Origin of the sequence: Streptomyces sp. NPDC002730, from assembly GCF_042888805.1 — a bacterium.
Classification (GTDB): Bacteria; Actinomycetota; Actinomycetes; order Streptomycetales; family Streptomycetaceae; genus Streptomyces.
This window is the reverse complement of the sequence record NZ_JBIAQG010000005.1, coordinates 295,254-349,919: the sequence shown is the minus strand read 5'-3', so window position 1 is coordinate 349,919 and position 54,666 is coordinate 295,254. Positions and strand designations below refer to the sequence as shown.

Annotated in this window: 54 protein-coding genes and 1 pseudogene (1 of these 55 cut by a window edge); 25 read left to right on the top strand and 30 right to left on the bottom strand. The window is 68.3% G+C overall.

What is annotated here, in order from left to right; genetic code table 11:
• Positions 1-47: 47 nt before the first annotated feature.
• Positions 48-365, bottom strand: coding sequence for a cupin domain-containing protein (locus ACFYXH_RS15270; RefSeq protein WP_108150174.1), 318 nt, complete (start codon positions 363-365; stop codon positions 48-50).
• 50 nt (positions 366-415) lie between these two features.
• Here ACFYXH_RS15270 and ACFYXH_RS15265 point away from each other — a divergent pair, with 50 nt between their 5' ends.
• The 5 genes from ACFYXH_RS15265 to ACFYXH_RS15245 all read left to right on the top strand — a co-directional run bounded on the left by ACFYXH_RS15265 (position 416) and on the right by ACFYXH_RS15245 (position 4,179).
• Positions 416-793 (top strand): phage holin family protein, encoded by a 378-nt coding sequence (locus tag ACFYXH_RS15265; protein ID WP_385304160.1) that lies wholly within the window; start codon positions 416-418, stop codon positions 791-793.
• Positions 794-857: 64 nt separating this feature from the next.
• Positions 858-1,298 carry a low molecular weight protein-tyrosine-phosphatase gene (locus ACFYXH_RS15260; RefSeq protein WP_389563015.1) on the top strand — a complete coding sequence of 147 codons (441 nt, stop codon included), beginning with the start codon at positions 858-860 and terminating at the stop codon, positions 1,296-1,298.
• Positions 1,295-2,464: a cystathionine gamma-lyase gene (locus ACFYXH_RS15255; RefSeq protein WP_389562736.1), complete on the top strand. Its 1,170-nt coding sequence runs from the start codon at positions 1,295-1,297 to the stop codon at positions 2,462-2,464. The genes ACFYXH_RS15260 and ACFYXH_RS15255 overlap by 4 nt, the downstream gene beginning before the upstream one ends.
• 292 nt (positions 2,465-2,756) lie before the next feature.
• Positions 2,757-3,647 carry a LysR family transcriptional regulator gene (locus ACFYXH_RS15250; protein ID WP_327324731.1) on the top strand — a complete coding sequence of 297 codons (891 nt, stop codon included), beginning with the start codon at positions 2,757-2,759 and terminating at the stop codon, positions 3,645-3,647.
• 52 nt (positions 3,648-3,699) lie between these two features.
• On the top strand, positions 3,700-4,179 hold the full coding sequence (locus ACFYXH_RS15245; RefSeq protein WP_327324732.1) for an NUDIX hydrolase: 480 nt from the start codon (positions 3,700-3,702) through the stop codon (positions 4,177-4,179).
• A gap of 19 nt (positions 4,180-4,198) precedes the next feature.
• On the opposite strand, the gene ACFYXH_RS15240 is transcribed toward ACFYXH_RS15245, so the two are convergent.
• On the bottom strand, positions 4,199-5,800 hold the full coding sequence (locus tag ACFYXH_RS15240; RefSeq protein ID WP_389562734.1) for a globin domain-containing protein: 1,602 nt from the start codon (positions 5,798-5,800) through the stop codon (positions 4,199-4,201).
• A gap of 305 nt (positions 5,801-6,105) precedes the next feature.
• Complete coding sequence (locus tag ACFYXH_RS15235; protein WP_389562732.1) at positions 6,106-6,747, bottom strand: HAD family hydrolase; 642 nt, start codon at positions 6,745-6,747, stop codon at positions 6,106-6,108.
• Between the two features lie 76 nt (positions 6,748-6,823).
• Here ACFYXH_RS15235 and ACFYXH_RS15230 point away from each other — a divergent pair, with 76 nt between their 5' ends.
• The gene (locus ACFYXH_RS15230) at positions 6,824-7,369 is read left to right on the top strand and encodes a DUF2269 domain-containing protein (RefSeq protein ID WP_389562730.1); all 546 of its coding nucleotides are present in this window, start codon (positions 6,824-6,826) and stop codon (positions 7,367-7,369) included.
• Positions 7,370-7,374: 5 nt separating this feature from the next.
• Entirely contained in the window at positions 7,375-8,229 is an 855-nt protein-coding gene (locus ACFYXH_RS15225; protein WP_389562728.1) for a GNAT family N-acetyltransferase, read from the top strand.
• 20 nt (positions 8,230-8,249) lie between these two features.
• On the opposite strand, the gene ACFYXH_RS15220 is transcribed toward ACFYXH_RS15225, so the two are convergent.
• The gene (locus tag ACFYXH_RS15220; protein ID WP_389562726.1) at positions 8,250-9,458 is read right to left on the bottom strand and encodes an MFS transporter; all 1,209 of its coding nucleotides are present in this window, start codon (positions 9,456-9,458) and stop codon (positions 8,250-8,252) included.
• 143 nt (positions 9,459-9,601) lie between these two features.
• Here ACFYXH_RS15220 and ACFYXH_RS15215 point away from each other — a divergent pair, with 143 nt between their 5' ends.
• From ACFYXH_RS15215 to ACFYXH_RS15205, 3 genes and pseudogenes are all read left to right on the top strand, one after another.
• Positions 9,602-10,060 carry a MarR family winged helix-turn-helix transcriptional regulator gene (locus tag ACFYXH_RS15215; protein WP_389562724.1) on the top strand — a complete coding sequence of 153 codons (459 nt, stop codon included), beginning with the start codon at positions 9,602-9,604 and terminating at the stop codon, positions 10,058-10,060.
• A gap of 10 nt (positions 10,061-10,070) precedes the next feature.
• Entirely contained in the window at positions 10,071-10,523 is a 453-nt protein-coding gene (locus ACFYXH_RS15210; protein ID WP_389562722.1) for a GNAT family N-acetyltransferase, read from the top strand.
• A gap of 15 nt (positions 10,524-10,538) precedes the next feature.
• Positions 10,539-11,700, top strand: a pseudogene (locus ACFYXH_RS15205) (winged helix DNA-binding domain-containing protein).
• A 103-nt stretch (positions 11,701-11,803) separates the two neighbouring features.
• Here ACFYXH_RS15205 and ACFYXH_RS15200 read toward each other — a convergent pair.
• Both ACFYXH_RS15200 and ACFYXH_RS15195 read right to left on the bottom strand, forming a co-directional pair.
• Entirely contained in the window at positions 11,804-13,186 is a 1,383-nt protein-coding gene (locus ACFYXH_RS15200) for a serine hydrolase domain-containing protein (RefSeq protein WP_389562720.1), read from the bottom strand.
• 359 nt (positions 13,187-13,545) lie between these two features.
• The gene (locus tag ACFYXH_RS15195; RefSeq protein WP_389562718.1) at positions 13,546-14,001 is read right to left on the bottom strand and encodes a pyridoxamine 5'-phosphate oxidase family protein; all 456 of its coding nucleotides are present in this window, start codon (positions 13,999-14,001) and stop codon (positions 13,546-13,548) included.
• An 18-nt stretch (positions 14,002-14,019) separates the two neighbouring features.
• On the opposite strand from ACFYXH_RS15195, the gene ACFYXH_RS15190 reads away from it, so the two are divergent.
• Complete coding sequence (locus tag ACFYXH_RS15190) at positions 14,020-14,169, top strand: hypothetical protein (RefSeq protein WP_389562717.1); 150 nt, start codon at positions 14,020-14,022, stop codon at positions 14,167-14,169.
• A 34-nt stretch (positions 14,170-14,203) separates the two neighbouring features.
• Here the strand turns inward: ACFYXH_RS15190 and ACFYXH_RS15185 are convergent, their stop codons facing one another.
• The 3 genes from ACFYXH_RS15185 to ACFYXH_RS15175 all read right to left on the bottom strand — a co-directional run bounded on the left by ACFYXH_RS15185 (position 14,204) and on the right by ACFYXH_RS15175 (position 16,078).
• A complete protein-coding gene (locus ACFYXH_RS15185) occupies positions 14,204-14,830 on the bottom strand; it encodes a glyoxalase (protein ID WP_389562715.1) in 627 nt (208 codons plus the stop codon).
• A 5-nt stretch (positions 14,831-14,835) separates the two neighbouring features.
• Positions 14,836-15,300 carry a helix-turn-helix transcriptional regulator gene (locus ACFYXH_RS15180; protein ID WP_389563013.1) on the bottom strand — a complete coding sequence of 155 codons (465 nt, stop codon included), beginning with the start codon at positions 15,298-15,300 and terminating at the stop codon, positions 14,836-14,838.
• 367 nt (positions 15,301-15,667) lie between these two features.
• Positions 15,668-16,078, bottom strand: coding sequence for a VOC family protein (locus ACFYXH_RS15175; RefSeq protein ID WP_389562713.1), 411 nt, complete (start codon positions 16,076-16,078; stop codon positions 15,668-15,670).
• Positions 16,079-16,456: 378 nt separating this feature from the next.
• Here ACFYXH_RS15175 and ACFYXH_RS15170 point away from each other — a divergent pair, with 378 nt between their 5' ends.
• Positions 16,457-16,591, top strand: coding sequence for a hypothetical protein (locus ACFYXH_RS15170; RefSeq protein WP_389562711.1), 135 nt, complete (start codon positions 16,457-16,459; stop codon positions 16,589-16,591).
• Here the strand turns inward: ACFYXH_RS15170 and ACFYXH_RS15165 are convergent.
• From ACFYXH_RS15165 to ACFYXH_RS15155, 3 genes are read right to left on the bottom strand one after another with little or no spacing between them, the layout of a single operon-like run.
• Positions 16,572-17,363 (bottom strand): ABC transporter permease, encoded by a 792-nt coding sequence (locus ACFYXH_RS15165; protein ID WP_389562709.1) that lies wholly within the window; start codon positions 17,361-17,363, stop codon positions 16,572-16,574. The two genes, ACFYXH_RS15170 and ACFYXH_RS15165, sit on opposite strands and share 20 nt — an antisense overlap.
• Positions 17,360-18,322, bottom strand: coding sequence for an ATP-binding cassette domain-containing protein (locus ACFYXH_RS15160; protein WP_389562707.1), 963 nt, complete (start codon positions 18,320-18,322; stop codon positions 17,360-17,362). The genes ACFYXH_RS15165 and ACFYXH_RS15160 overlap by 4 nt, the downstream gene beginning before the upstream one ends.
• Positions 18,323-18,334: 12 nt before the next feature.
• Positions 18,335-19,006 (bottom strand): DUF4097 family beta strand repeat-containing protein, encoded by a 672-nt coding sequence (locus ACFYXH_RS15155; RefSeq protein ID WP_389562705.1) that lies wholly within the window; start codon positions 19,004-19,006, stop codon positions 18,335-18,337.
• 222 nt (positions 19,007-19,228) lie between these two features.
• Here ACFYXH_RS15155 and ACFYXH_RS15150 point away from each other — a divergent pair, with 222 nt between their 5' ends.
• The gene (locus tag ACFYXH_RS15150) at positions 19,229-19,984 is read left to right on the top strand and encodes a helix-turn-helix domain-containing protein (RefSeq protein ID WP_389562703.1); all 756 of its coding nucleotides are present in this window, start codon (positions 19,229-19,231) and stop codon (positions 19,982-19,984) included.
• Positions 19,985-20,737: 753 nt separating this feature from the next.
• On the opposite strand, the gene ACFYXH_RS15145 is transcribed toward ACFYXH_RS15150, so the two are convergent.
• From ACFYXH_RS15145 to ACFYXH_RS15100, 10 genes are all read right to left on the bottom strand, one after another.
• Positions 20,738-21,715: an aldo/keto reductase gene (locus ACFYXH_RS15145; RefSeq protein ID WP_389562701.1), complete on the bottom strand. Its 978-nt coding sequence runs from the start codon at positions 21,713-21,715 to the stop codon at positions 20,738-20,740.
• A gap of 150 nt (positions 21,716-21,865) precedes the next feature.
• Positions 21,866-22,141, bottom strand: a complete 276-nt coding sequence (locus tag ACFYXH_RS15140; protein WP_389562699.1) for a hypothetical protein — start codon at positions 22,139-22,141, stop codon at positions 21,866-21,868.
• A 360-nt stretch (positions 22,142-22,501) separates the two neighbouring features.
• Positions 22,502-24,904 carry a nitrate- and nitrite sensing domain-containing protein gene (locus ACFYXH_RS15135; RefSeq protein ID WP_389562698.1) on the bottom strand — a complete coding sequence of 801 codons (2,403 nt, stop codon included), beginning with the start codon at positions 24,902-24,904 and terminating at the stop codon, positions 22,502-22,504.
• Positions 24,905-25,560: 656 nt separating this feature from the next.
• Complete coding sequence (dhaL, locus tag ACFYXH_RS15130; RefSeq protein ID WP_389563011.1) at positions 25,561-26,205, bottom strand: dihydroxyacetone kinase subunit DhaL; 645 nt, start codon at positions 26,203-26,205, stop codon at positions 25,561-25,563.
• Positions 26,206-26,264: 59 nt separating this feature from the next.
• On the bottom strand, positions 26,265-27,257 hold the full coding sequence (dhaK, locus tag ACFYXH_RS15125) for a dihydroxyacetone kinase subunit DhaK (protein ID WP_389562696.1): 993 nt from the start codon (positions 27,255-27,257) through the stop codon (positions 26,265-26,267).
• A 166-nt stretch (positions 27,258-27,423) separates the two neighbouring features.
• Positions 27,424-29,106: a phosphoenolpyruvate--protein phosphotransferase gene (locus ACFYXH_RS15120; RefSeq protein ID WP_389562695.1), complete on the bottom strand. Its 1,683-nt coding sequence runs from the start codon at positions 29,104-29,106 to the stop codon at positions 27,424-27,426.
• Positions 29,103-29,744, bottom strand: a complete 642-nt coding sequence (gene dhaL / locus ACFYXH_RS15115) for a dihydroxyacetone kinase subunit DhaL (protein ID WP_389562694.1) — start codon at positions 29,742-29,744, stop codon at positions 29,103-29,105. Before dhaL (ACFYXH_RS15115) ends, ACFYXH_RS15120 begins: the two co-directional genes overlap by 4 nt.
• A 133-nt stretch (positions 29,745-29,877) precedes the next feature.
• On the bottom strand, positions 29,878-30,876 hold the full coding sequence (gene dhaK / locus ACFYXH_RS15110; protein WP_389562692.1) for a dihydroxyacetone kinase subunit DhaK: 999 nt from the start codon (positions 30,874-30,876) through the stop codon (positions 29,878-29,880).
• Complete coding sequence (locus ACFYXH_RS15105) at positions 30,873-31,640, bottom strand: MIP/aquaporin family protein (protein ID WP_389562691.1); 768 nt, start codon at positions 31,638-31,640, stop codon at positions 30,873-30,875. Before ACFYXH_RS15105 ends, dhaK (ACFYXH_RS15110) begins: the two co-directional genes overlap by 4 nt.
• A gap of 381 nt (positions 31,641-32,021) precedes the next feature.
• Positions 32,022-32,798 carry an IclR family transcriptional regulator gene (locus ACFYXH_RS15100; protein WP_389562689.1) on the bottom strand — a complete coding sequence of 259 codons (777 nt, stop codon included), beginning with the start codon at positions 32,796-32,798 and terminating at the stop codon, positions 32,022-32,024.
• A gap of 60 nt (positions 32,799-32,858) precedes the next feature.
• On the opposite strand from ACFYXH_RS15100, the gene dhaM reads away from it, so the two are divergent.
• The 3 genes from dhaM to ACFYXH_RS15085 all read left to right on the top strand — a co-directional run bounded on the left by dhaM (position 32,859) and on the right by ACFYXH_RS15085 (position 34,089).
• Entirely contained in the window at positions 32,859-33,251 is a 393-nt protein-coding gene (gene dhaM, locus ACFYXH_RS15095; RefSeq protein ID WP_389562687.1) for a dihydroxyacetone kinase phosphoryl donor subunit DhaM, read from the top strand.
• Positions 33,235-33,525, top strand: coding sequence for an HPr family phosphocarrier protein (locus tag ACFYXH_RS15090; protein ID WP_389562685.1), 291 nt, complete (start codon positions 33,235-33,237; stop codon positions 33,523-33,525). The genes dhaM and ACFYXH_RS15090 overlap by 17 nt, the downstream gene beginning before the upstream one ends.
• Before the next feature lie 75 nt (positions 33,526-33,600).
• Complete coding sequence (locus ACFYXH_RS15085) at positions 33,601-34,089, top strand: ATP-binding protein (RefSeq protein ID WP_389562683.1); 489 nt, start codon at positions 33,601-33,603, stop codon at positions 34,087-34,089.
• 712 nt (positions 34,090-34,801) lie between these two features.
• Here ACFYXH_RS15085 and dnaB read toward each other — a convergent pair.
• Positions 34,802-36,265 (bottom strand): replicative DNA helicase, encoded by a 1,464-nt coding sequence (gene dnaB / locus ACFYXH_RS15080; RefSeq protein WP_389563009.1) that lies wholly within the window; start codon positions 36,263-36,265, stop codon positions 34,802-34,804.
• 442 nt (positions 36,266-36,707) lie between these two features.
• Here dnaB and ACFYXH_RS15075 point away from each other — a divergent pair, with 442 nt between their 5' ends.
• Positions 36,708-38,045 carry an MATE family efflux transporter gene (locus ACFYXH_RS15075; RefSeq protein ID WP_389562681.1) on the top strand — a complete coding sequence of 446 codons (1,338 nt, stop codon included), beginning with the start codon at positions 36,708-36,710 and terminating at the stop codon, positions 38,043-38,045.
• Positions 38,046-38,190: 145 nt separating this feature from the next.
• Here the strand turns inward: ACFYXH_RS15075 and rplI are convergent, their stop codons facing one another.
• From rplI to rpsF, 4 genes are all read right to left on the bottom strand, one after another.
• Positions 38,191-38,637 (bottom strand): 50S ribosomal protein L9, encoded by a 447-nt coding sequence (rplI, locus tag ACFYXH_RS15070; RefSeq protein WP_326651115.1) that lies wholly within the window; start codon positions 38,635-38,637, stop codon positions 38,191-38,193.
• Between the two features lie 18 nt (positions 38,638-38,655).
• On the bottom strand, positions 38,656-38,892 hold the full coding sequence (gene rpsR, locus ACFYXH_RS15065; protein WP_003956534.1) for a 30S ribosomal protein S18: 237 nt from the start codon (positions 38,890-38,892) through the stop codon (positions 38,656-38,658).
• Positions 38,893-38,935: 43 nt separating this feature from the next.
• Positions 38,936-39,526 (bottom strand): single-stranded DNA-binding protein, encoded by a 591-nt coding sequence (locus tag ACFYXH_RS15060; RefSeq protein ID WP_327324751.1) that lies wholly within the window; start codon positions 39,524-39,526, stop codon positions 38,936-38,938.
• 74 nt (positions 39,527-39,600) lie between these two features.
• A complete protein-coding gene (rpsF, locus tag ACFYXH_RS15055; RefSeq protein ID WP_004950685.1) occupies positions 39,601-39,891 on the bottom strand; it encodes a 30S ribosomal protein S6 in 291 nt (96 codons plus the stop codon).
• A gap of 260 nt (positions 39,892-40,151) precedes the next feature.
• Here rpsF and ACFYXH_RS15050 point away from each other — a divergent pair, with 260 nt between their 5' ends.
• From ACFYXH_RS15050 to ACFYXH_RS15040, 3 genes are all read left to right on the top strand, one after another.
• Positions 40,152-40,463, top strand: a complete 312-nt coding sequence (locus tag ACFYXH_RS15050) for a hypothetical protein (RefSeq protein ID WP_389562679.1) — start codon at positions 40,152-40,154, stop codon at positions 40,461-40,463.
• Positions 40,464-40,611: 148 nt separating this feature from the next.
• Complete coding sequence (locus ACFYXH_RS15045) at positions 40,612-41,730, top strand: peptidoglycan bridge formation glycyltransferase FemA/FemB family protein (RefSeq protein ID WP_327324753.1); 1,119 nt, start codon at positions 40,612-40,614, stop codon at positions 41,728-41,730.
• Positions 41,731-41,851: 121 nt separating this feature from the next.
• On the top strand, positions 41,852-42,883 hold the full coding sequence (locus tag ACFYXH_RS15040) for an alanine racemase (RefSeq protein ID WP_389562677.1): 1,032 nt from the start codon (positions 41,852-41,854) through the stop codon (positions 42,881-42,883).
• Between the two features lie 33 nt (positions 42,884-42,916).
• Here the strand turns inward: ACFYXH_RS15040 and ACFYXH_RS15035 are convergent, their stop codons facing one another.
• A complete protein-coding gene (locus ACFYXH_RS15035; protein WP_389562675.1) occupies positions 42,917-44,458 on the bottom strand; it encodes a glycosyltransferase family 87 protein in 1,542 nt (513 codons plus the stop codon).
• Between the two features lie 119 nt (positions 44,459-44,577).
• Positions 44,578-47,283 carry a transglycosylase domain-containing protein gene (locus ACFYXH_RS15030; RefSeq protein WP_389562674.1) on the bottom strand — a complete coding sequence of 902 codons (2,706 nt, stop codon included), beginning with the start codon at positions 47,281-47,283 and terminating at the stop codon, positions 44,578-44,580.
• A gap of 359 nt (positions 47,284-47,642) precedes the next feature.
• Here ACFYXH_RS15030 and ACFYXH_RS15025 point away from each other — a divergent pair, with 359 nt between their 5' ends.
• From ACFYXH_RS15025 to ACFYXH_RS15010, 4 genes are all read left to right on the top strand, one after another.
• Positions 47,643-48,359, top strand: a complete 717-nt coding sequence (locus tag ACFYXH_RS15025; RefSeq protein WP_389562673.1) for a helix-turn-helix transcriptional regulator — start codon at positions 47,643-47,645, stop codon at positions 48,357-48,359.
• Positions 48,360-48,418: 59 nt separating this feature from the next.
• Positions 48,419-49,501, top strand: a complete 1,083-nt coding sequence (locus ACFYXH_RS15020; RefSeq protein WP_389562672.1) for an inositol-3-phosphate synthase — start codon at positions 48,419-48,421, stop codon at positions 49,499-49,501.
• 77 nt (positions 49,502-49,578) lie between these two features.
• Positions 49,579-50,847: an MFS transporter gene (locus ACFYXH_RS15015; protein ID WP_389562670.1), complete on the top strand. Its 1,269-nt coding sequence runs from the start codon at positions 49,579-49,581 to the stop codon at positions 50,845-50,847.
• Positions 50,848-50,897: 50 nt separating this feature from the next.
• A complete protein-coding gene (locus tag ACFYXH_RS15010; protein WP_389562668.1) occupies positions 50,898-51,452 on the top strand; it encodes a hypothetical protein in 555 nt (184 codons plus the stop codon).
• A gap of 108 nt (positions 51,453-51,560) precedes the next feature.
• On the opposite strand, the gene ACFYXH_RS15005 is transcribed toward ACFYXH_RS15010, so the two are convergent.
• Entirely contained in the window at positions 51,561-53,003 is a 1,443-nt protein-coding gene (locus tag ACFYXH_RS15005; protein ID WP_389562667.1) for a CCA tRNA nucleotidyltransferase, read from the bottom strand.
• A gap of 180 nt (positions 53,004-53,183) precedes the next feature.
• Here ACFYXH_RS15005 and ACFYXH_RS15000 point away from each other — a divergent pair, with 180 nt between their 5' ends.
• Positions 53,184-54,666, top strand: partial view of a DUF6049 family protein gene (locus tag ACFYXH_RS15000; RefSeq protein ID WP_389562665.1) — the 5' portion only. Its footprint extends 866 nt past the window's final position; the window shows 1,483 of its 2,349 coding nt (coding positions 1-1,483); its start codon is at positions 53,184-53,186; its stop codon lies beyond the right edge, outside the window.

Here is a 54,666-nt window from a genome sequence, read left to right as displayed (position 1 = left end):
CCTTGAACTCCCCTGACCGAACCCCTAGGGACAGGACAGGGTCCCGCTCAGCTCTCAGGCGGAGAGAAGACCACCATGACCCGCAGATCCTCGGTGATGTGGTGGAACTTGTGCGCCACTCCGGCCGGGACATAGACCACGCTGCCCCGTCCGACTTGCGTCGTTTCCATCCCGACGGTGATGGCGGCCCGGCCACTGACGACGAAGTACACCTCGTCCTGGCGGTGGGGCAGCTGCGGGTCGAGCTCGCCTGCGTCCAGTGCGTACAGGCCGACCGACATGTTCCGTTCGCGCAGGAACTGCAGATACGCACCGTCATTGGCGGCGCGCTCCGCCTCCAACTCGTCCAGTCGGAATGCCTTCATCGTCCGTCCGCCCCTGCCTTGGTCCGATCACGTCTGCCACGATCAGACACATGAAGAATTTCGTAGTCAAGACGATCGCCAACGCGGCAGCCCTGCTCGTCGCGATCTGGCTGCTGCAGGACATCACCCTGACCGGTGACAGCACCGGCAGGAAGGCATGGACGCTGGTTCTGGTGGCCCTGCTCTTCGGGCTGGTCAATTTCCTTGTCAAGCCGGTGGTGAAGCTGCTCACGTTGCCGCTGTTCATCCTCACGCTGGGGCTGATCACGCTGGTGATCAATGCCCTGATGCTGCTACTGACCTCTTGGCTGGCCGACCAGTTCGATCTGAACTTCCATGTCGAGGGCTTCTGGACGGCCGTGCTCGGCGGCCTGATCATCTCCGTCGTTTCATGGGCGATGAATGTCGCCCTGCCCGACAAGGACTGAGTACCGCGTGAATTCTGCGTATCGCATCTGTTTTGTCTGCACCGGCAACATCTGCCGCTCGCCCATGGCCGAGTCCGTCTTCCGCGCGCGAGTGGCGGACGCCGGACTCGACCGGGTGGTGGAGGTGGACAGTGCCGGCACGGACGGCTGGCACGAGGGCGACGGTGCCGACCGGCGCACCGTCGCCGTGCTGGAGGCAGGCGGCTACGAGTCCAGGCACAGCGCGCGCCAGTTCCGCGCCGCCTGGTTCCCGCTCCTCGATCTGGTGATCGCGCTGGACGAGGGGCATCTGCGGGAGCTGCGGCGGCTCGCGCCGACAGCCGCGGACGCCGCGAAGGTACGTCTGCTGCGGGCGTACGATCCATCGGCCGTCGCGGATCTGGATGTTCCGGATCCGTACTACGGCGGCATGGACGGCTTCGAGGAGTGCCTGAACATGGTGGAGGCGGCCAGCGAGGGCCTGCTCGACGCGGTACGGACAGCTGTCGAGGAGCGAGCTGCATGAGCGCGGGACATGAGACCTCCCCACTGAAGACAGGGGATGGCACCAGGGCGGTACGGGCGGGGCTGCCCGAGCCGGTGAAGTACGAACCCACCCTGCCGGGTCCGGTCTTCGCGGCCCACTTCCATCTGCCGGGCGAAGCCACCGGGCCATACACCTACGGCCGTGACACCAACCCGACCTGGACGCATCTCGAGCGGGCGATCGGCGAGCTGGAGGCACCGGGGGAGTCCGTCGAGACCGTGACCTTCGCCTCGGGCATGGCAGCGGTCTCGGCCGTGCTCTTCTCACAGCTCAAGGCCGGTGACGCAGTGGTGCTGCCGGTCGACGGCTATCAGGCGCTGCCGCTGGTGCGCGAGCGGCTCGAGGCGTACGGCGTCGAGGTGCGCACCGCGCCGACCGGCGACGACGCACAGCTGTCCGTCCTGGACGGCGCCCGGCTGCTGTGGATCGAGACACCGTCCAATCCGGGGCTCGATGTGTGCGATGTGCGGCGGCTCGCGGAGGCGGCGCACACGGCCGGCGCTCTGGTCGCGGTCGACAACACCCTGGCGACGCCGCTCGGCCAGCGCCCGCTGGAGCTGGGCGCCGACTTCTCGGTGGCCAGCGACACCAAGGGCATGACAGGCCACGGCGACATCCTGCTCGGCCATGTGACCTGCCGTGATACGGAGTTGGCCGCGGGTGTACGGCAGTGGCGCAAGGTCGTAGGAGCGATCCCGGGCCCGATGGAAGCGTGGCTCGCGCACCGCTCGCTGGCCACGCTGCAGCTGCGGATCGAGCGGCAGTGCGCGAACGCGCTGGCGCTCGCGGAGGCGCTGAGCGGGCGTGGCGAGGTGACCGGTCTGCGCTATCCGGGCCTGGCGACGGACCCTTCGCACAAGACAGCTTCGCTGCAGATGCGGCGCTTCGGCTGTGTGGTCTCGTTCGTCCTGCCGGACCGCGGCCACGCGGAACGCTTCATGGACAGTCTGCGGCTGGTGGACGACGCGACGAGCTTCGGTGGCGTGCGCTCCACCGCGGAACGGCGCGGACGCTGGGGCGGCGACGCCGTACCGGATGGCTTCATCCGCTTCTCGGCGGGCGCAGAGGACGCCGAGGACCTGGTGGCAGATGTGCTGCGGGCACTGGACGAGGCGCTGGACGAGGCGGCGGACTCAACTCCGTAGGCCGGGGCCGTAGCACAGGGGCCGGGGGCGTACGCCGGTGTACGTCGGCGCGCTGAGCGGCTGTACGTACAACGGGCGGCCCGAGCCTCCCCCCTCATGGCTCGGGCCGCCCTCGGTTCCACGCGTCAAGAACCGCGTGACCAAGGCTAGTTGACTCTGTGTCAGTGTCCAATCACAGTAGCGACAGCGACCTATCGACTTATTTATAGTTGGCCGGGTCCGCGGGCATTGCCCGTTGGGCGCAGTCAGGCCGCATCGTCGGGCGCGTATCGTCGGGTCGGGAGGGCATGGCATGGATCTGGCCCTGTTACGCACATTCGTCACGGTGCACCGGGCCGGCTCATTCACCCGCGCCGCGGCGCTGCTCGGCCTCTCCCAGCCCGCGGTGACCGGCCAGATCCGCACGTTGGAGCGGCAGCTTGGCCGCCCGCTGTTCCTGCGCCAGGCGCGCGGAGTGACTCCCACGACCATCGGCGACGAGCTCGCGCACCGGGCCGCGCCGCATCTGGACGCCTTGGTGGAGATCGCCGAGACCGGGCTCGACGAGGAGGCGGGCGTACGGACCCTGCATCTCGCCGGTCTCCCGGAGTTCACCTCGCTGCGCGCCCTGCCCGCGCTCACCCCGCTGATCTCCCGGGGACTGGCGCTGCGCGCCTCGTTCGGGAACTCCGAAGAAACACTGGAGGGGCTGGCCGCCGGACACCACGATCTGGCCATCACCACGGCCCGTCCACGCGGCGGGCTGCTCACCGCGACTCCGCTCTGCGACGAGGAACACGTACTCGTCGCCTCGCCGCGCTGGGCGGCGCGGCTGGGGCCCGGCGTCCTGCGCAAGGGGCATGTGGTGCTCGAGCAGCTTCCGGTCGTGGAGGTGCACGAGTCCCTGCCGCTGGTCTCGCGCTACTGGTCCGCCGTCTTCGACTCCCGGCCGGCCGCCGCGGGCGCCGTCATCGCGCCCGATCTTCGGGCGGTCCTGGAGGCCGCGGCCTCGGGCGCCGGGCTCGCCGTGCTGCCGCGCTATCTGTGCGAGGACGCCTTGCAGCGCGGCCGGGTGGTGGCGCTGCTCGACCCTCCGGTGCCCCCGCTGCGTACGTACTTTCTGGTCGTACGCACCGGCACACTCGCCCTTCCGCACATCGCGCGGGCGCACGAGTGGCTGCTGCGCGCGGCCGTCGACTGGTGACCGCAGGGCGGACAAGAGTTTCAGAACGGGTGGAGTGGGCCACTCTCTTGCCATGACCGAACGACCTGTGGTCAAGCGCACCGCACGCGCCATCCTGCTGGACGGCAGCGACCTCGTGCTGATCAAGCGCACCAAGCCCGGAGTGGATCCTTACTGGCTCACGCCCGGTGGCGGGGTCGAGCCCGAGGACGCCACCGTCGTCGACGCGCTCCACCGGGAGGTGGACGAAGAGCTCGGCGCCAAGATCACCGATGTGGTGCCCTGCTTCGTCGACACTGTCGAACACATCGCGGACGGCGGTGTGACGGGGGTGAAGGTGCAGCACTTCTTCGTCTGCCGACTGGAGTCCATGGACCCGGCGCGGCGGCACGGCCCGGAGATCGACGAGCCCTGCGGGGAGTACGAGATCGTACGGGTGCCGTTCAGCCGGGTCGGAATCGCGGCCGTCCATCTCGTACCGCTGTCACTGCGGCACTACCTGGACGGCAATATCGAGGGCGTACGCGCGATGCACGCACCCGACCTGGGTTAGTAGGCCACCCAGCACGCCGCTAGTCGCCGGCCGCCACGAGTTCTTCGAGGGAGTCGTGGCGGATCCGGTCGGACGGGATGCCGATGCCGCGCAGCGCGTTGACACTGCTGCGGATCATTCCGGGCGGTCCGGAGAGATAGGCGTCGTACTCGTACCACGGGCCGTACTCCCGTACGGCGTCCGGGAACTGCGACCGGCCGTCGACCACCGGGCGGACCGAGAGCCAGGGGTGCGTCTGCTGGAGCCGCAGCATCGTGTCGATGTCGTAGAGGTCGAAATCGGTGCGCGCTCCGTAGAAGACCTGTACCGGACGCCGCTCGCCGTGCTCGGCGACATCCTCGACGAGCGCCTTGATGGGGGCGATACCGGTACCGCCGCCCAGACAGAGCAGACCGTTGTCGGTGGTGTGGTCGACGGTCATCGAGCCGGCGGGCGGCCCGAGGCGCAGAATGTCCCCGGGGCGGGCGTGGTGGACCAGGGCGTTGGAGACCCAGCCGGCTGGGACCGCCTTGACATGGAACGAGAGCAGACCGTCGGAGCGAGGCGCTCCGGCGAAGGAATAGTGCCGCCAGATCCGCGGCCACCAGGGCGTTTCCACGCTTGTGTACTGGCCGGCCAGGAAGGCGTACGGCTGGTCGGGGCGAACGGTGATGATCGCGATGTCAGGAGTTCTGAGGTCGTGCGACACCACCTCGCCGTGCCACCAGGCGGGAGCGTGCCGCTCGTTCTCGGAGGCCGCGTCGATCATGATCTGGGAGATCGTGATGTACGTACGGACCCAGGCGGCCTCGGTCTCCTCGTCCCAGGTCGTCGTGGCGTACCGGGTCAGCGCGCCGATCAGCGCTTCTCCGACGGCCGGGTAGTGCGCGGCCTGGGTGCCGTACTTGCGGTGGCCGCGGCCCAGGTGCTGGAGGTAGTCGGTGAGCACGGCCGCGTTGTCCATGTGATCGGCGGCGGTGAGCAGGGCTTTGAGGAGCCGGTCACGCTGGGCGTCCATGGCGGCGGGGAAGAGGCCACGCAGCTCGGGATGGCGGACGAAGAGCAGGGCGTAGAAGTACGAGGTGACCTTGTCGGCGACGGGCGCGATCTCCGCCATGGTGCGGCGGATGAGAATGGCGTCGGGGGAAGCGGGGTCCGCGGGGGCGGCGGGTGGTGGTTCATGAGGGGTGGGGGCCTCGTGGCGGCCGGGGGCCTCGTGGACTGCGTGGGCCTCACGGGCCTCATGAGCGTTGTCGATCGGGGGGCGCTCGTCCGGGGCGCGCTCGATCGGGTCGTGCTCGATCGGGAGGTCGTCGACGGGGACCTCGTCGAGAGCAGTCTCATCGAGCGGGGCGTCGGCCATGGGGGCGGCGGCAGCGGCCACATGGGCTGCCTGAGTATCAGCCGCGGGCGACGGGGCGGTACGGGACGGACCGGAGCCCACCGGGCGTATGGAGGCGACGGGGCGCCGCGGGGCGACTATTCGCTCCTGCCCGCCATCACCCGCAGACGCCCCCTCACCGGGGGCGGGAGTGGGGGCGGCCCGGCCCTGGGCCGGCTGCTTACGAGGGGTGAACCATCCGCCTCCGCCGCTGTCGCCTGCAGTGCCGTTGTCGGCCGACGTGGTGGTCGGAGCGTCCATTGTCTGCCTCGCCTCGAACATCTTTCGGTCGGTCCACGCACTTCCGCTGGTCCGGAACGTGCCTCAATTCCCCGTTCTGCCTCAAGACTGCTGCCGGCCCACACTAACCTCGGCCACGCGCCGATTAGGGAGAAGTAAGCCCGGATTGTGACATTGACCGCAGCGCCCGTCGTCGCAGCATGCCAGGCGGCGGGACCGCATTGGACAAAGAGCGGAAAGTCCGGGCATCCGAACCCGCTTTCCCGTTAGGCTCCAATGCCCCCATGTCCCTGTGCCGGGTCTCCCGGACCCCCGGAGCTGCTGAACTATCTGCGAAATCGCACCAGTTCATAGGCCTCGCGCAGATCGCCCCCCATATAGGTGTGTGTAGCCAGACCCGACAGATGGTGGTCGGCATTCACCGCCACCGTTGTGGGCACCGACGCGAAGATCTCCGCGTCGGACATGGAATCACCGTATGCAACACATGCGTCCAGACCAACCCCGAAGTCTGCACAAAGCCGATCAGCGATCTTCACTTTCGCGGCCGCGTTGAGAATGCCAGCGGGGTCCACGGGCCGGGTGAAGGGCAGCTCGGGAAAGAGTGAGCCGTGCGCCGCATGAGCTCCCCAGCCCAGCAGCCGCTCCACGAAGAAGGAGGGAGAGAGCGAAATGACGGCGCAGTAGTCGCCGCCTTTACGGATCTCCCGCCACACCTCCTGGATACCGTCGAGCCAGGGCGCCGTCTCAAAAGCGGCCGCCACATGCGCCTCGGTGAGATCGGCCCACAGAGCGTGCACACGCACCGCATACTCCGGCGGGCCGATCCTGCGGGCGATGATGTCCCGCTCCAACTCGCCGATCTCTTCCAGCAGCCCCAGCTGCCGGGATATCTCCACGGGCGCCGCCGATCCGCGGATCAGTGTGCCGTCGAGATCGAATATGTGCAGCCTGCGTGTTCTCTCCATGTACGCCGAGGCTAGTACTCGCGATTACTCCCGCTGTCAGACGCGATGGTCCGGCCCACCCGGCACCGTGTTTCACGTGAAACCACTCAGGCGCCCCACTCGCCGGGCCCTCCTCGTCGTCCATGTCGCCGCATCCGCCGGCTGGCTCGGGCTCACGCTCGGTCTGCTCGCGCTTGCCGTCACCGCCGCCACCACCGAGTCGGGGCCGATGATCGAGGCCACGTGCCGCTCGATGAAGGTCTTCACGGACTGGCTGGTGATTCCGGTCGCGATGCTGACCCTGATCAGTGGTCTGCTGCTGTCGCTCCGCACCAAATGGGGCCTTGCCAGACACCGCTGGGTCTATACGAAGTTCTGGCTGACCCTCGTCACCATCACCGCATCACTCTTCGCTCTGCGCCCTGGGGTCAACAACGCGGTCGACACCATCTCGTCCGGCACTCCCTTGGCCGAGCCGCTCGACCTGGTGATGGGCCCGGCCGTCTCCCTGACCACATACGTCTTCATGACCGTCATCTCCGTCCTCAAGCCGTGGGGTCTCACGCGGCGCGGCCGGCGGTCGCGCGTCTCGGCCACTTCACCGAAAGCACTGGACGAACGATCACCGCGTCAGACAGCCTGACCTCTATGTCGACACCGCTCTCCGAGCTGCCCATTCGCCGTCTGACCACGGATGACCTCATTTCCTGCGCCGATCTGTCCGAGGACCGCGGCTGGCCTCGCGAGGAGCACAAATGGGGCCTGCTGCTGACGGCAGGGACGGGGTTCGGCATCGACGACCCGGCGGGCAAGGGACTGATGACCGCCTGCGTACTGACTTCGTACGGCCCTGGGCTCGCCGCGATCGGGATGGTGCTCGTCGCCGAACGGTTCGCCCGCCAGGGCGTCGGACGGCGCCTGATGAAGCATGTGCTCGAGGTGACCGGGGAGACCCCGGTCACCCTGCACGCCACCTCGAACGGACAGCCGCTCTACGAGGAGCTGGGCTTCATGAACACTGGCCGCGTCGAAATGGTCCGCGGCCGCTTCCATGCCTCGGGCCCGGCCGCCGAAGTGTTCACCCGCCCGGCGACCGCCGAGGACCTCCCGGCCGTCCTCCGCCTCGACACCGAGGTCTTCGGCCTGGACCGCACCCATATGATCACGCGCCTGCCCGCCTTCGCGGACCAGCTCCGGGTGGCGGAGGAGGACGGCGTCCTGACGGGCTACGCGGCGGCCTGGCCGAACATGGAGACTCAGGTCGTCGGACCACTGATCGCCCGGGACACGGAGACGGCGCAGGCGCTGATCGCCTCGCTGGCGACGGGCACGGACCGGCCGCTCCGTACGGATATCGACGTACGCCATGAGGAGCTGCTCACCTGGGTGAAGGAGCACGGCCTGGAGCCGATCGCCTTCAACGCGGTGATGACGTACGGCATCCCGGGCCTCCCGGGCGACTGGACCCGCCGCTTTGCACCTTTGACGGTCGCGGCGGGCTAGCCGGTCGGGCAGATCCACCTTCAGCGGTGGGCTGCGGTGGCCAGCGCCGCGTCGGGGCTGGAGGCAGCGATGACCTGGCTGATGTCGGTGTGGCGCTCGAGACGGCGTGAGAGGACGGCGAGGGCGAGAGCCGAGGCGGCGAGGGCGGCGCCGACCCAGTTGGGGGCGGTGTAACCGAGGCCGGCCGCGATGACGATGCCGCCCAGCCAGGCCGAGAGCGCGTTGCCGAGGTTGAAGGCGCCGATGTTGACGGCAGAGGCCAGCGTGGGGGCTCCGGCAGCCTGGTCCAGGACCCGCTTCTGCAAGGGCGGGACGGTCGCGAATCCCAGGGCACCGATCAGCACGATGGTCACGGCCGCCGCGATCTTGTTGTGGGCGGTGAGCGTGAACAGGGCGAGCACGGCCGCAAGGGAACCCAGCGACACATACAGCATCGGCATCAGGGCACGGTCCGCGAACTTGCCGCCGACGAGGTTGCCACCGACCATGCCGAGGCCGAAGAGGACGAGCAGCCAGGTGACGGAGCCATCGGCGAAGCCGGTGACCTCGGTCATCATCGGCGTGATGTAGGTGATGGCGGCGAAGACTCCGCCGAAGCCGAGGACCGTCATCGCCATGGCGAGCAGCACCTGCGCATTGCGGAAGGCGGCCAGCTCGTGGCGCAGCCGTACACCCTCGACCTTCGGCATGTCGGGTACGAGCTTCGCGATGCCGACGAGGCCGATGACACCGAGCCCGGCGACGATGGCGAAGGTCACCCTCCAGCCGATGCTCTGGCCTACGAAGGTGCCCAGCGGAACGCCCACGACATTGGCCACTGTCAGACCGGTGAACATCATCGCGATGGCGCCGGCCTTCTTCTCGGGGGCGACGAGATCCGCCGCGACGACCGAGCCGATGCCGAAGAACGCGCCGTGCGCCAGCGAGGCGACTACCCGGCCGGCGAGCATCACGCCGAACACCGGGGCGACCGCGGAGAGCAGGTTTCCCGCGATGAAGAGTCCCATCAGCAGCATCAGCATGCGCTTACGGGAGATCCGGGTGCCGAGGACGGTCATCAGCGGGGCGCCGAGTACGACGCCGAGCGCATAGCCGGTGACCAGGAACCCGGCTGCGGGGATCGACACCCCGAAGTCCGTGGCGACCTCGGGCAGCAACCCCATGATCACGAACTCGGTGGTGCCGATACCGAAGGCCCCAATGGCGAGGGCGAGGAGCGCGAGTGGCATGGAACAACACCTTCCGAGACGATTGCATCTGCGCCTTACGAGCGTCGACAATAATTGCAGACGCTGACTAATTGCAAGCGCGGGCTATTGCGCTCGTCGTCTATTCTGGTGAGAAGCCGCTCCGGCCCGGAGGAGGAAGACACATGACCGCGACCGATCCCGCACTCACCGCTCTCTCTCAGAGCTGGTGCGCTCTCTCCCTGCTCCACGGGAAGATCGAGGCCCATATCGAGCGCGCCCTCGAGTCCCGGCACGGCCTGAGCATGCGCGAGTACTCGCTTCTCGACGTCCTGAGCCGCCAGCACAGCGGCCCCGGCGGCCATCTGCAGATGAAGCAGGTCGCCGACGCCGTCGTCCTCAGCCAGAGCGCCACCACCCGCCTGGTCACCCGCCTCGAGGACCGCGGCCTGCTGACCCGCTATCTCTGCGACACCGACCGGCGCGGCATCTACACCGACGTCACCGAGGCCGGCCTGCAGCTGCTCGCCGAGGCGCGGCCCACCAACGACACGGCTCTGCGCGAGGCGCTCGACGAGGCAGCCAAGAACCCCGAGCTGGCTCCCCTGGTCAGGACTGTCGAGGAACTGCGGGTCCCCGCGTAGTCTGCCGATCATGAGCGATCTGGAAATACGGTCGGCGGCAGTCGAAGACATCCCGGCGATCGTGGCGATGCTCGCCGACGACCCGCTGGGCGCTCAGCGTGAATCGCCGGAGGACCTCGCCCCGTACACCGCCGCCTTCGAGCGGCTTGCCCAGGACCCGAATCAGTACCAGGCCGTCGCTGTACGCGAGGACCGGGTCGTCGGCACGCTCCAGCTCACGATCATCCCCGGTCTGTCCCGCCGCGGCTCCACCCGCTCGATCATCGAGGGCGTCCGGATCCACGCCGACGAGCGCGGCAGCGGACTCGGCACCCGGCTCATCGAATGGGCCATCGACGAATCGCGCCGCCAGGACTGTCAGTTGGTGCAGCTGACCTCGGACGTCAGCCGCACCGATGCCCGCCGCTTCTATGAGCGGCTCGGCTTCACCGCCTCCCATGTGGGGTTCAAACTCCCGCTCTGACCAAGGGAATTCATCGTGCACCGGATCAGTGACGAGCAGCGCCGCATCCGGCTCGGCCGCCGCCATCTGCTGGCCCCGTCCGTACGGGGTGACACACCGGTGGCGGTCGCCGACGCGATCGTCGCACTGCACGCCACCGACGCCTCGACCGTCTTCCTCTCCGCCTGCGCACGCCTCACCGACCCGGGCGTCCAAGCCGTGGAGCAGTCCCTGTACGAGGACGTGACGCTGGTCCGGCTGCTCTCCATGCGGCGCACGCTCTTCGCCGTCTCCGCCGAACTCGCCCCGTATGTCGATGCGTCCACCGCGCGTTTCATCGCCGCCAAGGAGCGCAGGACACTCATCAGTCATCTGGCGGAGGACGGGAACGGGCTGGACGACCAGTGGCTCGCCAAAGCCGAGGAGGCGGTCCTGGCCGCGCTCGCCGCACGCGGCGCCGCGACCGGCAGCCAGCTCTCCACCGATGTTCCGGCCCTTCGGACGAAGATCACCATCTTCCCCGGCAAGAAGTACGAGACGGTGCAGGGCGTGGCCAGCCGGGTGATCCGCGTACTCGCCGCCGACGGCCGCATCCGGCGGGACCGGCCGCGCGGCTCCTGGACCTCCAGCCAGTTCCGGTGGACGGCGAGCGAGCCATGGCCTCCGTTGCCAGCCGCCGAGGCACGGGCCGAACTGGCCAGGCGCTGGCTGCTCTCGTACGGTCCGGCCACCGAGGCCGACCTCAAATGGTGGACGGGGTGGACCCTCGGCGACGTACGCAAAGCGCTGGCCGCCGCCGGCGCCGAGGAGGTCGGCCTCGATGCGGGCATGGGCTATGTGGCGCCCGGCGACACCGTGCCCGAACCGCCCGTGGAGTCCTGGGCCGCACTGCTCCCCGCGCTCGATCCGAGTGCCATGGCCTGGGCCGACCGCGGCTTTCATCTCAGCGTCGACCATCGCGCCGCGCTCTTCGACCGCTCGGGCAATATCGGCCCCACCGTGTGGTGGAACGGAGAGATCATCGGCGGCTGGACCCAGCGCGCGGACCGGCGAGATCGTCTGGCGACTGCTGACCGACCCGGGTCGTGAGGCCGCCGCCGCGATCGAAGCGGAGGCCTCCCGACTGTCGGCGTGGGTGGGAGAGGCACGGATCACGCCCCGCTTCCGTACGCCGCTGGAGCGGGAGTTGACTGCCTGACGGCTGCCCGGGGTCAGCCTCGCGCCCGTTTCACGTGAAACATCACCTCCGTTTCACGTCCTCATCCGCTTCAGTCCACATCCGTTCTAGGCGGACATCCGTTTCAGCTCCGGAGTCCGCGCCAGCCCTCCTTGTCCACACCACCGGGCACCGCCTCGCCCGGCTCGTACGGCGCACGTGTGAAGACGAACGACCCCAGGTCGAGATGGCTCACCGACCCGTCGTCCCGCCGCACCACGCGCAATGTCTCCCCCGCGTAATAGCCGTCAAGGCCCGTCCAGGTCCCGTCCGCCTCTGCAACGAAGTCCGAACCGCGGCCGGTGCCGCGGAGCGGCTGCAGTTCCACACCACGGTCGGCGCCAAGGCGCAGACCGAAGGCGTATGTCCCCCAGTACCAGGGCCCGGTCAGCTCAAGGAGCGACTGATCAACCTCGGGCAGCGGCCGCCAGGGCTCAGGGATACGCGGCTCGGCCTCGGCCACGATCCGCACGAGATCGGCGGCGACCACCGCGGTAAGCGGCCCCGAGGTGGCATTGGCGAGCGCGACGGCGGCCACCCCGTCGTCCACGCTCACCCAGAGTCCCGCGACAAAGCCCGGCAGCGAGCCCGTGTGCCCGACCAGAGTGCGCCCGTCCCTCCGCTGGACCTGCATCCCCAGGCCGTAGGCGCTGTCCCACTCGCCCACCTCCGGCGGCACGGACGGCGTCCGCATCTCCCGCACGGACGCGGCGCTCAGCACGCGGTCGTCGCCCTCGGCAAGGAATGCGGCGAACCTGCAGAGATCGGCGGCGGTCGACCAGAGCTGTCCCGCCGGAGCCATCAGACCGAGATCCTCGGTGGGCTCGGGGAGTATCACATCGGCCCAAGGGTGCACCGCCCAGCCGCCGGCATGCGGGGCCCGAGGCTGTGCGCTTGTACGGTCCATGGCGAGCGGTTCCAGGATCTCGCGCTGCAGGACCTCCTCCCAGGACGCCCCGCGTACCGCCTCGATCAGCGAACCGAGCAGTGTATAGCCGGGGTTGGAGTAGTGGTGGCGACGGCCGACGGGATGCATCCGCGGCTGTTCACCGAGGACATCGGAGAGTTCGGGGCGGAGCGAGCCCGGCGTCCGCTCCCACCACGGCGCCGGGGATTCCGCGCCCAGGCCGGCGCTGTGGCCGAGGAGCTGAGCGACGGTCACATCCCCCACACCCGTGCCGGGGAGATGCTTCTCCAGAGGGTCGTTCAGATCCAACAGCCCCTCGTCACGCAGCCTCAGCACCAGGACGGCCGTGAAGGTCTTGGTGATCGAGCCAATGCGGTACTGGGTGTCGGCGTCCGGGGCATGTCCGTCGACCGAGCTACGGGAACCCGTCCAGACCAGGTGTCCCTCGCGCGCCACAGCGGCGACGAACGAGGGGGCGCGCCCTTCGGACTGAGCGACGGCGATGCGATGCAGAAGGGCTCGTTGCGTACCGGGGAGCAGCTCTTCAAAAGGTGAAGTCATGGGGCAGGTCTATCGCTGCCGGTCCCCCACGTCGACTTGAATACGCGGTATACGGAGGCGCGGCGCAGGCCTCTCGACACCGAAAAGGCTTGACGGGGCATCGTCGCCGCGGTCGAAGGCGCCGTCGCCATGTGCCGCTGACGCAGCACCCGCCCTCTACCAACTCCACCCCACTCGAAGCGCTGGTCAGCACAGCGATCGGCGGCTGAGCACGTCGGCCGATTTGCGAGCCAGCAGGTGGGCCCGCGGCACCTTCTCCGCATCGTCGGGCTCGCGCAGCAGTTGCCCGTGCATGACCATTCCACGTCCTCAGCCGCACCGCTCGCCGTGTGGGGCCGGTGTGTTCCCGTGCTCGGTGGTCAGTCGAGCCAGCGGCCGTCGCGCATGAGGACGCGTCCCCGCAGCTCGTTCGCCTCACGCCAGGCCTGGATGCGCCGCGGCCGGATCAGGAAGTACTGGTAGGGCTCGTGGAACTCGTGCGGGTCGAAACCGGTCTTGGCCGCGAACGCGTCGCCCGTATTGGGGGCGAGGTCGGCGATGTCCACCGGCTCGGCGGTGCCGTCGACGACAACGACGTCGCGGGTCGGCCCGAGGCTGAGTCGCACCCGGCCGTCCGCCAGCAAGTTGCGGCCGGTGACCGAGGCGCGGGGCGTCGAGATGAGGAACGCGGTCCCGTCCCAGAGGTACGAGAGCGGGATGAGGTGGACGCCGCCCGGGGAACCCGACGTCGCGACCCAGAGATCGACGTCGCTCTCCAGTTTCGCGCGAGTGTCCCGCAGCCTCTCCTCAAGTCCACGCGGCGGCGCGCCCGTCATGCTTCCTCCAGTCACTTCGTGGAGAGCCATTCCTTCAGGGCACGGGCTCCGCCGGTCATCGGTCGGTTCGCCGAGGCCGCAGGCTTCGCGGACGCCACGGCCTCCAGCGCGCGGCGGGCGCATCAGCTCGGCACCCGGCACGCCCCGAGCCCGGCGGCTGTCTCGTGATCGGTGACCGGGCAGGGCAGGCAGCAGCGACACATCAGGGCGTGGGTGCCAGCGATACGGCCTCCCATGCAAACCCGTCCGGGTCGGTGAAAGGCCCGGCATCGCCGCCGATCATGAGCCGGTGCGACCCGGTGCCGTCGGGAGAGACGCCGGCGTCCTTGGCAAGGGCACGGCGCCTGTACAGCGCCAGCTTGACGGGACTCGACCCAGCAGCGAACTCGACGTACATGCGGCCGAAGCTCTTCGCCACGGCAAGGCCTTGGTCGACGTAGAACCGCTTGCTCGCGGCCACGTCCGCGACTCCCAGCAGGAGCACGATCTCGTCGACCCGTCGGGTGGCAGGGCCGGTGTCCTTCTTCGCCGAGGTCGCGACCTTCCAGATCGTCCCGTCCGGGGCTTGTACGACACCGCCGTAGCCCCACAGCGACTTCGCGGCAGGCTTCAGCGGGGTGGCGCCGGCGTCGAGGGCGGCGTCGATGAGGCTGTTGACGGTGGCCGGCTGGGACACCGTGAGCGCCAGCGTGAACCCACGGAAGCCGGTTGTGGGTGCCTCCGAGGCCCGCAGGCGTATCTGCGTGTCCAAACCGAAGGCGGCAGTGTAGAAGCGGTTGGCGGCCGTGGGGTCGGCCACGTCGAGGGTGACGGATTCGATGGATGCCATGGCCATCACGCTAGTTGCGGCTCGGCGACCGGCGCTTCTTGATTCCTGATCGGTCTTGTCACCTGTTTTGCCACACACGGCGGCATCCCCGCCGCAGCGCCCGTTGCGCGGCGCCGGTAGGCGCTGGGCGGCATGCCGACCAGCTCGGTGAAGCGGGTGCTGAAGGTGCCCAGCGACGAACAGCCGACCGCGAAACAGACCTCGGTGACGCTGAGGTCGCCACGACGCAGAAGCGCCGTCGCGCGCTCGATGCGACGCGTCATCAGGTACGCGTACGGCGACTCGCCGTAGGCCAGCCGGAACTGGCGGCTGAGGTGCCCGGCCGACATGTTCACGCCGCGGGCGAGCGCCTCGACGTTCAGCGGCTGCGCGTACTCCCGGTCGATCCGGTCGCGGACGCGACGCAGCCGCGCGAGGTCGCTCAGGCGGTGCGCCGCGGTGCGTGCGCGCCCCCACGAGGGGTGACACATGGGAGAACTCCTTTTCATCGATGTCCGCGAGCACCTGGGTTGCATGCCGAGGTAGGCGGCGAGGTGCTCGATGGCGATGACCGGCTTGCCGCAGCCGACGAGCCGGTCGAGCAGGCCGAGCAGGCCGAGCAACTGCTCGACGGCGGCGGGATGGAGGCCGGTGGTCGGCTCGGCGAGGATGTAGACGCCGCCCTTGTGGGCGGTCGGCGTGCGCGCCTCGGCCTTGGCGGCCGACATCGCGAGCACCTCTGCGATGGTGCGGCCGCCGAGGGGGGGGCGAGGACAACTGCCTGGAAGCGCTGGCCGCCGTATTCTTCGCAGGTGGTCGCGGCACCGGCCATCGTGGCCGGATCGATGACCGGACGGCTCAGCGAAGCTCCTGGATGCGGACCAGGTTGCCCGCGGGATCGCGGAAGGCGCAGTCGCGGACGCCGTACGGCTGCTCGGTCGGCTCCTGGACGACCTCGGCGTCGCCGGCCTGCACCTTCTCGAAAGTGCCGTCGAGGTCCCGGGTGGCCAGCAGGATCCAGCCGTAGGTGCCCTTGGCCATCATCTCGGCGATGGTGCGGCGCTCGTCCTCGGTGACCCCGGGGTCGGCGGCCGGCGGCGCCAGGAGGATGGACGTGCCGGGCTGGCCGACGGGGCCGACCGTGATCCAGCGCATCTTGCCCTGTCCGACGTCGCTGCGGACCTCGAAACCGAGGGTGTCGCGATAGAACGCCAGGGACGCGTCCGGGTCGTCATGCGGGAGGAAACTCGTGTGAATGGTGATGTCCATGGCAGTCACGCTAGCTGCGCCCCCGTGACCGGTGCTTCTCGATTCCTGATCGGTCTGGCCACCTGTTTCGCCACACACGGTCGCGTCCCCGCCGTCGCGCGCACCGCCTGGCGCCGCCTCGCCCAGGATCTCCTCAACTGTCTCCCAGGTGATCACAAGCCGGGACAGCGCCTCCTCCTCAGCCACCAGTCACCGGCTCAGCTCCGCGTTCTGCTCCCGGGTACGCTCCACCCGCTCCCGGGCCGTAGCCTCCCGACTTCCAGCGGCTGGACGATTCCCGGTGATTCGTTCGTCGGCACCAACAGTTGATCTGGATCACCAGGGCCGACTGGTTGATGCCGAGGACTTGGGCTGCCTCGCGCATCGCGGGAGAGCCCGATGCGGCCGCGAAACACCGAGAACGCCGACGGGGCGGCGTACGTCGACGCGGTGTCGGAGTACGCCGCCCTGGGGCGGGACGAGTTGCGGGAGGCGGCCCGCGCTGTCATGGCCGTTACTTCGGGTCGCGGTTGAACTTCGAGGTCGACCAGAAGTATCCGAGCACCGCGAGACCCAGGCACCAGGCGATCGTGAGCCACCCGTTGTTGCCGATCTCGCTGCCGAGCAGCAGCCCCCGCAGCGTCTCGATGGCGGGCGAGAACGGCTGGTACTCGGCGAACGGCTGGAACCAGCCCGGCATCGTGTCGACCGGGATGAAGGCGCTGGAGAGGAGCGGCAGCAGGATCATCGGCATCGCGTTGTTGCTGGCGGCCTCGGCGTTCGGGCTGATCAGGCCCATGCCGACCGCGACCCAGGTGAGCGCCATGGCGAAGAGCACGAGCAGCCCGAACGCCGCCAGCCACTCCAGGGCGGTTGCGTCCGTGGACCGGAAGCCGATGGCCAGGGCGACGGCGCCCACGAGGACCACGCTCATGATCGACTGCAGCACGCTGCCGACGACGTGCCCGACGAGCACCGAACCGCGGTGGATCGCCATCGTGCGGAAGCGGGCGATGATGCCCTCGGTCATGTCGTTGGAGACGGACACCGCGGTCCCGACCGTGGTGCCGCCGATGGTCATCAGCAGGATGCCCGGGACGATATAGGCGATGTACTCGGAGCGGTCCGCCCCGCCGCCGCCGATGCCCGCGCTCATCACGTCGCCGAAGATGTAGACGAAGAGCAGCAGCAGCATGATCGGGGTGAGCAGCAGGTTCAGGGTGAGGGACGGGTAGCGCCGCGCGTGCAGGAGGTTGCGGCGCAGCATCGTGGACGAGTCGCGCACGGCGAGGGAGAGGGAGCTCATCGGACGGTCTCCTTGGGCTGGTTGGGGACGGCGGCACCGCCGGTCAGGGCGAAGAACACGTCGTCGAGGTCGGGGGTGTGCACGGTCAGCTCGTCCGCCTCGATGTCGGCCGAGTCCAGCCAGTCGAGGATGGAGCGCAGCTCGCGCTGGCTGCCGTCGCTGGGGATCTGCAGCGACAGCGCCTCGTCGTCCCGGGTCACCTCGCGCAGGGCGACGGCGGCGGACTGGTACGTGGCCGGGTCGTCGAACCGCAGCCGCACGTGCCCGCCCGGGATGAGCCGCTTCAGCTCCTCGGCGGTGCCCTCGGCGGCGATCTTCCCGTCGTTGAGCACGGCGATACGGTCGGCGAGCTCGTCGGCCTCCTCCAGGTACTGGGTGGTGAGGAAGACGGTGACGCCGTCGGAGACCAGCTCGCGGATGATCTGCCACATGTTGTGCCGGGAGCGCGGGTCGAGGCCGGTGGTCGGCTCGTCGAGGAAGATGATCCGCGGGTTGCCGACCAGCGTCATGGCGATGTCCAGGCGGCGCTTCATGCCGCCGGAGTAGGTGGAGGCGGGCTTCTTCGCCGCCTCGACCAGGTCGAAGCGCTCCAGCAGCTCGGCGGCGGTGCGCCGCCCCTCGCTGCGGGAGAGGTGGTGCAGGTCCGCCATGAGGAGCATGTTCTCCTCGCCGGTGATCAGGCCGTCGACGGCGGAGAACTGGCCGGTGACGCCGATCGCGGCGCGCACCGCCTGGGGGTCGGTGGCCAGGTTGTGGCCGCCGATGTGGATGTCGCCCGTGCCCGGGTCGGCGGAGATGAGGGTGGAGAGGATCTTCACGGCGGTGGTCTTGCCGGCGCCGTTCGGGCCGAGCAGGGAGAAGACCGTTCCTTCGGGGACGGCCAGGTCGACGCCGTCGAGCACGACCTTGTCGCCGTAGGACTTGCGCAGCCCGTTCGCCGCGATGGCCAGGTTGGTCATGATGGGTGCTCCTCAGAGGCTGCGGGCGGCGATGTCGCCGTAGGCGGTGGTCGCGTGGATGTTCAGGCCGGCGGCGGCGCCGTCGGTGTTCTTGAGCGCGTTGTGGATCCGGCCGTAGCTGGTGCCGGCGTCCAGGGAGGCGGAGACTCCGCGGGCGGCGCCGACCGAGATCTCGCCGGACTCGGTGCGCAGTTCGACCGTGCCGCGCACGGCCTCGGCGATGCGGATGTCGCCCTTTTGGGTGCTGATCTCCGCGGGGCCGCCCAGGCGGCCGACCGAGACGTCGCCGGCGAGGAGGGTGAGGCGGGCGCTTTCGGCCTCGTCGAGCTTGACCGAGCCCTGCGCGCCCTCGAAGGCGACGTCGCCGAGCCGTCCGACGCCCCGGAGCTCGGCGCTGGCCGCCTTCGCCTCGATGCGGGAGCCGACGGGCAGCTGGATGGTCACCTCGATGGATCCGGAGTTGCCGAGGATCCGGTTCTTCGCCGGTGAGGCCTCGATCCGCAGGACGCCGTCGCCGTATTCGACCGTGGTCTGCTCCGCCGCCTTCACGTCGCGGCCCTTCGAGGCGTCCGCGGGCAGGACCTCGACCGTGGTGTCGGCCCGGTCGGCGGCGATGAACCGGATGCGTCCCGCGGGGATGTCAAGGACGGCGGAGACCTGGGCGGGGGTGTCGAACTTCTGCATCGTGCTCTCCTTCGGTTCGTTGTTTCCGATGCTGGAAAAGCTACGTTGCATTCAAAGATCTGGCAACACAATCGTTGCGCATAATCGCCATCATTGCAGGTAGAAGCCAAGAAAGCGTTGCAATGACTTTGGTTCTAATGCAACAACAGTCACCCCGTTCGTTGCAATGAATTAGGAGTGAACGCTATACTGGAGACACCAAGGACCACGAAGGAGACCGCGATGCCGGGAGGCAGACTCACCCAGCAGGAACGCCAGCAGATCGCGCTGGGACTGGCCGACGGCCTCGCCTACGCGGAGATCGCCAGACGCCTCGACCGCCCCACCTCGACGATCACGCGCGAGGTGATGCGCAACGGCGGCCCCACCGCCTACCGCGCCGACCTGGCCCACCGCGCCACCGAACGCCGCACCCACCGGCGCAGGCAGACCGCGCCCCGAGGGCCGGAGGCGCCCCCGCAGGCCCACGGACGCGACGCCGAGGCCGTGCGCGAGTACGAGGAGATGTTCACCACCCTCCTCATGCAATCGGGCCTGCCCAAGATGACGTCGCGGGTGCTGGTGTCCCTCTACACCACCGACGCGGGCAGCCTCACCGCGTCCGAACTCGTGCAGCACCTCCAGGTCAGCCCGGCGTCCATCTCCAAAGCGATCACGCTCCTCGAAGGCCAGGGCCTCATCCGCCGGGAACGCGACGAACGCCGCCGCGAGCGCTACGTCGTCGACAACGACGTCTGGTACCAGGGGATGATCGCCAGCGCCCGATCCCACGCCCAGCTCTCCGAGACCGCACGGCAGGGCGTCAGTATCCTCGGCCCCGACACCCCGGCCGCCGCCCGCCTCGAGAACATCGCCCGCTTCGTCGACTTCGTCGGCGAGAGCATCATCCGCGCCGCGGAGCAGGCCCGCGAGGTCCTCTACACAAAACCCGAAACGGCCTCAGGCGACACTGCCACGCCAAGTTCAGATCGCGGATAGACAGCCGTCTTGATGGTCCCAGCCAGTGGTGCCCGCGCCGGATCCTTCCACCTGAGCCGACCCCATCGCCTCTTCGAGAGCCTCGCGTTCCACGAAGACCGCGCGGGGGATGCCGTGGTCGGGCCAGACGGCGCGGGCGGGCCAGTCCCGTACGTGCCCGAGTAGTGCTTCTGGCCGTGCCGCCAGCGGAACGTACGCCACGGCACCGAAGGCTCGAAGCGCCGGAGGGCGGCCAGGGCCGGTCCTCGTCGATCTGCCCGTCCCTTGGGCCAGAGAAAAAGGCCGTCGCCAAAGAGAAAGGGATGTAGGGTCTCGCCGCTCGTGGCACAGACCGTGCCTGCTGACCAGCGGTTGTTCCGGTGTCTCACAGCGATGGCACAACGGCTCAGTCCAGGAATGTGGCGTTTCCTCATGGTCGTCGCCAATGACCGGCGGCCGTCATTCCGTTGAACTACGACTTCCCTTCTCTGTTCCGATGCCGCGTTCGATGCCAAGATCGTGAGAGTGGGCCATGGTTCATGAGATCTCACAGTTGGTGCAGGGTCTCGTTTCCCACGTCGGACAGCATGACCTGCAGTTCTGTGCGTACCTCACCGCTGTCGGCAGCTGTGTGTCTCACTTCGTCTCACGGATCCTCGGCAGCTGGACCCGGGTGCCGCTCCGGACGGTCGAGTTGGACACACACGGTGCGGATGCGCAGTTCTCGGGATGCGAGCGTACGGCTGGGGGGGGCGGGGCCCCGGCCCGGACCTCTCACGCCCAGGCCAGCCGCGATCTATGCGCCCAGTAGCCTTCGGCGGACTCGGCCAGCCCGGCCAGCCGTTCCAACTGATCGGGATCGAGGCGCAGGTCCGCCGCCAAGAGGTTACTGGTGAGTTGCTCGATCGTGGCCGCGCCGGAGAGGACGATGTCCGCCCAGGGCCGCGCGGCGACCGCACCCAGAGCCACGGCGTCGCACGGCACGCCAGCCTCCTGTGCGATCTCGCGCAGCAGGACGGTGTCCGACCCCGTGGCGTGCCGATCGGCCAGGCGGCCGTTGGCCATGGCCTCCTTGACGATCACCGTGCGCCCGGTGGCGTACGCCTCGGCCAGCGCCGGCCCCGCTGACGGCTCCATAAGGTTGTAGGTGGCCTGCACGCTGCCGAAGAGCGGTTCGCCGTCCACCGTGATCTCCAGCGCGGCCCGGATGGCTTCCGCCTGGGCCGGGCCGCTGGTGGACAGTCCGATGGTCACCCCCTCTGCGGCGAGCCGGCCCAGCCGGTCGTGCAATGCGGAATCGGTCAGCGCCGGGCTGTCCGGGGTGACCGAGTGGATCTGGTAGAGGTCGAGCCGGGTGCCCAGCAGCGCACGCGTCTCCGCGAGCTGCCGGTCGTACGTCGCGGTGCTGTGGTCCTTGACCTCGTGCACCTCGACGTCCGTGCGCCAGTGGGCGGTGTAGGTGTAGCCCCACTTGCTGCCGATCACCAGATCCCGCGCATCGGGACGGGCCTCCAGCCAAGTGGCGAGGAACTCCTCGGCCCGGCCGTAGGAGCGGGCGGCATCGAAGTACCGCACGCCCCGGGCGTAGGCCGCGTCAAGCAGCCGGTGCGCATGGGCGCGCAGAACGGTGGCCGAGCGGTCTGCGGGCAGGTCCGCGTCACGACCCAGATTGATATAGCCGGGACGGCCGACGGCGGCCAGGCCCAGACCGAAGGGCGAGATCGGCGAGGCGATGGGGCGTTCAAGGTGCATACGGGGTGTCCTCCGGGATCCGTTCCTCGCGACCTGCCGCTCGAACCGGCCCAGGGGGTAGTGCAGTCCTTGGCAGGCTCTCCAGGTGTCCGGAGAGAACGGAGATGTCCGAACCGGGATGGGGGGCTTGGATGAGGGATGTCGTGTGCTTCATAGCAGCGACAGGACGGCCGGGGCCATGGAGAGGATGTCGCAGCCGAGGCCGATGAGGAGGGGGTGACGACGGGGTGCGCGGCGGCGTCGCCGAGACGGAGACCTGGCGGTTGTGGCGATGGGCTGCGGTGACGACTCGGGCGATGGCGTCGAGTACGGCGGGGTGTGCGGCATGGCCGGGGTGGCGGCCGGGTCGCGGCGGTCCAGGCCCAGGATCTGGCGTGACGGTTTCCAGTAGACGCGAGAGCGGCAGGCCTCACCCAGCTGTCCCATCGGGCCAGGTCAAACACGGTCAGGCGGTTGAGGTTCGGTGCGGCCTGGCTCAGCCCGGTCACGTGCTCTCCTCCCTCTGGTCGGTTTCGCACCGGGGGACGAGTCGCCACGGCCGCAAGCTTTCCGGCTTCACGTCCTCTCTGCAAGCCTGACCACCTGCGACGCAACGCCGTCGGCGACCGGGTGACGCGGCGAGCGGGAGCCGGCGTCGAAAGCTCGTCCGCCGATCCCGGCACGGTCTGTGCCATGGGGATACGGAGGGGAAGGCCTGCGGGGGTGGGGCCTTCCGTCGCAGGAGTCCTGAGCGCCATCGCCACCTGCGATGCCTCGTTGTTCGGCGACAGCGACGGCGTTGCCTCCTCAGCGTGGGGCGGCGCGAGGTGCCTTCGCCGACGTGTCCGACGGGGCTGGTGGGGCTGGTGGGGCAGGCAAGGCCAGCTGAGGCGGTTCGGTGAGAGCTGGGGCCCGTATCGACGGAGCGGCGTGTCGCCCCGTCGACCGCCGGGGCCGCTCAGACTCGACGGCCTCGGAGTTGGGCAACCCGTTCTCGTTGTCAGCACTGTCACTGGACATCGACGTGTCCAGGACGCGGTGCCGCGTTTCGGTCTCTGTTCCGGCATGCGGGGCCTCGGGGTACGCCCTCTGCTTTCGGCGATGGGATCCGGACCCAGCCTCGCCCGGACTCCGGCCCGGGGGATCCCCATGGCGCGGAGAGGGTCGCGGTAGCCCTTTCTCCTTGCTGGCCGAGCGGGCGCCGTGACGGCGTGTCCGGTACGCGCGTTTGGCCAGCGCGCTGTCGTTGAGTTGCTCGGTCGTGTCGTAGTTGCGCCAGCCGGTGAGGCGTCCTTCGGAGTTGTACCTGGCTGACAGTCCGGGAGGATCCATGTGATTTCCGTGTTCCCGGACCAAGTTCTGGGGCAGCATGACCACTGCTGTGATGCCGCGGGGGGATGGCCCGCGGAGCTGGACGCGGATGCCGTGGTGGCCGGAGAGCCGGCCGACGACGAACATACCCATGCGCCGCGCCACCGAGACGTCGACGACTGGCGGGTTCAGGAGCCTCTCGTTGGCCTCCTCAAGGTCTTTTGCGGTCATGCCGATGCCGCTGTCCTGGATTTCAACCTTCGCGCCGCCGCCGGACAGCAGCTGGCTCGTGACGAGCACCTCGGTGTCCGGCGAGGAGAACGTGGTCGCGTTCTCCAGCAGCTCCGCGATGAGGTGAACGATGTCGTTCACTGCCCGGCCGTCGACGTCAGCGGTTACCAATCCGCGTAGCTGCACACGCTGGTACTGCTCGACCTCACTGGTGGCGGCCCGGAGGACATCCACGAGCCGCACCGGGGCCCTCCAGCGGCGGCCCGCCTCCTCGCCCGCGAGGACGAGAAGATTCTCCCCATTACGGCGCATGCGGGTGGCCAGGTGGTCAACCTTGAAGAGGCTGGCGAGCAGGTCGGGGTCCTGCTCGCCGCTCTCCAGATGGTCGATCAGCTCCAGTTGCCGTTCCACGAGGCTCTGACTGCGCTGCGAGAGATTGACGAACATCGCGTTGATACGGCCTCGCAGCTGCGCTTGCTCGAACGCCAGCCGTACGGAGTCGCGATGGACGTCGTCGAACGCGTCGGCGACACCCCCGATCTCGTCGGTCGAGTTGATGCCCGTGGGCTCGGCCTCGATGGCCTCCAGTTGCGCACCGCTGGAGCCCCGCAGCAGCCGGACCACCTCGGGCAGGCGGCGTTCCGTGATATCGAGCGCGAAGGCGCGCAGGGTGCGCAGCGGGCCGACAATCGACTGCACGAGGACGTGCGTCACACCGAGCGTGAGCAGGAGGATCAACAGCACGACAAGCGAGGAGACGAACACTGTGCGCTCGGCCTGGTGCTGCTCGCGCGAGCTCTCGTCTTCGACCGATCCGACGAGCCGCTTCTCGACCAGACGCATCAGCTCGAGCTTGCTCGTCATGGTGTCGAACCACTCGCCGGCGTCGAGACGGAGGCGGCTCGTGCCCTGCCCGGCGAGCGCCTGCTTCTCGAGCATCTCGGCCTTGTTGACGTCGCTTCCGGTGACGGTGCGCTCGTAGAACTGACGCTGGGCCGGCGGCGCACCGGACAGGAACTCGCCGGTCAACGCCTGTTGCTGCCTGCTGGCGAGGGTCAGGCCCTGGGCCTCGTCCGAATCAAAGTGTCCCTGGGTCAGCACGCCGCCGAGCAGCGCGCGTTGCCGGGAGGCTTCCTCCGTGGCCTGTGCGAAGGTCTTGAGCGCACCGGCCTTCACGGCAAGGGTCTGGTGGGCGATGTCCGGCGTGAGAAGGTCAAGGGCGTCGGTGAGCTCGGCAATCAACGCCGTGTATGCCTTGACCATGGACAGCAAGCGCATTTTCGAGTGGGCTACCGTGTGGCGCAGTGACGCCACCTTCCCGCCAAAGGCGCCGAGCACAGCGAGCCGGGTGGCCAGGACGGGGTTCGTCCCACGGTGGACATGGACGGCCTCGGCACGGACGCGGGCGAGCGCCGCGTCTACCTGGGAGCGCTGAGTGTCCAGCCGACTCGTGTCGCTCGTACGCCCGGCCGCAACGTAGAGCGCGGTCAGATCGCGTTCGTCCTCAAGCTCCTCCAACAGCCCCGTGCCCTTGTCAACGATACGAACGAGCTGACGGACGTTGTTGATGTCCTGTGCGTTCTGCACGGCCGAGCCGATCCGCAGACCGCCGAGTACGAGCGCGGTGATGATCGGGATGAGCACCACAGCCAGCAGCTGGGTGCGCACACTCCAATTACTCGGGGCGAATGCCGTCTGATTGCTGCCCCGGCGTGGGCGGCACCCTCCACCTGCACGCACGGGTCCCGGCTCGGTATTGCCCGACTCGGTACTGCCGTTGTCGGAACCGTTGTTTCTCGCCCGAGGTGTCTGCACCGGTTCCGTGCCGTGGCGATCCACCGCGGATTGTGTTTGCACTGCCCTCGCACCTCTCCCCGCCATTGAACGTGCGCCCCCTGGCAGGTGCCTGGGGCAGCTGACTACGCGTCGGTCTCGGAGCTGTTCAAGATCGCAACCACTTCTTCGGTGGCGGTCGCTGCGGCGATCCGTTCGGTACCGGTGCCCAGCCGTCCGTCATCTGTGCCCGTCAGCGGTAGAGCCTTGCATCGCCGGCGAGTTCGGCCGTGCCAGTGGCGAGGCCGCCCTCGGAGCCGTGGACCAACCGGACATGCAAGAGGGGTTGCTGTCCGTGCCGGCCCAGCGCCTGACCGAAAGACCGTGACCGATCCCGAGTTGCTGCGGCGCGTCCTCATCGCCATGTACGAGCGGGGGGTAGGCGGTCGAGGACCAGGTACCAGCGGGTCACGGTCGCTCGACCCGCCAGGACGCCGCGAGGGCCGTGCCGGGAGCCACCCTCGTGCCGGTCCACCAGTCGGACACCACGTTCATGACGCCGTCCCTGCGCCTGGCCGCTCGCTTGCCGCGGTGACAGTCGCAAGGGCAGACAGAATGAGCACGGTCGACGCCGCGCCGGGGTCCTCGTGACCGATGGTGCGGGCGCCGAGATAGCTCGCCCGGCCCTTCCGGGCCTGCATGCCGACGGTCTGCTTCAGGCCCCGCACGGCGGCGTCGAATGCCGCGCGCGTAGCGTTGGTCAGGTCGCCGCCGGTGTCTGTGACGGCCTGGTAGGCGGTCACGGCCGGGCTGAGGGCGTCGATCATCGTCTTGTCGCCCTCGAGCGCCGCGCCGATCCGCTGGATGCCGGCGAGGGCAGCCGCCAAGGCCGCCCCAAGTTGTGCCGCAGACACGTCGGGATCCTCGCCCAGGGTCCCCGCGGCCTGCCGGAATCCGGTGCCGTACAGCGGTCCCGAGGCGCCGCCGGTCTTGCTGATCAATGCCCGGCCGACGGTGGCGAGCACCGCACCGGGGGTGGACGGGTCGGTTTCGTCCAGCATTGCCACCGCCGCCTGCAGACCACGGCGCATGTTGATGCCGTGGTCGGCGTCGCCGACAGCGGAGTCGAGGCGGGTCAGATGATCGGCGTTCTCGGCCACCAATTGGGCCGCCTCATGGATCCAGGCGCGGAACATGCTCGCGTCCATCGTCGTCCTTCTCCCTTGTGGGGTTTGTCGTCGGTGTCCGAGACCGTTCAGCGTCCCCAGCGCAGCGCGGGGGTCTCGACGGGGGCATCCCACAGATAGGTGAGCTGCGGCGTGAGCCGGCACACCGTGATCGTGCAGCCGGCCATCTCCAGGCTGGTGATGTAGTTGCCGACCAGGTTGCGGGTGATCCACACGCCATGGCCGGCGAGCCACTCTGCAACCGCGGCATACACCACGTACAGCTCGATCAGTGGGGTGCCACCCAGGCCGTTGACCATCACGAGCACTTCGCCTGAGAGCGGCATGTCGGCGTGGATGGCGTCCAACGCGACACCGACGATCTCCTTGGCGGAGACGAGCCTGCCGCGGGCGCGACCGGGCTCGCCGTGGATGCCGACGCCCAGCTCGATCTCGTCCTCGCCCAGCTCGAAGCCGGGTTTGCCCGCCGCGGGCACCGTGCACGGCGTGAGCGCCACCCCGAACGAACGGGACCGGTCGTTGACCTCCCGGCCCAAAGCCGCGGCCGAGGCCAGGTCCGCGCCAAGCTCGGCAGCCGCACCGACGATCTTCTCCATGAACACGGTCGCCCCGGTACCCCGTCGGCCCGCCGTCCACGTACTGTTCTCCACGGCGACATCGTCATTGACCACGACGCCCTCCACCTGCACGCCGTCGTCGGTGGCCAAGTCGGCGGCCATCTGGAAGTTCAGCACGTCGCCGGTGTAGTTCTTCACGATGTGCAGCACCCCCGCCCCGCCGTCAACGGCACGCGTGGCGGCGAGTATCTGGTCCGGCACGGGAGATGTGAACACCTCACCAGGACAGGCCGCATCCAGCATCCCGTACCCGACGAACCCGCTGTGCAGCGGCTCGTGCCCGGACCCGCCACCTGACACCAAACCGACCTTCCCAGTGGTCGGCCCGCCCGCGCGGATGATGTAGCGGTCGGACGTGTTGACCGTCAGTGAGCGGTGCGCGGCGGCCACGCCCACGAGAGCATCGGCAAGTACCTCATCGGGCGAGTTGATGAGTTTCTTCACGGTTCAGGCCCTTCTCGACATGGATAAGAACATCAGCAGAAATCCCTTAAATGGGATGGACCAGTAGGATTTGTCAGGGCGTCACCTTGCGCTTCACGCAAATCCTGGTGGGCCGGTCCGGTCGGACCTGCCTACGCTCGACTGATCGCGCCATGTGCGCCTCGGGTCAGGGCAGCGACGGCAGGCAGCACTGCTCGACGAGTCGCCAGACCTCTTCGGCGGTTTCGCGGGTGAGGGCGATGGCCGCCAGGGAGGCGCAGGTGTCATGGCGCAGGCGGCGGATGCGGGCGCGTACTTCGTCGAGGGCGGCGGGTGCGACGGAGAGGATGTCGCAGCCGAGGCCGATGAGGAGGGGGGTGACGAGGGGGTCGGCCGCGGCGTCCCCGCAGACGGAGACCTGGCGGTGGTGGCGGTGGGCGGCGGTGACGACTTGGGCGATGGCGTTGAGGACGGCGGGGTGCGCGGCCATGGCGGGGGTGGCGGTGGGGTCGCGCCGGTCCAGGCTCAGGATCTGGCAGGTGAGGTCGTTGCTTCCGATGGAGAGGAAGGCGGCTTCGCGGGCGAGGTCGTCGGCCGCGGCGACGGCTTCGGGGAGTTCCACCATGATGCCCAGCGGCGGGGTCGGGACACCGGCTTCGGCGGCTGCGGCCTGGAGAAGGCGTCGGCAGGCACGGAGTTCGTCGATGCCGGCGACCATGGGGATCATGATGCGCAGATCGGTCTCTGCTCCCGCGCCGAGCAGGCTGCGGAACTGATCGGCGAAGGCGTCGGGTTGGGCCAGCATGAGCGGCAGACCGCGGCCGATCCGCGCGCCCTGGAGGCGGGACAGGAACGGCGGGAGCTTGTCGTCGGCGAAGTCGAGGGTGCGGGCGGTGACGGTCTGTCCGGCGAGTGCGCGCAGGACGGGGACGAGTGTGGCCGTGTGCTGGTTGCGGGTGGGCCAGGCGGGGTGGTTGAGGAAGGGCAGCTCGGTGCGAAGCAGGCCGACACCCTCGGCGTTGGCCGCGAGGGCTGCGCGGGCGTCGGTCGGGGTCGCCACGTTGGCCCGCAGCACCATGGGGTGGTGGTCGAGTGTGTGGGCCGGCAGGTGGCGCTCTTCGGCGAGCGCGAGTCTGCGGGTGCGGGCGGCGTCCATGGCGTGGAGCGCGGTTGCGCGTTCGTCGTCGTTGGGGTGGGCGACCGCGGTGGCCCGGTCGGCGTCGAGCAGGATCTCCTGCCCGTCCGGCAGGTCGAGCAGCTGGGGGTCGACGGCCAGGAGGAAGGGGATGCCCTGTGAGCGGGCGACGATCGCGGCGTGGGAGTTCGGGCCGCCGGTCACGGAGATGGCGGCGGTGACCGTCTGGCCGGGTTCCAGCAGGTCCGCCGCACCGATCTCGTGGGCGACCAGGACAAGGGGCTGGTCGGGTGCGTGGCCGGTGTCGCCGTGCAGGTGGGCCAGGACGCGGCGGCCGACCTGCCGTACGTCGGCGGCGCGTTCGGCCAGAGTCGGGTCGTCCAGGGCGGCGATGGTCCGGGCGTAGGTATCGATGGCCTGCCGGACGGCGACGGGTACCGGCTGGGCGTCGTTCGCTCGTTTGATGGCCTGTTCGCGCAGCTCGTGGTCCTGCGCGATGTAGCCGTTGACCTCCATGATGTCGGCCTCTTCGTCCTTGCCCTGTTCACGCAGCGAGGTGGACAGGTCGAGCAGGCGGGCGGCGGCGGCATCGAAGGCGTCGGTGATCTGCTGTGCGGGGTCGCCACTGGTGCGGTGGGGGAGCGCGGTTCTGGTGGGCGGGCGGTCGGTGCGGTGGAGGAACCCCAGGGCTATGCCGGGTGCGGCGGTATGCCCGGCGTAGGTGCGGCGGATCATCGGGAAGCCACCACCTCGGCGAGTTCGCGGAAGATCAGGGCGGTGGAGGTGGCACCCGGGTCCTGGTGGCCGATGCTGCGGGCACCGAGATAGGAGGCCCGGCCCTTGCGCGCCTGCATGGGGGTGGTCGCGCGCATACCTTCCTCTGCAGCGCCAGCGGCGGCCAGGGCCGCGGCGGCGAAGTCGGCTCCGGCGCCGACGTGCTGCTGGAAGGCGGCAAGCGCGGGGGCGTAGGCGTCGATCATGGTCTTGTCGCCGGGTGCGGCCGAACCGAGCTTCCGGATGCTTTCCAGGCCGGCAGCGAGTGCGGTGGCGAACTGCTGCGTGTCGGCGGTGGGTGCGTCAAGGGCCTTGCCCATGGCGCGGAAGGCGCCGCCGTACAGCGGGCCGGAGGCGCCACCGACGCTGGAGATGAGGGTGGTGCCCGTTTTGACCAGCACGGCCCCGACGGTGTCCGGCTTGTAGTCGGCCAGGGCCGTGGTGACGGCGGAGAAGCCGCGTTTCATGTTGACGCCGTGGTCGGCGTCGCCGATGGCCGAGTCGAGCTGGGTGAGGTGGTCTTTGTGCTTGTCGACGGCGGCTGCAATGGCCTGCACCCAGGTGCGGGCGAGGTCGATGTCCACGGAGTCTCCGTTCATGGTCGGTGCGTGGCAGTTCACGGTTGGGTGAGCCGGGGGCGGGGGCGGATCCGGGGGTGCGGTCCGGGAGAGCTGGCGCGGGAAGGCTCCGGCCCGGCCCTCGCGTATCGCGCGGCCCCGCCCCCGGCTCGGTTCAGGCGCCCCAGCGCAGGGCGGGGGTTTTCACGGGTGCGTCCCACAGAGACAGCATGTCGGCGTCGGCGTTGCACACGGTGATGGAAACACCGGCCATGTCCAGGCTGGTCACATAGTTCCCAACAAGATTGCGGGCGATGACCACGCCCTTGTCCGCGAGTGCGGCGGCGACCTCGTTGAAGACCACATACAGCTCGATGAGCGGTGTGCCGCCGAGGCCGTTGACCAAGACGATGGTCTCGTCCCCGGCGACAAGCGGCTGGTCGGCCAGGATCGCGTCCAAGGCAGTGGTCACGATCTCCTTGGCCGACCGGAGCTTCTCCCTGCGGCGGCCGGGCTCGCCGTGGATGCCGACGCCGACCTCCATCTCGTCCTCGGGCAGGTCGAAGCCCGGCTTGCCCGAAGCGGGGGTGGTGCAGGCGGTCAGTGCCACGGCGAAGGACCGGGAGGCGGCGTTGACCCGCTTGCCCATCTCCGCCACGGCGGCGAGGTCGGCGCCGTTCTCGGCGAGAGCACCGGCGATCTTCTCGACGAAGACGGTGGCGCCGGTGCCGCGGCGCCCCGCGGTCCAGGTGGAGTCCTGGACGGCGACATCGTCGTCGACCAGCACGGTCTCCACCGTGATGCCTTCCTCGGCGGCCAGTTCGGCAGCCATCTGGAAGTTGAGGACGTCACCGGTGTAGTTCTTCACGATGAACAGCACGCCGGAGCCGCCGTTGACGGCCTGCGCGGCGGTCAGCATCTGGCCGGGGACGGGCGAGGTGAACACCTCCCCGGGACAGGCCGCATCCAGCATGCCCAGTCCCACGAAACCGCCGTGCAAGGGCTCGTGCCCGGAACCACCGCCGGAGATCAGGGCCACCTTGCCCGTCCTGGTGCCGTTGGCGCGGGCGATCACCTTGTTCTCCGCGTCGACTTTCAGTTCGGGGTGGGCGGCGGCGATGCCGGCCAGGGCCTCGTCCAGCACCGCCTCGGGGGCGTTGATGAGCTTCTTCATGACAGGGCTCCTTCGGCAGTGGCGGGCTGGCCGGCTCGGTGCTCGGCTGCGGCTGCCTTGCGGTGGGCGTTGAGGGCGGTGTAGAGAACGCCGGCGGCAACCGCGCCGATCACCTCGGCGACCAGGTAGACGGGCAGCTGGTCCCAGTGGACCGTGCCGTCGAAAAGCTCGCCGGTGATCATCGGGCCGAGCGTCCTTGCCGGGTTGATGGACGCGGCGGTGGCGGGCGCCACCGGAATGATGATCGCGAACACGCCGAGGCCGATGGCCAAGCCCGCGAAGCCGCCGGCCGCGCGCCGATCGATGGCCCCGAAGACGACGAAAGCAAGGATGAACGTGCCGACTGCTTCGGCGAAGAATGCCTGCCCGGCGCCGACACCGGTGCCGTAGGCGGCGATACCGAGGCCGACGTCGACCGCCTTCTTCCCCAGCACTCCGACGATCGCAAGCGCGCCCAGCACCGCCCCGGCCACCTGCGCTGCGATGTAGCCGGGGACGTCCCGCCAGGGCATCTTCTTCGTGGCGGCGAGCGCCAGGGTGATGGCCGGGTTGATCTGACAGCCGGAGATATGGCCGATCGCATAGACCATGGCGATGACGGCGGTGGCGAAGGCCAGCGAGATCATTCCCAGCTGCGCCATGGTGAAAGGCGCGTCGCCGCCGACTATGAGCGTGGCGGGGACTGAACCGACGCCGATGAACACCAGCACCGCGGTGCCCAGCATCTCGGCGAGAAGCTTCTGTAGGTAGGTGTTTTCTTCCATTGATGGCGCCCAGTGCCGAGCGGCAGCTTGGGCGTCTCACCTCCTCCGCGTGGAGCGGGCTATGAAGGGAGGTGGCCGCCAGGTGGTCAGGGTCGGGCAACCTGGCGGCCGGCTCAGGGGAAACCGGATAACCAGCGGAATCCGGGAAGTCGTTCACTATGGATGAACGTTGTTCCGAAAGTTAAGCCTGCGTTTCACGCCTGTCAAGAGGTTCGGCGACTACGGGCACTGCGGACACGGAGAAGGCCCCACGGCGATGCGCCGAGGGGCCTGGGCGAGGGGCAGGTGGCGGGGACGGCGGACGCCGCGGCCGAGCTGCAGGTGGATGCGGAGTGTGCAGGTCAGGTGCGCGCGAGGCCGGTGGGGGGCGGGGCGGGCAGGTCAGGGGCCGGCGATGCGGGCGGTCCCCCGCGGGGCACCCAGGTCGCGGGAGAGGTTGCGGGCGGTCTCCCGGACCGCGACCGCAAGATCCTGACGTGCCGATTCGGCCAGCAGCCGCTCGACGGGGCCGACAATGCCGATGGCGCCGACCACCTCGCCGGAGCGGTCGAAGACAGGGGATGCGATGCCCGCGTCCCCGATGGCGGACTCCTGGTCCTCGATCGCGTACCCCGTCCTGAGGATCTCCTTCAGCTGGCCGGCCAGCTCCTCCGGGTCGGTGATGCTGGCGCCGGTGAGCACTGCCCGGTCGCCCGCGAGCAGCCGCTCACGCTCGGCCGCCGGAGCGAAGGCCACGATGGCTTTACCCAGGGCGCAGGTGCTCCACGGGATGCTGGCTCCCACCTCGAGGATCTGGACGGCACCCTCCGGCCGGAAGGCGTGGTGCACCACCAGGACGTGGTCGCCGGTGAGCACGGCCACCCACACCGCCTCGTTCGCCCGGGTGGCGAGCTGGTCCGCCCAGGTCAGCGAGCGGGTCCGCAGCTCCTGAGTGTCCAAGTAGGCGTTGCCCAGCTGCACCAGGTCCGGGCCGAGCTGGTACTTGGAGCTGTCACGGTCCTGCACCACCAGCCCCTCGCCCTCCAGCGTGCGCAGCAGGGCATGGACGGTCGGCTTGGCCACGCCCAAGCGGTCGGCCAGCTCGGTCACACCCAGCCGGGGACCCGTGGATGCGAGCTCCCGCAAGATCTGCACCGCCCGCTGCACCGCTTGCACCATCGAAGAATTCTCCTCGTTCAGTATTGATGAACAACGTTCTGAGATATAGCGTGGTTGTTCATGAGCAACCCTGTCGGCATCGTACTCGTGTCCCACAGCGCCGAGCTCGCCGCGGGCCTTCGCCTGCTGGTGGAGCAGATCGGCTCCGACACAGTCCCCCTCGCCACCGCCGGAGGAACTGAGGACGGCCGGATCGGCACCAGCTACGACCTCGTCCTGGCCGCCATCCGCAACGCCGACCGCGGAGCCGGCGTCGTTGTCCTCCCCGACCTCGGCAGCTCCGTCCTGACCGCCCGCACCGTTCTGGAAGACCATCCCCGCACCGACGTCACCATCGTCGACGCACCCTTCGTCGAAGGAGCCGTCGCAGCCGTCGTCACTGCCGCATCCGGCGCCGACCTGAAGACCGTCGCCAACGCCGCCAAGGAGGCCCGTCATGTCCCCAAGCTCTGAGTCCACCGCCACGACCACGGTGAGCCACGAAATCGCCGTCGTCCTGCCCGCCAACCTGCACGCCCGCCCCGCAGGCCAACTCGCCCGCGCCGCAGCCAAGTACACCAGCGCAATACAGCTGGAGCACGGCGGCCGCACTGTCAACCCCACCGGCGTCCTCGCCGTGATGGGCCTGGGTGCAACCGCCGGAAGCAGCGTGACCGTCCGCGCCGAAGGCCCCGACGCAGACGAGGCCGTCACCGCGTTGGCCGAGATCCTCGCCACCGCCGAATAGCCGGCCACGCGCCACCGCACCGAACGAGCCGCCGCTTCCGATATGAGAAGCCGAGACAAGTGGAGGTGGTCGAGGATGACCACTCCGGCCATGACCACGTCTGGCACCAGCGTGGTACCGCACCCGCGGACCGAGTACATCCTCCCGCTGCCGCACATCCCTGAGGCCGTCTCCGCCGTGCGCCACCGCGCACGCACGGTCCTGGCCCGCTGGGCCCTGCCCACGGAGATAGCAGACGACGCCATCCTGGTGATCTCGGAACTGATCACCAACGCGATTGCCCACGCACTGCCCCCAGCAGTACTGCGGCTGTCGATGCCCGAGGTCGGCGGCCGTCACACACTCCGTATCGAGGTCGCAGATGCTGGGCCGGTACCGCGACCTGGCCGATCACCCGAGAGACCGCCCCCTGCGGAACATGAAGAACACGGCCGCGGGACCGGCATCATCGCGGCCCTTGCCATGCGACACGGCCTGTCCCGGCACCTCCACAGGATGACCCGATGGGCGGAGCTCCACGTGGCGTCCGGCCACACTGGCAGTGCTGCCACTGCAAGCCCTTGAGGAACATCCCGGCGGGGCACAGGAACGGCCGGACCCGCGAAGAAGCGCATGGCGATGACCGTGATCACGGCGGCCGCGACCGGCCGACGACGGGCCGGCTTCCTCGGAGTAACTCATCAACAATCGCCAGCTGGAGCCGATACGCCCCCGGCGACCAGACACGGTCACCAGCGGCCCGAGCTGCACAGATAACCGATTGACCCTAGATAACGATCGTGGCCTTCCCATTCTGAGACGGGCAGTTCAGCTGTGATCCGAATCTGTTGTCGTACTCATACTCGGGGGTCTGGAGGGCGGCATAGCGGATGCTCGCTGCTCGGAACTGCGCCTCCTTGAGGCCTAGTTGGCCGGGGGCTGCTTCGCCGGGAAGACCACTGATGCGCTGGAAGCGCTGGCACCGGGCGACGTCCGCCAGGGGCGAGTCGACTGCAGAAGGTCGACGGGCGCCGTGCCCCAACCCCGGTCCTTTACGAGAGGACCGCGCTGTCGACGGATCCTCACCGTCGCAGTGGCGCTGTCCATCGCACACCCTCAGCCCACGGCCGATGGCCCGTGCAGCCAAGGGAGTCAGTGCCACATCGGCGAGCGGACGGACTGGAGTCTCCATCACCCGAAAGGGTGATCGCCCCGACCAGCAAGTCTCACGAAGGCGGAGATGTGCCATCGGATCTGAGATTGTGCCGCGAAATCTGAGACCCTACAGCCTGCTCGATCAGGTCTGCGCCATGTCCACAAAGCGCGAGTAGTGCCCCTGGAAGGCGACCGTGATGGTGGCCGTCGGACCGTTACGGTGCTTGGCCACGATCAGGTCCGCCTCGCCCGCGCGCGGAGACTCCTTCTCGTACGCATCCTCGCGGTGCAACAGGATGACCATGTCCGCGTCCTGCTCGATGGAGCCCGATTCACGCAGGTCGGAGACCATCGGTTTCTTGTCCGTACGCTGCTCGGGGCCACGGTTCAGCTGGGACAACGCGATCACCGGGAGCTCGAGTTCCTTGGCCAGCAGCTTGAGGTTTCGGGACATGTCCGAGACCTCCTGCTGACGGCTCTCGGCGCGCTTCGAGCCACCGGACTGCATCAGCTGCAGATAGTCGATGACGACCAGCTTCAGATCATTGCGCTGCTTCAGCCGTCGGCACTTCGCGCGGATCTCCATCATGGAGAGGTTCGGGGAGTCGTCGATATACAGCGGGGCCTGGGAGACATCCGGCATGCGGCGCGCCAGCCGGGTCCAGTCCTCGTCCGTCATCGTCCCGGAGCGCATGTGATGCAGCGCCACCCGCGCCTCTGCGGAGAGCAGGCGCATCGCGATCTCATTGCGCCCCATTTCGAGAGAGAAGATCACGCTGGGCAGGTTGTTCTTGATCGAACAGGCCCGGGCGAAGTCCAGCGCCAGCGTCGACTTACCCATGGCGGGCCGGGCCGCGATGACGATCATCTGGCCGGGGTGCAGACCGTTGGTCAGTGAGTCGAAGTCGGTGAACCCGGTCGGTACACCCGTCATCTCGCCGCTGCGCGAGCCGATCGCCTCGATCTCGTCGAGCGCGCCTTCCATGATGTCGCCGAGCGGCAGATAGTCCTCGCTGGTGCGCTGCTCGGTGACGGCGTAGATCTCGGCCTGGGCGGAGTTGACGATCTCGTCGACGTCGCCGTCGGCCGCGTATCCCATCTGCGTGATCTTGGTGCCGGCCTCCACGAGTCTGCGCAGCACAGCGCGCTCATGGACGATTTCCGCGTAGTACGAGGCGTTGGCCGCGGTCGGCACCGACTGGACCAGCGTGTGGAGGTACGGCGCTCCGCCGACCCGGGTGATCTCGCCTCGCTTGACCAGCTCGGCGGCGACGGTGATGGGGTCGGCCGGCTCGCCCTTGGCATAGAGGTCGAGGATCGCCGTGTAGACCGTCTCGTGGGCGGGCCGGTAGAAGTCGTGGCCTTTGATGATCTCTACGACGTCGGCGATGGCGTCCTTGGAGAGCAGCATGCCGCCGAGGACGGACTGCTCGGCGTCCAGGTCCTGGGGAGGCACGCGCTCGAAGCCGGGGGAGCTTCCGTCCCAGCCGCCGCTGTCCCTGCCGCGCTCGTGCTGGTCCTCTCGACCACCGCGGCCTTCGCCGCGACGCTGGCGGGAGACGGGCAGACGATCACCGGGACCGTCTGCGGCCCACGGGTCGTCCAAGGGCTCGGAAATGCTCACCCGGGCCACCTCCTCCCGTCCGCTCCGCGGACCTCGCCGTGCCACTCTTTCTACGGCACGACACTGACAAAACGAACGGCCAGACTCCGCTTCCGGCGCGTCGGGCGACGGTCCACGGTAGGCCCGTCGGCACCGTCAGCCAATCTGGTTATCCACAGGCCATGTGGACGACGGACCAGATGTTGTGGAGAACCCTGCGGAACCTGTGCACGGACCGGGGGACAGCACTGTGGACAAATTCATAGTCACCCCGCCACACACGCGCTGACCTGGCTCTTTTCCGTCCACTGGCTGTGGGGGAGAAAAACTTTCCCGACTGGACCAAGATCAGAACAAACGGCACTCAGCCGAAGGCGCACCGAGAGGATCGGTAAGGACTGCAAGGCGATTGCATCTCTTACCTGTGGAAGATTAGATTGATGCCATGACAGCGGCTCCCGCAGCACCCAAGGCGCGTCGGCAACGGCACGACCGAGAGATCATCACGCTCGCCGTCCCCGCCTTCGGCGCCCTCGTCGCCGAGCCTCTCTTCGTGATGGTGGACAGCGCCATCGTCGGCCACCTCGGCACGCCGCAACTTGCCGGACTGGCGGTGGCCTCGGCCCTTCTGATGACCGCCGTCAGCATCTTCGTCTTCCTCGCCTACGCCACCACGGCCGCCGTCGCACGCCGCGTGGGCGCGGGCGATCTCGCGGCCGCCATCCGGCAGGGCATGGACGGTATCTGGCTCGCCCTGCTGCTCGGTGTCGCCGTCATCGCCGTCACCCTGCCCACCGCCCCCTGGCTCGTCCAGCTCTTCGGCGCCTCCGACACCGCCGCACCGTACGCCACCACATATCTGCGGATCTCCAGCCTCGGTATCCCCGCGATGCTGATCGTGCTGGCCGCCACCGGCGTACTGCGCGGCCTGCAGGACACCAGGACCCCTCTGTACGTGGCCATCGGTGGCTTCGCCGCCAACGCGGCACTCAACGTCGCCCTCGTCTACGGCGCCGGTTTCGGCATCGCCGGCTCCGCCTGGGGGACCGTTATCGCCCAGTGCGCGATGGCCGCCGCCTATCTGGTCGTGGTCGTACGGGGAGCACGTCGGCACGGTGCCTCCCTGCGCCCCGACGCAGCCGGGATACGGGCCAGCGCTCAGGCGGGTGTCCCCCTCCTGATCCGCACGCTCTCGCTGCGCGCAGTCCTGATGATCGCCACTGCCGTCGCGGCCCGCCTCGGTGACACCGAGATCGCCGCCCATCAGATCGTCCTCTCCCTGTGGAGCCTGATGGCCTTCGCGCTCGACGCGATCGCCATTGCCGGGCAGGCGATCATCGGCCGTTATCTGGGAGCCGACGACGCCGAGGGCGCCCAGCAGGCCTGCCGCCGCATGGTGCAGTGGGGCGTCGCCTCCGGTGTGGTTCTCGGCATCGTGATCGTGGCCTCCCGACCACTCCTACTCCCTCTGTTCACCACCGACCAGGCGGTGCACAGCACCCTGCTCCCGGCATTGCTGGTGGTCGCCGTCTCTCAGCCGATCGCGGGCGTGGTCTTTGTCCTCGACGGCGTACTGATGGGAGCCGGTGACGGCTCTTACCTGGCCGGGGCGATGCTGGTGACGCTGGCGGTCTTCGCGCCGGTCGCCCTGCTCATCCCCACCTTCGGTGGCGGACTGACCGCCTTGTGGTGGGCCATGACCCTGATGATGACTGTGCGCATGCTGACGCTCTGGCTGAGAATGCGCTCCGGTCGCTGGCTCGTCACCGGTGCGACGCGCTGAAAGACCGTCTGTCCGGGGTTCCACGGTCGATGTTTCACGTGAAACAGGCGACAAATGGACGACTGGGACGAACAGCAAGAGGGCCGCACCCCCAGGGGGTGCGGCCCTCACGTGCTATGCAGCGCGTGCTCTGCAGAGCGCAGCGTTACGCGGCGACGACCTCGACGCCGAGCTTCGCGGCAACCTCGGGGTGCAGACGCACAGACACCTGGTGCGAGCCCAGGGTCTTGATCGGCGAACCGAGCTCAACGCGACGCTTGTCGACGTCCGGACCACCGGCAGCCTTGATCGCCGAGGCGATGTCGGCCGGGGTGACGGAGCCGAAGAGGCGGCCGGCGTCGCCGGAGCGAACAGCCAGACGCACCTTTACGGCCTCGAGCCGGGCCTTGATCTCATTGGCCTGCTCGATGGTCGCGATCTCGTGGATCTTGCGGGCGCGGCGGATCTGCGCCACGTCCTTCTCGCCACCCTTGGTCCAGCGGATCGCGAAACCACGCGGGACCAGGTAGTTGCGAGCGTAACCGTCCTTGACGTCAACGACATCGCCGGCGGCACCGAGGCCAGAGACCTCGTGGGTGAGGATGATCTTCATTGGTCGGTCACCCTTCCCTTATCGCGCGGTGGACGTGTAGGGCAGCAGCGCCATCTCACGGCTGTTCTTCACGGCCGTGGCGACGTCACGCTGGTGCTGCGTGCAGTTGCCGGTAACGCGGCGGGCACGGATCTTGCCGCGGTCGGAAATGAACTTCCGCAGCATGTTCGTGTCCTTGTAGTCCACGTACACGGTCTTGTCCTTGCAGAATGCGCAGACCTTCTTCTTCGGCTTGCGCACAGGCGGCTTCGCCATGGTGTATCTCCTGTGTGATCAAGAAGTGGGGTACGAGCTGCCCTTAGAAGGGAGGCTCGTCCGAGTAGCCGCCGCCGGAACCGCCGGAGCTTCCGCCCCAGCCGCCCCCACCGCCCTGCTGCTGGCCGCCGCCGGCCGGCGCACTGGTGGCCCAGGGGTCGTCGGCGGGTGCACCGCCGCCGCCCTGCTGCTGACCACCACCGGGACCGCCGCCCCAGTTGCCGCCGCCCTGCTGCTGACCGCCGCCATAGCCACCCTGGCCACCGCGACCGGTGGTCTTGGTGACCTTGGCCGTGGCGTTCTTCAGGCTGGGGCCGACTTCCTCGACGTCCAGCTCGTAGACCGTGCGCTTGACGCCCTCGCGGTCTTCGTAGGACCGCTGCTTCAGCCGGCCCTGCACGACGACGCGCATGCCTCGCGTAAGCGACTCCGCGACGTTCTCCGCCGCCTGACGCCAGACCGAGCAGGTGAGGAACAGGCCTTCGCCGTCCTTCCACTCATTGGTCTGCTTGTCGAAAATGCGGGGAGTGGACGCGACACGGAACTTCGCGACCGCCGCACCGGAGGGGGTGAAGCGCAGCTCGGGGTCGTCGACGAGATTGCCGACGACCGTGATGACGGTCTCGCCTGCCATGGGTGAACCTCTCGGCGGGGATTGCTTCTGGCTGCTTGCTGCTACTCGAACCCGATGACCTCTGAGCTAGGTGCTCAGTGGGTCTCGGGACGGAGGACCTTGGTCCGGAGGACCGACTCGTTCAGGTTCATCTGGCGGTCGAGCTCCTTGACGACCGCAGGCTCGGCCTGCAGGTCGATGACCGAGTAGATGCCCTCGGGCTTCTTCTTGATCTCGTAAGCGAGACGACGACGGCCCCAGGTGTCGACCTTCTCAACCTTTCCGTTGCCCTCACGGACGACGGAGAGGAAGTTCTCGATCAGCGGGGAGACAGCGCGCTCCTCGAGATCGGGGTCGAGGATGACCATCACCTCGTAGTGACGCATGTGGAACCCACCTCCTTTGGACTCAGCGGCCACGGTCGTTCCGTGGCAGGAGGGTCGTGATGCGTAAGCAACGGTATCGGCCGCCACTGACAATCCGGGAGGATCGCGTTCTGGCCTGGGCAGACACCGGTGCAGACCGTACAGAGTACCTGCAGACAGGCTTCCGGTTGAAATCCGGTGGCCAGGAGACGCAATCTGTACACATCGGGTGTGCGCGGCGCTACGATGCGCCGCCTTCCGGCAACGCCAGGAGGTGCCTCATGGCACAGGCAATGCGACGTCAGTCCTCAGTCTCCCTCTTCGCCACCGACGGCAAGCCCCATCCCCTTCAGGACACCCTGATGGCGGTGACGCTGGTGCTCGGCGCTGTCGCCTTCGTCTCGGCGATGTTCTACAACCTCCATCTGCTCAGCTCGTGGGCCGGGCTGGTGGGAATCATCACGGGCGCGTACGGGCAGTTCATCTCGGCGACGACCCGCGAACGCTTCGTGCTGATCATCGGTCTCGGCGCTTCCGCGGTCGGCTTCTACCTCGGCATGGCACACGGCGGACTCTTCGGCGGAATCATCTAGCCAGGGCAGAGCAGAACAGGAGGGGACGGGGCCACAAGGCCGCTCCTTCCCTACAGCCATCCGGGGCGCTCCCCCAGCGCAGTAGGCTTCGGCGCGAGAGCCGGAGCCCCTGTACCCATGGGGACACACCTGCCGAGGAGCGCCCCGCATGACCCTGACCCTGAGGACCATCAGCCGAGAGCAGCATCTGGCTTACATCCAGAGCCTGCCCGCGGCAAGTCACTGCCAGGTCCCGGCGTGGGCTGATGTGAAGACCGAATGGCGCTCGGAGAACCTTGGCTGGTTCGACAAGAGCGGTGAACTGGTCGGTGCCGGGCTGGTGTTGTATCGCCAGCTGCCCAAGATCAAGCGCTATCTCGCGTACCTGCCCGAGGGCCCGGTGATCAACTGGTACGCGCCGAACCTGGACGACTGGCTGCAGCCGATGCTCGCCCATCTCAAGCAGCAGGGCGCCTTCTCCGTGAAGATGGGCCCGCCGGTGGTCATTCGCCGTTGGGACGCGGCCGCCATCAAGTCCGGTATCCAGGACCCGGACGTCAAGCGGCTGCGTGACGTCGAGGCCACCCATATCGAGCCGCGCGCCTTCGAGGTCTCCGACCGGCTGCGCAAGATGGGCTGGCAGCAGGGCGAGGACGGCGGCGCCGGCTTCGGTGACGTACAGCCCCGCTATGTCTTCCAGGTACCGCTCGCCAATCGCTCGCTGGACGATGTCCTCAAGGGCTTCAACCAGCTGTGGCGACGCAACATCAAGAAGGCCGAGAAGGCCGGCGTCGAGGTCGTCCAGGGCGGCTACGACGACCTCGCCGAGTGGCAGCGGCTCTACGAAGTCACCGCAGAGCGCGACCATTTCAGGCCCCGCCCGCTGTCGTACTTCCAGCAGATGTGGTCCGTCCTGAACGGCGAGGACCCCAACCGGATGCGGCTGTACTTCGCCCGCCACGAAGGCGAGAACGTCGCGGCCGCGACGATGCTGATCGTCGGCGGCCATGTCTGGTACTCCTACGGCGCCTCCGCCAACCACAAGCGCGAGGTCCGGCCCTCGAACGCGATGCAGTGGCGGATGCTGCGGGACGCATACGCGATGGGCGCGACCGTCTACGACCTGCGCGGCATCAGCGACTCCCTCGACGAGACCGACCACCTCTTCGGCCTGATCCAGTTCAAGGTCGGCACCGGCGGCGAGGCCGTCGAGTACGTCGGCGAGTGGGACTTCCCGCTCAACAAGCTGCTCCACAAGGCGCTCGACATCTACATGTCGCGTCGCTGAAGTCGCTACTGGCGACGCCGCGACCGACACCGCTGACGTTGCCGTGCACCACGCCGTAGTCTCATAGATCTCGTACATATCTCTGATACACCGCAGCCACCAGAAAGGTTCCGGGCCGGCCATGGCGCTCTCCCTCTACGTCGACACCGCGCGCTGGCGGGCGCACCAGAAGTCCGTTATCGACCAGTTCCCCGGCCTCGTGCCGGTCTGCAAGGGCAACGGTTACGGCTTCGGTCATGAGCGGCTCGCGGACGAGGCCTCCCGCTTCGGCTCGGACATGCTGGCCGTCGGCACCACCTACGAGGCGGCCCGGATCAAGGACTGGTTCAGCGGCGATCTCCTCGTCCTCACGCCCTTCCGGCGCGGCGAGGAGCCGGTCCCGCTGCCTGACCGTGTCATCCGCTCCGTCTCGTCCGTCGACGGTGTGCACGCCCTGGTGGGAGCGCGGGTCGTCATCGAGTGCATGAGCTCCATGAAGCGCCACGGCGTGAGTGAGCAGGAGCTCGGCCTGCTGCACGCCGCGATCGAGGATGTACGCCTCGAAGGCTTCGCGCTCCACCTCCCCCTCGACCGCACGGACGGCTCCGACGCGGTCGAGGAGGTCATCGGCTGGATGGACCGGCTGCGCGCGGCCCGGCTGCCGCTGCACACCATGTTCGTCAGCCATCTGCGCGCCGAGGAACTGGGCCGTCTTCAGCAGCAGTTCCCGCAGACCCGATTCCGCGCCCGTATCGGCACGCGGCTGTGGCTCGGCGACCACGAGGCCACGGAGTACCGCGGCGCCGTCCTCGACGTCACCCGCGTCGCCAAGGGCGATCGCTTCGGCTACCGCCAGCAGAAGACCGCATCCGACGGCTGGCTGGTCGTCGTCGCCGGCGGTACGTCCCACGGCGTCGGCCTGGAGGCACCGAAGGCTCTGCACGGTGTGATGCCGCGCGCCAAGGGTGTCGCGCGCGCGGGCCTGGCGACGGTCAACCGCAACCTCTCGCCGTTCGTCTGGGCGGGCAAGCAGCGCTGGTTCGCCGAGCCGCCGCACATGCAGGTCTCGATCCTGTTCGTACCGTCGGACGCGCAGGAGCCGAAGGTCGGCGACGAACTGGTGGCTCATCTGCGCCACACGACGACGCAGTTCGACCGCCTCGTCGACCGCTGAGCCCCTCCGGCCAGGTCCCCTGCCCCAAGAGCCCTAAGCCGACGGCTGGGGTTCCGTACCGGACTCCTGGGACGGCTTCCCCCACTGCACCCGCTGTCCCTCCACTGCCTGCGCCGCATGCCGTGGAGGATGGGCCGCATGCCCCAGTACGAAGACGTCGTCGGCCCCGTCGAGAACACCGCCCGACGGGTCGTCCGATCCGTCCATCCGTACGCCGTCCCGCTCCGGCTTCAGGATGTCCCGCACGACCACCGCGCACAGGTACAGCGTCCCCAGCAGGTGCAGGGCGATCGCGACCTGGTAGCCCTCGGGCGGCAGGCCCTTGTGCTTGGGGCTGGTCGTGTACGCGAGGTACATCCAGATCCCCAGGAAGTACATGACCTCACAGGACTGCCAGATCAGAAAGTCCCGCCAGCGCGGCCTGGCCAGCGCGGCGAGCGGAATCAGCCACAGTACGTACTGCGGTGAATAGACCTTGTTGGTGATGATGAACGCAGCGACGACCAGGAAGACGAGCTGTGCGAAACGGGGCCGCCGCGGCGCGCTGAGCGTCAGCGCGCCGATGCCCGCGCACGCCAGGATCATCAGAAGCGTCGCGTAGGTGTTCACCGACTCGACTTCGAGTGGCTCGCCCGTACGCTGCGTGATGATCAGCCAGAACGAGCCGAAGTCGACCTGCCGCTCCTGGCTGAAGGTGTAGAACTTCTTCCACCCTTCCGGCGCCAGCAGCATCACGGGCAGGTTCACCGCCAGCCAGGCGGCTGCCGCACCGAGCGACGCAGTGGCGAACTCTCGCCATTTGCCCGCCCGCCAGCACAACAGGAGCAGCGGACCGAGCAGCAGCACGGGATAGAGCTTGGCGGCGGTCGCGAGCCCGATGAGGATGCCGAAGGCCAGCGCCCGGCCGCGTGACCACATCAGCATCGCTGCGGCCGTGAGCGCCACGGCCAGCAGATCCCAGTTGATGGTCGCGGTGAGCGCGAAGGCGGGCGCCAGGGCCACCAGCAGTGCATCCCAGGGACGGTGGCGATGTGTGCGGGTGACACAGACGGCGATGACCGCGGTGCAGATCATCAGCAGGCCCGCATTGACCATCCAGTACATCTGCTCCTGGTTCTGCATGGAGCCGCCGGCCACGTCGAGCCACGACGCGACCTGCATGAACAGCCCTGTCAGGACGGGGTACTCCAGGTACTCCATGTCGCCGGGCAACCGGTCGAAGTACGGAATGAGACCTTCGGAGAAGCCGCGACCGAGGTACAGGTGCGGAATGTCCGAATAGCAAGCATGTGTGTACTGGGAGCTGGCGCCCCTGAACCAGGCCCAGTTGTAACACGGCATCTTCTGCACCATGCCGAGCGCAAACATCCCGATCGCCACGAGTGCGATGACACGTACGGGAGTGAGCCAGCCGTTGCCTCCGCGCCAGGCCCAGCGGCCGGCCGGACCGCCGATCAGCTCGCTGCCGGAGGCGGCGACGGAGTCCCGCCGCGTGGGCCGTACATCCGGCTGCTCCGGCCGGTCTCGCCGGTCCCGCCGGTCCTGGTACACGCTCGTCTCTTCTGCGCTGGGCATGCTGCACATCCTGCCGTACGGGGTCGGGGAGACGGCGAGGGCCGCCGCACCGGAGCGCACAGGTGCTGTGCGTACCGGGCGGCGGCCCTCGCGGCGTTGCCGTGGGGAATCGGCGGCCGCTAGCCGGCCGGCCTTCCGAAGATGCCTCCGTTGCCGTTGCCGCCGTTGCCGCCGTTGGTTCCTGGCGGTGTCGCCGTCGGACTGGTCGACGGGGTGCCGCTGGGTGCACCGTCGGCTCCGCCATTGCCACCGCCGCCCGGGGTGCCGCAGGTCCAGTCCTGCCACGGATTGCACGACTGGCTCGGGCTGGGGCTGGTGGACGGCGTACCCGATGGCGTAGCCGACGGGGTCGAGGACGGGGTGCTGGACGGCGTGCTGGACGGCGTCGGTGCCGGGCTGGACGCGCCGCCACCCCAGACGGCCTCACCGATGGGCTCAGGCTCGGGGAAGGGCTCGGGGTTCGTGTTCTTGAGCGCATCCTTCATGTACGTCTGCCAGATCTCGGAGGGGAATGACGCTCCGTGGATCTTGTCCTGGGCGCCGGTGCCGTACATCTCCAGGAACTCGCGCTTCTTGCTCTTCTCGTTGTCGTCGAGCCGGTACATGTCGATGGCGGTCGACAGCTGGGGCGTGTAGCCAACGAACCAGGCCGACTTGTTGCCGTCGGTCGTACCGGTCTTTCCGGCGACCTGCCGGCCGGGGAGCCGGGCGTTCTTGCCGGTGCCCTCGGGCTCGTCGACGACAGACCTGAGCACGTCGGTCACATTGCTCGCGACGGCCGTGGTGAAGGCCTGCTTGGTCCTGTCCTCGTGCTCGTAGACCGTCCTGCCCTCGTGCTCGACCTTTTTGACGGAGAACGGGTCGCGCTGCTTGCCGTTGGCCGCGAACGTCGCGTAGGCGCCGGCCATCCGGATGGCGCTGGGGGAAGAAATACCGATCGAGAAGGACGGAACGTTCGACTTGGACAAGGAGGACTCGAGCAGGCCGGCCTTCACCGCCGACTTTCTGACCTCCGGGATGCCGATGTCCATGCCCAGCTGCACGAAGGGCGAGTTGGCGGAGTGGACCATGGCTTCACGCAAGGTGATGTTCTTGTACGACTCGCCGCCGTCGTTGGTCTGCAGCCACTCCTCTCCCTTCTCGTTCGTCCAGATGGAACCGTCGTACTTCTTGATCTTGAGCTTGTTCTTGCCGTTGTAGACGCTCTTGTCGGGATCGACGATCTTGCGATCATCCAGCCCCTGCTCCTCGGGCTTGAGGGGGTCACGCACACCGGTTTCCATCGCGGCCGCCAGGACGAACGGCTTGAAGGTCGATCCGACCTGGGCACCGGTCTCGTTGGCGTTGTTGGTGAAGTGCTTGGTCGCATCGTCGCCGCCGTAGACGGCGGCGATCGCGCCGGTCTTCGGGTTGACCGAGGCGCCGCCGAACTGCACGAAGGTGTCCGTGTCCGGGCGCTTCTTGGGCTTGATGTTGGCGTCCTGGACCTTCTTGACCGCGGCCTTCAACTTGTCGACCTTGTCCTTCTCGAAGGTCGTGTGAATCTCATAGCCGCCCTTCGCGAGGTCGTCGGAGTCGATGCCCTGGTCGTTGTTGTTGAGGAAGTTGGACTTGGCAAGGTCCACCAGGTAGCCGACCTGCCCACTCAGCTGGGCGTCCTTCTTGATCGCGACGGGCATCGGGAGCTGTTTGAACGTGGCCCGCTCGGCGGCAGGAAGGTGGCCGTCCTTGACCATCTCGTCGAGGATCCAGTTCCAGCGCTTGGTGGCGCGGACCGTGTTGGCCTGGGGCGTCGCCGCTGCGTCGATGTCCACGGCGCCGGCCGGGTCGTAGTAGGTGGCGCCCTTCAGGAGCGAGGCGAGGAACGCGCACTCGCCCGCGTTCAGGTTCGATGCGTCCTTCCCGTAGTACGTGCGGGCGGCGGCCTGAATGCCGTAGGCACCGCGTCCGTAGTACGAGGTGTTCAGATAGCCCTCCATGATCTCCGGCTTGCCCAATTCGGTGCCGACCTTTATGGAGATGAAGAGCTCCTTGAACTTACGGCTCAGGGTCTGGGACTGGTCGCCGAGCCGCGCGTTCTTCACATACTGCTGGGTGATGGTGGAGCCACCCTGGGTCTGCCCACCCTTGGCCATGTTCACCAGGGCCCGGGTGATACCCATCGGGTCGATGCCGGAGTCGCTCTTGAACGTCTTGTTCTCCGCCGAGATCACCGCATTCTGCATGTTCTCGGGGATCTGCGAGATCGGGATGATCTGCCGGTTGATCTCGCCGCCGGTGGCGGCCATCGGGGTGTCGTCCGCCCAGTAGTAGACGTTGTTCTGCGCCTTGGCCGCCTTGTCCTGGTCCGGAACCTGCACCATCGCGTACGCGATGGTCGCCGCGGCCATCAGGCTGCCGACGAAGCCCAGGCACAGCCCGGTGACGAGCTTCCACGACGGCACCCACCGCCGCCATCCGTACTTGTTGTGGCGCGGGTAGTCGATGATCCGTTTCTTGGACGGACGCCCCCCGCGACCGCGGCCGGGACCGTCATGGCCCCCGCCACCGCCGCCGCCGCCGCGTCGGCCGCCACCGCGACCTCCGTGACCGGCGCCCGCGCCTTCCTCCGCTCGTCTGCGACCACCGCCGCTGCGCTGGGCGGCACGGCGGGCTTCGGCGCGGCCGCTGTACGGACGCTCCTCGCCGTAAGAGGCGGAAGGGGAGCCTGACGTGGTGCCCCGGCTCGGGGCTGCGCGGCGGCCGGCGGGCGGCTGGGCGGCGCGCCTGGCCCCGGCCCGTCCGCCACCCGGCTGCTGCGGCGGTTTGCGACGGTGCTCGCTCATCGAACGACTACTCCTCGGGCAGGCGAGACGCCTGGAAGCGGCAGTTGAGTTCCGGTCCCCCCGAAATGGATACGGACCAGCCCCGCAAAGAGCTCATCCGCTGTACATCCACGCCAAGGACGCTCTCAGGCGTCACATGGTTCCCGGCGGTCTGCATGCCGCACAGACTACGCACGGTCAAAACCTACCTAGCACCAAAGTTCACCCCAAATCAGGCAATTCGCCCCCTATGAATTGACGATGTGACGCCGTTCACCATGGCCCCTCTTGTCGCAGCAGAAACCTCGTTCTATCGTGCTGATGTATCGAGTCGATACATCAGCACGACATAAGAGACCGACGCGGCGAGGGAGGCGACGATGAGCAGGCGCTCCGGCATCCTCGAGTTCGCCGTGCTCGGTCTTCTCCGTGAGGCCCCGATGCACGGCTATGAGCTGCGGAAACGGCTCAATACCTCGCTGGGGATCTTCCGGGCCTTCAGCTATGGCACCCTCTACCCCTGCCTCAAGACGCTGGTCGCCAACGGTTGGTTGATCGAGGAGCCGGGAAGCGCTCCTGAGGACGCCCTCGCCGCATCACTCGCAGGGCGCCGCGCCAAGATCGTCTACCGGTTGACGGCGGAAGGTAAGGAGCACTTCGAGGAACTGCTTTCGCACACCGGACCGGACACCTGGGAGGACGAGCACTTCGCAGCTCGCTTCGCCTTCTTCGGGCAGACGGAGCGCGAGGTGCGTATGCGGGTACTCGAGGGCCGTCGCAGCCGGCTGGAGGAGCGTCTGGAGAAGATGAGCGCCTCCCTGGCTCGTACCCGCGAGCGCCTCGACGACTACACGCTTGAGCTGCAGCGCCACGGAATGGAGTCCGTGGAGCGCGAAGTGCGCTGGCTGAACGAGCTCATCGAGAGCGAGCGAGCGGGGCGGGATCAGCGACAGCCCTCACCCGAGAGCTCAGCTCAGCAGGACAACACACCTGGAGCGACGGGCGGCCTGCCCCGGCACAGGGGTGCCGAGTCGTCCGGGGGCATGTCCCCAGGACCCTCCACCCCGCCGGATCCGTCCGACGACACCGCCAAGTAAGGCTCTGCGATCCGCAGGGTTTCATCCGGAATACCGAGATCACACAGGGAGCAACCGGAATGGGTTCGGTTCGCGTAGCCATCGTCGGCGTGGGAAACTGCGCCGCCTCGCTGGTGCAGGGCGTCGAGTTCTACAAGGACGCCGACCCGGCCGGCAAGGTGCCGGGTCTGATGCACGTCCAGTTCGGCGAATACCACGTCTCTGACGTCGAGTTCGTGGCCGCCTTCGACGTGGATGCCAAGAAGGTCGGCCTCGACCTGGCGGACGCCATCGGCGCCAGCGAGAACAACACCATCAAGATCTGCGACGTGCCGAACTCGGGCGTCACCGTGCAGCGTGGCCACACCTACGACGGCCTGGGCAAGTACTACCGCCAGACCATCGAGGAGTCGGCCGAGGCTCCGGTCGACATCGTCCAGATCCTCAAGGACAAGCAGGTCGACGTCCTGGTCTGCTACCTGCCCGTCGGTTCCGAGGACGCTGCGAAGTACTACGCGCAGTGCGCCATCGACGCCAAGGTCGCGTTCGTCAACGCTCTCCCGGTCTTCATCGCCGGCACCAAGGAGTGGGCGGACAAGTTCACCGAGGCCGGCGTGCCGATCGTCGGTGACGACATCAAGTCGCAGGTCGGTGCCACCATCACGCACCGCGTCATGGCGAAGCTCTTCGAGGACCGGGGCGTCGTCCTGGACCGCACGATGCAGCTGAACGTCGGCGGCAACATGGACTTCAAGAACATGCTCGAGCGTGACCGCCTGGAGTCCAAGAAGATCTCCAAGACGCAGGCCGTCACCTCCCAGATCCGCGACCGCGAGCTGGGCGAGGACAACGTCCACATCGGTCCGTCGGACTACGTGGCCTGGCTGGACGACCGCAAGTGGGCCTACGTCCGCCTCGAGGGCCGTGCCTTCGGCGAGGTGCCGCTGAACCTCGAGTACAAGCTCGAGGTCTGGGACTCCCCGAACTCCGCGGGCATCATCATCGACGCCGTTCGCGCCGCGAAGATCGCCAAGGACCGCGGCATCGGCGGCCCGATCCTCTCCGCCTCCTCGTACTTCATGAAGTCCCCGCCGGTCCAGTACTTCGACGACGAGGCTCGCGAGAACGTCGAGAAGTTCATCAAGGGCGAAGTGGAGCGCTAAGCGTTCGTCCTGCTCAGTCGCGGAGGGTCCCCGGGTAATCCGCCCGGGGACCCTCCGCGTATGTGACGCTTGCTCGCATGCCTGTCGTACGTGATCTGCGCGTACTCCTGCGCCTGACCGACTTTCGCCGGCTGCTGGCGGTCCGACTGCTCTCCCAGTCGGCCGACGGCGTCTATCAGGTGGCGCTCGCCACGTACGTGGTCTTCTCCCCGGAGAGACAGACCTCCCCGGCCGCAATCGCCTCCGCCATGGCCGTGCTGCTCCTGCCGTACTCCCTGATCGGCCCCTTCGCGGGCGTCCTGCTGGACCGCTGGCAGCGCCGTCAGGTCCTCCTGTACGGGAATCTGCTGAGGGCTCTTCTCGCCGGCGTCACTGCACTGCTGATCCTGGCCTCCGTACCCGACTGGCTCTTCTACGCCTCGGCCCTGTCCGTCACAGCGGTCAACCGCTTTGTGCTGGCCGGCCTCTCGGCCGCGCTGCCCCGTGTGGTCGACACCGACCGGCTCGTCATGGCGAACTCCCTCTCGCCGACGGCCGGCACCCTCGCCGCGACCGCGGGTGGGGGACTCGCCTTCGCGGTACGGCTGGTGTCCGCAGACTCCGATGCCGCGGTGGTGCTGCTCGGCGCCGCCCTCTACCTCTGCTCGGCACTGGCCTCGCTCCGGATGACACGTGAACTACTCGGCCCCGAGCAGGAGTTGGTGCAGCCGCGGCTGACTGCCGCGCTGGCGTCCACGGCGCATGGGCTCGCGGCCGGACTGCGGCACCTCTCCGAGCGTCGTAGGGCAGCCCGCGTGCTGGCCGCGATGACGCTCATGCGCTTCTGCTACGGCGCACTGACCGTCATGGTGCTGATGCTGTGCCGGTACGCCTGGTACGAGAAGCAGTCGGACGGCCTGGCTCTGCTGGGCCTGGCCATCCTCATCTCGGGCGCCGGCTTCTTCGCGGCGGCCGTGCTGACCCCCTGGGCGGTCGGCCGGCTCGGCCAGTTCGGCTGGGTGGTGGCGTGCTCGGGAGCGGCAGCCGTCCTCGAACCGGCCCTGGGGCTGCCATTCGCGCCTGTACCGATGCTGGTCGCCGCGTTCGTCCTGGGGCTCATCACCCAAGGCGCAAAGATCTCGACGGACACCGTGGTGCAGACATCGGTGGACGACGCCTATCGCGGCAGGATCTTCTCCCTCTACGACGTGCTCTTCAACGTCGCCTTCGTGGGCGCTGCGGGAGTCGCCGTGCTGATGCTGCCTCCTGACGGCCGGTCGGTGCCCCTGGTCGTCATGGTCGCGCTCATCTACGCGGTTGTCGCCGCAACTATGGCCCGTTGGAGCCGTGTTGGCACAGTGCTATAGCGTGCCCGCGTCAAACGAAGGATCGCAAACGTTTACGGGGGACTTCCCGCATGACTTACCCGCCGCAGCAGGGCCCGGGCGCGTACGGACACCCTGATCCGTACGCACAGCAGCCGTACCCGCCGCAGCCCGGCTACGGATATCCGCAGCAGCAACAGCAGCCCTACCCGCAGCAGCAACAGCCGGGGTACGGCCACCCGCAGCAGCAGGGGCAGCCGCACCCGCCGCAGCAACAGCAGTGGGGCACCCCGCCGCCGGCGCCCTCGTCCCGTGGCGGCGGCCTCGGCGCCAAGACCATCCTGAAGATCATCGTGGCCGTCATAGCCCTGATCGTCTTCGCGGTCGCCTACTTCATGAGCCAGGACGATGCCGACAAGGCGGAAGTCGGCGACTGCATGAAGAACAGCGGATCCACGGCCAACGCCGATCTTGAGGTCGTGGACTGCGGCGACTCCAAGGCTGCCTACAAGGTCACTGAGATGCTCCCCAACACGACGGACACGAGCAGCTGCAAGTCCGATGCAAGCTATGTCGAGCAGACGCGTGGGGGAAGGCGCAGCTCGGGTAACCAATTCGTGCTCTGCCTGAACGAGATCAAGAAGTAGCCGCATACGCCGAGGGCGGTGTTTCACGTGAAACACCGCCCTCGGCGTATCGAAACGGCGCCATGTTTCACGTGAAACATGGCGCCGTTTCACACTCAGCGCCCGCACTCAGCTCTGCGTCGCCCACCATTCCTTCAGCGCCGCGACCGCCGCGTCATGCCCCAACGGCCCGTTCTCCAGGCGCAGCTCCAGCAGGAACGCGTACGCCTTGCCGATCACCGGACCGGGACCCACCCCCAGGATCTCCTGGATCTGGTTGCCGTCCAGATCGGGCCTGATGGCGTCCAGCTCCTCCTGCTCCTGAAGCTGCGCGATGCGATCCTCAAGCCCGTCATAGGCCCGGGAGAGGGCGCTAGCCTTGCGCTTGTTTCGCGTGGTGCAGTCCGAGCGGGTCAGCTTATGGAGCCGGGTCAGCAGCGGCCCCGCATCACGTACGTACCGCCGCACTGCCGAGTCGGTCCACTCCCCGGTCCCGTAGCCATGGAACCGCAGATGCAGCTCCACCAGCCGCGAGACGTCCTTGACCATGTCGTTGGAGTACTTGAGCGCGGTCATCCGCTTCTTGGTCATCTTCGCCCCCACCACCTCGTGATGGTGGAAGGAGACGCGACCGTCGCTCTCGAAGCGCCGGGTCCGCGGCTTCCCGATGTCATGGAGCAGCGCGGCCAGCCGCAGCACGAGGTCCGGGCCGTCCTCCTCAAGGTCGATGGCCTGCTCGAGGACGATCAGCGAGTGCTCGTACACATCCTTGTGCCGGTGGTGCTCGTCACTCTCCAAACGCAGGGCAGGCAGTTCGGGCAGCACATGGTCGGCCAGGCCGGAGTCGACGAGCAGTCCCAGCCCCTTGCGGGGGTGGGTGGAAAGGATCAGCTTGTTCAGCTCATCGCGCACCCGTTCGGCGGAGACAATGTCGATACGGTCCGCCATCTCCTTCATCGCGGTGACGACCTCGGGCGCCACCTCAAAGTCCAGCTGCGCGGCGAAACGGGCGGCCCGCATCATCCGCAGCGGGTCGTCCGAGAAAGACTCCTCGGGCGTACCGGGGGTCCGCAGGACGCGCGCGGCGAGGTCCTCCAGACCGCCGTGCGGATCGATGAACTCCTTCTCCGGCAGCGCCACGGCCATCGCGTTCACGGTGAAATCGCGGCGTACGAGGTCTTCCTCGATCGAGTCGCCGTAAGAAACCTCGGGCTTACGGGACGTCCTGTCGTACGCCTCTGAGCGGTACGTCGTGACCTCGATCTGGTAGCCGCCCTTCTGACAGCCGACCGTCCCGAAGGCGATCCCGACCTCCCACACGGAGTCCGCCCAGGGGCGGATGATCTTCAGCACGTCCTCGGGACGGGCGTCCGTCGTGAAGTCCAGGTCATTGCCGAGCCGGCCGAGCAGTGCGTCCCGGACCGAGCCCCCGACCAGGGCAAGGCTGAACCCGGCCTCCTGGAAGTGGCGGGCGAGGTCGTCGGCGACAGGGGACACCCGCAGCAGTTCGCTGACCGCGCGGCGTTGCACCTGGCTCAGTGCAGTGGGGTTCTCTTCATTGGCGTTCGGCACAACAGAAAAGGGTACGTGCCGGGGCCGACCTGAGCGCCCCTGTTTATGGCCGCCCCGGAAGCTCCCTCCGATCATGTGGGGCACTCCGCGGCACTTCGGCGCCGCGCACCTCGTTACCATGCGTGGACGCAAGAGCCGAGAAGCACCAGAGGCACCAGACGACAAGGGACGGGCGAGCGCGTGGCCGAGGCGGCAGACTTCCAGGGGATGGGTCCTTCTCCTGCCCGCCGGTGGCTGCGACGCACAGCCTCCCTGATCGCCGGCGCCCCGCTCGTGGCCGGACTGCTGTGTGGTCCTGCCGCTGCTTCCGCGCACGCCGCCGAGACCACCGAAACCGCCACAAGCTCCCGCACAGTCGATGTGTCTCTCGACACTCTTACGCCGATCGCCCCGGGCAAGAGCGACACACTCACCATTTCCGGCTCGGTGTACAACAAGGGCAAGCAGACCGTCACCGACGCTCAGGTCGATCTACGGGTGGGGCCGACGCTGTCCAGCAGGACTGCCATCGACCGTGCCGCCGAGCGGACCGGCTACGCCGCGGGCATCGACCCTGCGCCGGTCGACGGCAAGTACACGGTCAAGATCCCGAAGCTCCCCTCCCACATCAGCCGGGATTTCAAGCTCTCGGTCCCATTGAGTGACCTCGAACTCACCGAAGACGGCGTCTACCAGCTCGGTGTGTCCCTGTCCGGGCAGACCCCGGCCGAGCCCTTCGACCATGTGCTGGGCATCGAGCGCACCTTCCTGCCCTGGCAGCCCGAGGCCACGGAGAAGAAAACCCAGTTCACCTATCTCTGGCCGCTGATCTCTTCGACGCACCTCACCGCGGAAACCGGGTCCGACGAGCAGCAGACCCCGGTCTTCGAGGACGAGAGTCTGGCCAGGGAACTTGCGCCCGGCGGGCGGCTCGAGCAGCTCGTCTCGCTGGGCAGCGATCTGCCCGTGACCTGGGTCATCGACCCGGATCTGCTGGCCACAGTCGATGCGATGACAAGGAACTACCAGGTCAAGAACGGGACCACCACCGTCGCGGGGAAGAACCAGGCACTGGCCAAGCGGTGGCTGCGCTCCGTCGAAGCCGCGGTGCAGGGGCGCAAGGTCGTCGCTCTGCCGTTCGCCGACCCGGATCTGGCGTCCCTGGCCCACCGCGGCAAGGACATCTCCGGCTCTCTCAGCCATCTGCAGCCGGCCACCGAAGTCGCCGAGACGACGGTGGAAACGATCGTCCATGTGAAGCCGACCGTCGACTTCGCCTGGCCGGTGGACGGAGCGATCGACTCCTCGATCGTCGACGTCGCCACCTCTGCCGGCGCCCACAAGGTGATCGCCCGCAGCGACAGCCTGCGGGACAACCTGTCGTACACGCCCAGCTCGGCGCGGCCGATTGGCGGCGGGACGACGGCGGTGGTCGCCGACGCCCGGCTCTCCACCGCCTTCCAGGGCGACATGCTGAAGACCGGGACTTCCACTCTCGCTGTACAGGAGTTCCTTGCTCAGACGCTCGCGCTGACCCTTCAGGTCCCGGGCAAGGAGCGGAGCATCGTCGTCGCCCCGCAGCGGATGCCGACCGCGTCCCAGGCGCAGTCCATGGCCCGCGCGCTGCAAGCCCTCAATGCTCAGCGCTGGACCCAGCCGCTCGATCTGGTCGCAGCCGCGGGCG

Excerpts from the sequence above, each read along its gene's own strand:
- ACFYXH_RS15200 (WP_389562720.1), bottom strand. The coding sequence starts at position 13,186 with ATGACTTCACCTTTTGAAGAGCTGCTCCCCGGTACGCAACGAGCCCTT.
- dhaL (WP_389563011.1), bottom strand. The coding sequence starts at position 26,205 with ATGTTCCGCGCCTGGATCCATGAGGCGGCCCAATTGGTGGCCGAGAAC.
- ACFYXH_RS15025 (WP_389562673.1), top strand. The coding sequence starts at position 47,643 with ATGAGCAGGCGCTCCGGCATCCTCGAGTTCGCCGTGCTCGGTCTTCTC.
- ACFYXH_RS15250 (WP_327324731.1), top strand. The coding sequence starts at position 2,757 with ATGGATCTGGCCCTGTTACGCACATTCGTCACGGTGCACCGGGCCGGC.
- rplI (WP_326651115.1), bottom strand. The coding sequence starts at position 38,637 with ATGAAGATCATCCTCACCCACGAGGTCTCTGGCCTCGGTGCCGCCGGC.
- ACFYXH_RS15100 (WP_389562689.1), bottom strand. The coding sequence starts at position 32,798 with ATGGTGCAAGCGGTGCAGCGGGCGGTGCAGATCTTGCGGGAGCTCGCA.
- ACFYXH_RS15210 (WP_389562722.1), top strand. The coding sequence starts at position 10,071 with ATGAGCGATCTGGAAATACGGTCGGCGGCAGTCGAAGACATCCCGGCG.
- rpsR (WP_003956534.1), bottom strand. The coding sequence starts at position 38,892 with ATGGCGAAGCCGCCTGTGCGCAAGCCGAAGAAGAAGGTCTGCGCATTC.
- ACFYXH_RS15040 (WP_389562677.1), top strand. The coding sequence starts at position 41,852 with ATGGCGCTCTCCCTCTACGTCGACACCGCGCGCTGGCGGGCGCACCAG.
- ACFYXH_RS15075 (WP_389562681.1), top strand. The coding sequence starts at position 36,708 with ATGACAGCGGCTCCCGCAGCACCCAAGGCGCGTCGGCAACGGCACGAC.
- ACFYXH_RS15145 (WP_389562701.1), bottom strand. The coding sequence starts at position 21,715 with ATGCACCTTGAACGCCCCATCGCCTCGCCGATCTCGCCCTTCGGTCTG.
- ACFYXH_RS15020 (WP_389562672.1), top strand. The coding sequence starts at position 48,419 with ATGGGTTCGGTTCGCGTAGCCATCGTCGGCGTGGGAAACTGCGCCGCC.
- ACFYXH_RS15010 (WP_389562668.1), top strand. The coding sequence starts at position 50,898 with ATGACTTACCCGCCGCAGCAGGGCCCGGGCGCGTACGGACACCCTGAT.
- ACFYXH_RS15225 (WP_389562728.1), top strand. The coding sequence starts at position 7,375 with ATGTCGACACCGCTCTCCGAGCTGCCCATTCGCCGTCTGACCACGGAT.
- rpsF (WP_004950685.1), bottom strand. The coding sequence starts at position 39,891 with ATGCGTCACTACGAGGTGATGGTCATCCTCGACCCCGATCTCGAGGAG.
- ACFYXH_RS15035 (WP_389562675.1), bottom strand. The coding sequence starts at position 44,458 with ATGCCCAGCGCAGAAGAGACGAGCGTGTACCAGGACCGGCGGGACCGG.
- ACFYXH_RS15105 (WP_389562691.1), bottom strand. The coding sequence starts at position 31,640 with ATGGAAGAAAACACCTACCTACAGAAGCTTCTCGCCGAGATGCTGGGC.
- ACFYXH_RS15050 (WP_389562679.1), top strand. The coding sequence starts at position 40,152 with ATGGCACAGGCAATGCGACGTCAGTCCTCAGTCTCCCTCTTCGCCACC.
- ACFYXH_RS15245 (WP_327324732.1), top strand. The coding sequence starts at position 3,700 with ATGACCGAACGACCTGTGGTCAAGCGCACCGCACGCGCCATCCTGCTG.
- ACFYXH_RS15195 (WP_389562718.1), bottom strand. The coding sequence starts at position 14,001 with ATGACGGGCGCGCCGCCGCGTGGACTTGAGGAGAGGCTGCGGGACACT.
- ACFYXH_RS15255 (WP_389562736.1), top strand. The coding sequence starts at position 1,295 with ATGAGCGCGGGACATGAGACCTCCCCACTGAAGACAGGGGATGGCACC.
- dhaL (WP_389562694.1), bottom strand. The coding sequence starts at position 29,744 with ATGAACGGAGACTCCGTGGACATCGACCTCGCCCGCACCTGGGTGCAG.
- ACFYXH_RS15015 (WP_389562670.1), top strand. The coding sequence starts at position 49,579 with ATGCCTGTCGTACGTGATCTGCGCGTACTCCTGCGCCTGACCGACTTT.
- ACFYXH_RS15260 (WP_389563015.1), top strand. The coding sequence starts at position 858 with ATGGCCGAGTCCGTCTTCCGCGCGCGAGTGGCGGACGCCGGACTCGAC.
- ACFYXH_RS15030 (WP_389562674.1), bottom strand. The coding sequence starts at position 47,283 with ATGAGCGAGCACCGTCGCAAACCGCCGCAGCAGCCGGGTGGCGGACGG.
- ACFYXH_RS15165 (WP_389562709.1), bottom strand. The coding sequence starts at position 17,363 with ATGAGCTCCCTCTCCCTCGCCGTGCGCGACTCGTCCACGATGCTGCGC.
- ACFYXH_RS15120 (WP_389562695.1), bottom strand. The coding sequence starts at position 29,106 with ATGATCCGCCGCACCTACGCCGGGCATACCGCCGCACCCGGCATAGCC.
- ACFYXH_RS15175 (WP_389562713.1), bottom strand. The coding sequence starts at position 16,078 with ATGGACATCACCATTCACACGAGTTTCCTCCCGCATGACGACCCGGAC.
- ACFYXH_RS15160 (WP_389562707.1), bottom strand. The coding sequence starts at position 18,322 with ATGACCAACCTGGCCATCGCGGCGAACGGGCTGCGCAAGTCCTACGGC.
- ACFYXH_RS15185 (WP_389562715.1), bottom strand. The coding sequence starts at position 14,830 with ATGGCATCCATCGAATCCGTCACCCTCGACGTGGCCGACCCCACGGCC.
- ACFYXH_RS15220 (WP_389562726.1), bottom strand. The coding sequence starts at position 9,458 with ATGCCACTCGCGCTCCTCGCCCTCGCCATTGGGGCCTTCGGTATCGGC.
- dhaM (WP_389562687.1), top strand. The coding sequence starts at position 32,859 with ATGAGCAACCCTGTCGGCATCGTACTCGTGTCCCACAGCGCCGAGCTC.
- ACFYXH_RS15090 (WP_389562685.1), top strand. The coding sequence starts at position 33,235 with ATGTCCCCAAGCTCTGAGTCCACCGCCACGACCACGGTGAGCCACGAA.
- ACFYXH_RS15235 (WP_389562732.1), bottom strand. The coding sequence starts at position 6,747 with ATGGAGAGAACACGCAGGCTGCACATATTCGATCTCGACGGCACACTG.
- ACFYXH_RS15215 (WP_389562724.1), top strand. The coding sequence starts at position 9,602 with ATGACCGCGACCGATCCCGCACTCACCGCTCTCTCTCAGAGCTGGTGC.
- ACFYXH_RS15180 (WP_389563013.1), bottom strand. The coding sequence starts at position 15,300 with ATGTGTCACCCCTCGTGGGGGCGCGCACGCACCGCGGCGCACCGCCTG.
- ACFYXH_RS15060 (WP_327324751.1), bottom strand. The coding sequence starts at position 39,526 with ATGGCAGGCGAGACCGTCATCACGGTCGTCGGCAATCTCGTCGACGAC.
- ACFYXH_RS15155 (WP_389562705.1), bottom strand. The coding sequence starts at position 19,006 with ATGCAGAAGTTCGACACCCCCGCCCAGGTCTCCGCCGTCCTTGACATC.
- ACFYXH_RS15150 (WP_389562703.1), top strand. The coding sequence starts at position 19,229 with ATGCCGGGAGGCAGACTCACCCAGCAGGAACGCCAGCAGATCGCGCTG.
- dhaK (WP_389562692.1), bottom strand. The coding sequence starts at position 30,876 with ATGAAGAAGCTCATCAACGCCCCCGAGGCGGTGCTGGACGAGGCCCTG.
- ACFYXH_RS15240 (WP_389562734.1), bottom strand. The coding sequence starts at position 5,800 with ATGGACGCTCCGACCACCACGTCGGCCGACAACGGCACTGCAGGCGAC.
- ACFYXH_RS15085 (WP_389562683.1), top strand. The coding sequence starts at position 33,601 with ATGACCACTCCGGCCATGACCACGTCTGGCACCAGCGTGGTACCGCAC.
- ACFYXH_RS15045 (WP_327324753.1), top strand. The coding sequence starts at position 40,612 with ATGACCCTGACCCTGAGGACCATCAGCCGAGAGCAGCATCTGGCTTAC.
- ACFYXH_RS15270 (WP_108150174.1), bottom strand. The coding sequence starts at position 365 with ATGAAGGCATTCCGACTGGACGAGTTGGAGGCGGAGCGCGCCGCCAAT.
- ACFYXH_RS15140 (WP_389562699.1), bottom strand. The coding sequence starts at position 22,141 with ATGGGACAGCTGGGTGAGGCCTGCCGCTCTCGCGTCTACTGGAAACCG.
- ACFYXH_RS15265 (WP_385304160.1), top strand. The coding sequence starts at position 416 with ATGAAGAATTTCGTAGTCAAGACGATCGCCAACGCGGCAGCCCTGCTC.
- ACFYXH_RS15170 (WP_389562711.1), top strand. The coding sequence starts at position 16,457 with ATGCGGCCGCGAAACACCGAGAACGCCGACGGGGCGGCGTACGTCGAC.